This is a genomic window from Bradyrhizobium sp. GCM10028915 (assembly GCF_042666195.1).
Taxonomy (GTDB): Bacteria; Pseudomonadota; Alphaproteobacteria; order Rhizobiales; family Xanthobacteraceae; genus Bradyrhizobium; species Bradyrhizobium canariense_D.
The window spans coordinates 119,368-177,038 of the sequence record NZ_JBHTFN010000065.1 but is presented as its reverse complement, the minus strand read 5'-3'; the positions used below and the strand labels follow the sequence as shown (position 1 = coordinate 177,038).

Here is a 57,671-nt window from a genome sequence, read left to right as displayed (position 1 = left end):
CGCAAGCTGCCGCGGCCATTGCATCTGCATCGCGCAGCGCGGGTGAGAATGCGGAGACCGCGCAGCTCATTCGCCTTGGCCTGAAGGAGCTCGCGAAGTGAGCGATCCTAAGGCCAACCGCATGGTCACGCCCGAGCGCCGCAGCGACGATGTCGGCGACACTGCGCTGCGTCCGCAATCGCTGTCCGACTTCGTCGGCCAGCAGCAGGCGCGCAAGAATCTGTCCATCTTCATCGAGGCGGCGCGCAAGCGCGGCGAGGCGCTGGATCACGTGCTGTTCGTCGGTCCCCCCGGCCTCGGCAAGACCACGCTGGCGCAGATCGTGGCCAAGGAACTCGGCGTCGGCTTTCGCGCGACATCAGGCCCGGTGATCGCCAAGGCCGGCGATCTCGCCGCGCTGCTCACCAATCTCGAAGAGCGCGATGTGCTGTTCATCGACGAGATCCATCGCCTGAGCCCGGCGGTGGAAGAAGTGCTCTATCCCGCGATGGAGGATTTCCAGCTCGACCTCATCATCGGCGAGGGTCCGGCGGCGCGCTCGGTGAAGATCGAGCTGTCGAAATTCACCCTCGTCGGCGCCACTACCCGCGCCGGCCTGCTCACCAATCCCTTGCGCGACCGCTTCGGCATTCCGGTCCGGTTGAATTTCTACACCATCGAGGAGCTGGAAAGCATTGTCACCCGTGGTGCCCGCGTGCTCAACGTCGGCATGAGCGCGGATGGCGCCAACGAGATCGCGCGACGCGCGCGTGGCACGCCGCGTATCGCCGGCCGGCTGCTGCGCCGCGTGCGCGATTTTGCTTCGGCGGCCGATGCCGACAGGATCGATCGCAAGATTGCCGACCACGCGCTGAGCGCGCTCGAGGTCGATGCCGCCGGCCTCGACGCGATGGACCGCCGTTACCTCACGACCATCGCGCAGAACTATGGCGGCGGCCCGGTCGGCGTCGAGACGATGGCCGCCGCTCTGTCGGAGCCGCGCGATGCGATCGAAGACATCATCGAGCCCTATCTGATCCAGTGCGGCTATCTGCAGCGCACTCCGCGCGGCCGCCTGCTCACCTCGCACGCCTTTCGCCATCTCGGCATCAGCGAGCCATCGCGCGATGCGGCGGCACAGTTCGGCCTGTTCGGCACCGACGAGAGCGACGACTGATCTGCGCAAGTACGGACGGTCGGGCCGTCATGAATTTCCGGTGATTTCGTGCAGAGGGTCTGCACAAAAGCACCCCATTTCCGCTTCAATAGGGTCGCATCAACAAGCTGCATCACGATCAGGCTGCCATGATCACGCGCCGTCACCTCATCCGTTCCATCGGCGGACTGTCCGCCCTCGGCGCATCGACCGCGGCCTATGGCGTCGGCGTCGAGCCGGTGCTGCGGCTTCGCGTCACCCGCTATCATCCAACCCCGCGGCAATGGCCGGCGGATTTCCCGCTGAAGATCGCCGTGATCGCCGACATCCATGCCTGCGATCCCTGGATGTCGCTGGAGCGGATCGAAGCCATCGTCGATCGCACCAATGCGCTGAATGCGGATATCATCGTGCTGCTCGGCGACTATGTTGCCGGTCTGCACCAGGTCACGCGCATCATTCCGGCGAGCGAATGGGCCAAGGTGCTGGCCGGCCTGAAAGCGCCGCTCGGCGTCCATGCCGTCATGGGCAACCATGACTATTGGGCGGACAGGATCGTCCAGCAGGCTGGACACGGGCCGACGGTCGCGCATCGCGCGCTGGAGACGGCCGGCATTCCCGTCTACGAGAACGACGTCGTGCGGCTCGCCAAGGATGGCCGTGCATTCTGGCTCGCCGGCCTTGGCGATCAACTCGCCTTTCTGCCGGCGCGACGCTTCCGGAGCACGGGACGCTTCGGCGCCGACGATCTCGACGCGACGCTTGCCAAGGTCACCGACGACGCGCCGATCATCCTGCTCGCGCATGAGCCCAATATCGCGCCGCGCGTGCCCGCCCGCATCGCGCTGCAACTGTCCGGCCACACTCATGGCGGCCAGGTCCGCCTGCTCGGTTGGTCGCCGGCGGTTCCGCCACAGCACGGCCTCCGGCTCGCCTATGGCCATGTCCGGCTCAAATGCGACGTCATCATCTCCGGCGGCCTCGGTTGCAGCATCATGCCGCTCCGCGTCGGCGTGCCGCCGGAGATCGTCGAGGTGACGCTGGGGCGTGGGCCGGCGGTGGTCTAGCCGCGCTTGCGCAGCCGGCCGTTTTTGCGCAAAACGGGCTGGTTACCGAAAAGCGAAGAGGCTCGCGACGTGACAGCTCATCTCGACGGCGAGATCCGCGACGGCCGCCACCATATGCAGGTCCGCGTCTATTACGAGGACACGGATTTCCCTGGCTTGCCATTGTCGTAGTATGCAAACGTGCTGATCTCTCGCTCCTTGCTGCGGTTTTCGGGAAAAAGGTTCTTTCCGTAAAGCGCGGAGCTGTTCAGGTAGGGCGTATATTCGTAGGGCATCCGCTTGCGAACCGGATGCACTACTATGCATTCAATCAAGTTGCGGAAGGCAATGCGAGTTTCGATCGCCTTCGGATTGGTTTTGAGCGCGGTGATAAGCCTTCTAACCTCCGAGGAGTATCGGTCACTGAATTTCGGGCGATCGAAGCCAACTAAATTTTCGCCGCCACCGCCCAGCAGCCGCAAGCGCTCTTCAACGCTTTCCCGCTCCAGATCGCACTCATCGATCCGCTTGAGCAATTCGTCCGGCTTGCGGCGGCTATTTGCGATGGCATAAGAGAGGCGTTCGATCTCGGTAGTCAATACGCGGCGTCGACGCTCTAGCTTATTGTGTTCGCTGCCATTGTTCCGATCGTTTTTGCGCTCCTCCTTCCAAGTACGCATCGCCTCTTCAATGGCTTTCGGCGAAAGCAATTTCACCTGGATTTTTTCGGAGGCATCCTCGAGCAGAACGTCCATATCAAAGCTACGGGTGTGCTCGCAGGTGCCCCGCTGATGCGCGCTCGCGCATGCCGCGCGCGGCGCACCGTTACGCGAGGATTGAGCGATTCGCATATGGCCATTGCAGACGCCACACCGGAGCACACCGGCAAGCGGGTGCTCATTGTTGCGCGGACTCACGGCGCGACGCCGCGGCTGGCCAGTCGGTCCGAACATAGATACCGCGCGCACCCTACGAACCTTCTGCGCTAGATCCCAGAGCCCTTGCGGAACGATCCGCAGCTCTGGCTTTTTGACGATAATGTGGCGTTCTGCTGGATTGCAGCGCTTCTGTTTCTTCTGCGTCTCTGGGTTAAGAATTGTCGAGCGAACGTTCCAATGTATCTCGCCGATGTATAGTTCGTTGCCGATAATGCCGCGACCATGCCGACCGCCTGTGATGCACTGATGGTTCCAGGTGGTGCGACCCGCCTTGTTCTTGTGACGAGTTGCCCCTGGTGAGGGCACGCCTTCGCGGGTGAGGTCAGCGGCGATAGTTCGGGTCGAGCGGCCCGCTGCATATTCTTTGAAGATGCGGAGCACAATCTTTGCTTCGTTCTCATCGATTACGCGCTCGCCGGGAGCGCCCGGCCTCGGCCGATAACCATAGGCGTATGAGCCCGGAATTCTTCCGTTCGCAACAGCGTTCTCATGGCCGCGCCGAACCTTTTCGGCGAGCTGCGGCTTGTAAATCGTGTTGTACAGACTTGCGATGCTAATGTCAGTGGCGGTCGCGTAGACTCCTTTCTGATCCATCAACTCAACGCCGTTGAACTCGAAAACCTGCTTGAGACGCTGGATGGTTGCGGGATCGCGCGACAAGCGGTCGAAATGCTCAACGACGACTACGTCAAACTGCCGGCTTCGCACACCGTTGAGCAAGCGCTGATAGCCGTCCCGCGCACCTTCGGTAAGACCAGATTTTGCGGCATCCACAAACTCGCCGACGACATCGAGGTTGTTGCGCAATGCGACCTTGCGGCAGAGTAACAGCTGACCGTCAATCGAGCTCGCCCTTTGCATGTCGCTCGAATAGCGCGCGTATATTACGGCCGTTTTCTTCGATGACGGTGTCGTCATGCCGGTCCTCTATCGGCTGCCCCGAGCCATGATGTTCATCCCGTGCGATCTGACGTCCGATGGCGCGCGCCAACTCAAACCAGATTTCCTCATTGTCCGGATTATCCCAGCTCTGAGGATGGGAGGGGGCAAGCGGTCGAATGGTCGCTCGTTGTCTTCGGAAAGATCGGATGCGGGTAGGCATTTGCAAACTCGCGAGCGGAAGCTAGCGTAAATTTCCGCGCTGCGCTACGGCCAAGCCGCAGCGATTACTCGCAACGCGTCCCTCATGCTGGCTTCGGCAGCGTCGAATGAAAATGAAATTCGTCAAGTGCCGCAGTGTGCGTGAGGGCATTCCTGGCGATGAGGCGCGTAGTCCAGAGTAGAAATGCTAAGCAAAGCGGAGTAAAAATACTTGCGGGTGGCGGCGGCGTAAGTTTGTTATCGGGTGCGGGTGCGGGTGCGGGTGCGGGTGCGGGTGCGGGTGCGGGTGCGGGTGCGGGTGCGTAGGAGCCGTCCTCGGTTCCCCACAGATTGTAGTGGCTGCCGCAGAGCCCGGCGAACTGTACGTTCAGCCCAGACGCGGTGGTCCGAGCCCAAGGAGCCTTCTATGATTGGGTCTTTTCTTATTCCGCTTGTTCGATCGCTCTTGCGTCGAGGCTCCAAGAGCTAGCAATCGCGTCTTCGTGAGCTCCGCAGTAGGGCGCGAAAAGCACTGTCAGAAATACTCGTGTTTCTCAGCATGCTGTAACTGGCGCTCGGGCAACCGGTTCGCCGGCAAGAGAGCCGGGCCCGGTCAGCTGGCAGCCGGAAGGCTGACGCTCGAATCATCGCTCAAAGGCGCGATGGTTTCCAGCGTCATGTAACGGGCACGCTGGACGGCCCATTCATCGTTCTGTTCGAGCAGGACCGCTCCAATGAGGCGAACCATGGCCTTCTCCTTGGGGAACATGCCGACCATATGTCCAAACCGGTTCACAGCCTTGCCGCACCACATCCACAAAGACGATCTGCTTCGGGCGTTTCGCCGACAGAAGCCGGCAGGCCGGCGCGGAGGTCGATGGGATAACGGAGGCAAAGTACGAAGAGGGGCTCACGGACCAATCCGCGATCTCTGGGCACGGGTCCACACTGTCCCTACCGGCTACAGCCGGTGCGGCGCGTCTACATCCCCAAGCCGACGGGGGTAGGCGGCCTCTCGGTGTGCCGGCCGCTAGAGGACAAGATCGTCCAAAGCGCGGTGGCCGAGGTGTTGAGCGCCGCCTATGAGGTCGAATTCCTCGAGTTCTCCTACGGCTTCCGGCCGGGGCGGAATCCTCAGATGGAGCTTGATGCCCTGCATCCGGCTATCATGACATATCCAGTGTCTTCGATTCGGTCGACCACGAGTGGCTGCTGCGGATGGTGGCGCACTCCTCGTATCCTGCAGCTCATCGAGCTGCGGCTGCGAGCTGGCGTTCTTGAGAGCGGCGAGAAGCAAGACACACGCCGCAAAGGGCAGGATCAGTCCGCTCCTTTCCAACATCTTCCTGCATTACATCCTCGATCTCTGGGTCGACCACTGGAGTGGTCGCCATGCACGCGGTCGCGTTGTGACCGTGCGCTTTGCGCACGACTTCGTCATCGGCTTCGAGAGCAAGGCAGATACCCAGGAAATGCTCTTGGCCCTCAAGGCGCGACTGGCCGACGCTCCATGCGGACAAAACCCGGTTGATCGAGTTTGGCGCGGTTCGCGGCCCTCCCGCGTCAGCCGCGCAGCGAGCGGTGGCCGAGACCTTCGCCTTCCTGGGGTTCACTTACTTTGCGGGCGGACCCGAGATGGCCGGTTCATCGTGAAGCACAAGACCGAAGGGAAACGCCTGTGCTCTCGAGCAACATCACAAGTCTCGCGCGGCTCATGCGGGCGTCGCTCGTCGACAAACGTTGGTATAGGTTATGCAACCCGTTCTATATCCCCCGCTTACCTCTGTAGAGTTGAGCTGCCCGTCGGCTTGTCTGTAGTTTCAGCGTCGAAGCTGGATCGTCCGAAGGGTGGGGCGGCGCGAAATCCTAAGCTGAGTTGATAAGTGTGCTGCAAGGCATTGCTGCCATTGAGGCGTGGGACGAGGTTAAATGGAAATACGTCAGCCCACTTCCGCGTTGGAGGTCCATCAGCACATTGTGTGCTCCCTCCAGAAGCAAGACCCAGTGATCTTGGACATCGGCTGCTACGACGGAGCTGACTCTTTACATTGTCTGCGGCTTTGCCCAGAGGCTCAGCTCTACTGGTTCGAGCCGGCCCCCCGGGGCGGTTGCTAGCTTAAGAGAAACATGGGGCTCTACCCTGAGAAGGTGCCCCTACCCACAGTCGCCGCGTTGATGCCTGTTGCTGTAGCCTGGCTTACTGGCGAATTTCCGTCAGTCTCTTGAATGCGAGCATCGCGATGGCATTTACCGAGCTCTTCATCAAACGTCCGATATTGTCTATCGTCGTCAGTCTCCTGATCCTGCTGACCGGCATTGGTGCGGCCACCGTTTTGCCAATCCGGCAGTATCCTAAGCTGACCAACACGGTCGTCAATATCACAACCTCTTATCCTGGCGCCTCCGCCGACATGATCCAGGGGTTCATCACCACGCCCCTTGAGCAAGCGCTCGCTTCGGCCGAAGGCGTTGATTACATTACGTCCTCCTCGGTGCTCGGTGCCTCGACGATCCAGGTCTATATCAAGCTCAATTTCGAGCCCAACGAGGCGCTCACTGAAGTGCTCTCCAAGGTCAACTCGGTCAAATATTTAATCCCTAAGGAATCGAACGATCCGGTCGTCACCAAATCTGCCGGTCAGACTACAGCTGTCATGTATATCGCCTTCTCCAGCGAAGAACTGACGGCCAGCGCGATCTCCGACTATCTCTCGCGCGTGGTGCAACCGATTATGTCAACTGTAGACGGCGTCGCAGCAGCAGACATCCTCGGCGGCCAGACTTTTGCGATGCGGTTATGGCTCGATCCCGCGAGAATGGCGGGCCACGGCGTGTCGCCAGCTGATGTTTCGGCTGCAATCGCGGCCAACAACTTCCAGGCTGCGGCCGGCCAGACTAAGGGCTATTTCACTCTCTCCGACGTCACGGTCAACACTGATCTGCGGAGTGTTGATGACTTCAAGCGCATGATCGTCAAAGCCAACGACGGCGGCTTTGTGCGCATGGAGGACATCGCGACAGTCGAGCTTGCGGCGCAGAGCACAAACGCCAGCGTCGCGATGAACGGCGAACACGCGATCTTCGTCGCCGTGCAGGCGAGCCCAGAAGGTAATCCACTGAACATAGCGCGAGGCGTTCGGGCACTGCTTCCAGAAATGAAGCGCAGCCTGCCGCCATCGCTGAAGATGGAAGTGGCCTACGACTCCACCAAGTTCATCCAATCATCGATAGACGAGGTGGAGAAGACGCTCCTTGAGGCCGTCGCGATCGTGATGTTGGTGATCTTCCTGTTCCTGGCCTCCCTGCGGTCTGTCATCATTCCGGTCGTCACCATTCCGCTGTCCATTATTGGCGTCTACAGTATGATGCTGGCGCTAGGGTTCTCATTCAATCTGCTGACCCTCCTTGCGATGGTGCTTGCGATCGGTCTCGTGGTTGACGACGCAATCGTCGTGGTGGAGAACGTTCATCGCCATATGGAAGAAGGTGCGTCGCCCGCGCAGGCTGCTACAAATGGCGCGGGCGAGATCGTCGGCCCCGTCCTCTCCATGACGATTACGTTGGCCGCCGTGTACGCCCCCATCGGCTTTCTCGGCGGCCTCACCGGCGCGCTGTTCCGCGAATTCGCGTTTACACTGGCGGGTTCGGTGATCGTGTCGGGCGTGATCGCGTTGACGCTGTCGCCCATGATGTGCGCGGTCTTCCTGAAGAGCGCTGAAGAGGGGCGGTTTGCAAAGTTTGTGAATCGTGTGTTCAGCGCCGTGACGCGCTGGTACGGCCGCAAGCTCGACCGCTCGCTCGACTATCGCCCGATTACCGGGCTGTTTGCGCTGACCATGCTGGGCCTCGTCGCCTTTCTGTATATGCAAACTTCCAAGGAACTCGCACCCGAGGAGGATCAGGGTATCGTATTCGCACTGACAAAAGCGCCGAAATACGCCAATATTGATTACCTGGATTATTACGGCGCCAAGCTCGACAAGGCACTCCAGAAGTTTCCCGAGACGGATTTTCGCTTCGTGCTCAACGGCATCAGCGGTCCGCAGGGCGGCATGGCCGGGATGTTGCTTAAGCCTTGGGCCGAGCGCAAGCGCTCATCGATCGCTCTGAAATCGCTGGTCCAGGCTGAGCTGTCCAAACTGGAAGGCATCAACGCATTTGCCTTTAGCTTGCCGCCGCTTCCGGGCGGTTCGGGCGGCTTACCAGTGCAGATGGTGATCAAGTCGACGCTCGGTTTCCAGTACATCTACGAGCAGATGTCGAAGCTGAAGGATGTCGCGCGCGAGAGCGGTCTGTTCATGGTCAGCGACTCTGACCTTGAGTTCAACCAGCCGGGGGTGCGAATCAAGGTCGATCGATCCAAGGCGAGCGACCTTGGCATCACCATGCAGAACGTCGGTAGCGCGCTCGCGATCCTCCTTGGCGGAAACTACGTCAATCGCTTCAACCTGCAGGGTCGCTCCTACGAAGTGATCCCGCAGGTGCCGCGCGAGAAACGCCTGACGCCGGAATCACTTGGGAGCTATTATGTCAAGGCAGCGGTGGGCTCGATGCTGCCGCTATCGACCGTGGTCTCCATCGAGACTGCGACCGATCCGAACGCACTCACCCACTACAACCAGCTCAACTCCGCGACCTTCCAAGCCGTACCGATGCCCGGCGTCACGATCGGTCAGGCTGTGGACTTCCTCGAGAGCGAGGCAATGAAACTGCCCGCAGAGTTCAGCCACGACTTCCTCGGGGACGCCCGTCAATATGTGCAGGAGGGTAACAAACTGGTCATCACCTTTGCGTTTGCACTCATCGTCATTTTCTTGGTGCTTGCGGCGCAGTTCGAAAGTCTGCGCGATCCCCTCATCATCATGTTCAGCGTTCCCATGGCAATCGCCGGCGCCTTAATCCCGCTATTCTTTGGCTTGGCGACGATGAACATCTACACCCAAATCGGACTGTTGACATTGGCTGGGCTGATATCCAAGCACGGTATTCTGATGGTCCAGTTCGCCAATCAGCTGCAGCTCAAGGAGAGACTCGATCCCCGCTCGGCCATCGAGATGGCGGCGCGCGTCCGCCTCCGTCCAATCTTGATGACCACGGCGGCGATGGTCACGGGCCTCTTACCTTTGTTGACCGCAACGGGTGCTGGCGCCGCGAGCCGCTTCTCGATCGGGCTCGTGGTCGTCGCGGGCATGTCCATCGGCACGCTGTTCACGCTTTTCGTGCTGCCGGCGCTCTATGTCGCGATCGCGTCGGATCACCGCGCCGACGCGAGTTCCGATCACGTCCAGAACGCCGCCGAGCTCGCCTTCATCGGAGCATCCGATGCCCACCTGGCCAAGCGATGATCCTAGCGATCAACTCGGGTTTGCTCGATCGCTCCGCTAGCTAGGGGCGCTGCTCGCCGACCGCGGTAACTTGATCGCACTGGGTGCCTGCAGTTCATGGCGGCGGACAGGAAGGATGATCCGCGGCTGCTGCGCTTCGTCTCGATCTACTGCTTGCCCGAGGTGAAGGACTACATCGCGACCAAATAACGGCCGCTTCATTGTGCAGATGTGGTGAGCGACGGATGCCTGGGAGGGTTTCACGGGCCCTTGCGCGTCCGGACCTTCAAACCGGTGGTGCGAACCTTGGGGGGAATCATGTGTTCGGCGAAGAGCGCGTCGCGGATCCGTTTCTGCTCCGACAGGCGGATGCTGTTGTTACCTGATCGAGCAGGCCACCGCCACGTGATTTGCCGGACATCAGGACAGCATAACTCGCAAGATTGACGTCGTCCGGGACAGGGACAGAATCCATGTTCCCCGAATGAGTGGCGTACCCATTTTGGAGAATTATTCACTTCCTGACCGCGCTGCGCTTGCTGTCTGAAAAGAGACCGCTGATGTGCTGCAGGCTTAGGATAGTTGCCAAGAAATTCAATTCGCGCGAATTCTGGGCGCGCAACGAGCCGGCGCAAGGCGCGATAGTCCGGCGGTTGCTCGAGCGCGGCCGCCATTTCGGCTAAGGTTTGGGGATCGTAGGCTCCCGGGATGAACCCGCGGTCGGTCCGGGCCTGACTGCACTCAATCGGATGCGGCGGGGCGAGGCATCGGTTCCTGTGGACAGCTGTTCGTCCGGTTTACGTCCGCAGCTATCGGCTGGGTGGAAATAACCAGTCGGCCAAGGGATGCATCCGTGACCAGTCAGCGCGGACGCGCGAGTCCGGCACCTCGCCAGCTTCAATTGAGGCTTCGCCCGTCGAAGTGTCGAACGGGGGGTATTGACGGCGATGTCTACGGCGAGCTCGCGCACATGCGGGTTGCGCGATCTTGCATCCACCCGTGCTCCTCGCATTGGCGGCTAGCGCCGACCTGCTGCAGCACGAAGTCGCCCAGCCGCAGCGTCCGGGATGGCGGGTCGTCTCGCCGGTACAATCAGCATCGAATTCGCTCCTCAGGACGAATCCCCTCAAATCGTTCCGGCGGTTAGCACAACGCGGGATTCCGAATCGTTTGGCCGGAAGCTTTTCGAATGCGGTCACGTGATGGATGTCATCATAGCCAAACCGGGCGCTCCCGTCGGATCCAAGGGCTCTTCTGTGAGCGCGGAAATCTGGCCGCGGGCGAGGCGGATGAAGAGCCGAATCGCAGATCGAGCAAGTCCGCTTCTGAGCCGAAGAACGACAGGCGCGCCGCATCGACACAGTCCCAAATGAGCGCTGAATTCAGCGATCGGGCCCGTCATATTCCGCCCAACTATCCGTCGTCTCGTACACCCTCACGCTCGAGAGTTGGGCGAGGCGCGGTTTCGCGTGCTCCCAGATCCAGATGGCGATATTTTCCGCCGTCGGATTTTCCAGTCCCGGGACGTCGTTCAGGCAATGGTGATCGAGCTTCTTTATAAGAAGGCCAAACGCTTCCTCCATGTTGAAGAAATCCATTACGAATCCGGTGTGCGGATCGACGGCCCCGTTCAGCACGACCTCGACGCGATAGGAATGACCATGCACCCGATGACAGCGATGTGTCTGCGGGACGTTTGGAAGTCGGTGCGCTGCCTCGAACTTAAATGCTTGCGATATCTTCATGTGATGCCGAGTGTTTGTGGGACTGCACGCTGAGCCGCCATTTCGGCTGAGCCAAGCAGTACGAGATAGCCCGCCGCTCGACGGCGTCAGGGCGGTCTTTCGATCGAAGCAGAAATTGTCCAAGCCACGCTCATCGAACCGGTCTGGCAGGCTGCCGGTTGCGGCCACACGAATTTTCAGTTCGTGTCCGCGAGTGACGGCCAGCGCGGCGCGATTTACTGACGCAAATCCAATCACCACGCTGGCCGGGGCCGGCAGCCTGCCGTTCGTCTCGATCGCGCTGAGGAACCCGATATCGTGTACAGATTGCAGGACATCATCGAACCACCACAGTGGTTCTGAGCACGTTCATTGCTTGTGCCATGCAGATGATGGAGCGTCTACTACAAGATCCGGTAGATGCCAAAACCAACTTGAGGCTCTAGGGTCTGGCCGCGTTTCCCCGCCGATCATCATCCCGAGAAGTGAACGCAACCGGCACGATGCTCAACCAAAGGGCGGAACGGCACAATATGACTAGCAGAACCTGGGGGCTACCCTCGAACACCTCAGTCAGTATTCGCTACAACTGACGGGAGGCGTATGCCAGGCAAAAATCAGCTTTGAAAACGTCAACATATCCAGGCGATCACGGCGTGCCAGAGCAGATCCGGAGAGGATTGCGCTGAGTACGCCATCGTCGAATTTGGAAAAGTTCACTCGTCCGTGAATGGACCGAATAAAGAAATCGCCCTCGACAGCAAGCGCAATGTGATGCCAAAGAAAAAACAGCACGTCGATCTATCGGACCAGAATCTCTTGAGTCTTATCCTGCGGCTCGCCATTCCGTCTGTTGTTGGATTATCGATCCATGCGCTGCAGCAGGTCGTCAATGCGATCTTTGTTGGCGCCCTAGGCGCGCAGGCGATCGCAGCTGTTAGCATGACCTTTCCGATCGTGGTCCTGCTCGCCGCAGCCGGACAGGGGATCGGTGTTGGAGCAGCGTCGTTCATATCTCGTCATCTGGGCGCTCGTGAGTACCTAGAAGCGAGTCGAGGCGCAAGCACGGCACTCGCGCTCGCCGCTCCGATCGGTATCACAGTCACCCTCACTCTGCTTCCAAATCTGCCAGGGATATTTGCAACGCTCGGAGCTACCCCAACCATCATGCCCGTGGCGCTCGACTACGCGGGAACGGTTTTGTTGGGGTACACCCCGATGCTACTAAATACAGTCAGCGGGTTCATTGTAAGAGCCGAAGGCTATACACGATTTAGCATGTGGGTGATGATGACCGCGTTTATCCTGAACGCTGTGCTTGATCCCGTCTTCATATTTTCGCTTGACCTTGGCGTGCGAGGCGCAGCCCTCGCAACGCTGGTGTCTCAGATCTCTGCTGTCGGACTGTATATCGCGTATTTTACGAAGCTTGGCGGGACGGTTCTCGTCAGGATATCTCACATATCATTGCGAGCAGATCGCATCAGACAGCTCGCGTTGGTAGGCGCGCCGGCGACAATGACGAGTATCTTATCTGCTCTTGCCGTTATGCTCTTGTACGGAGCTGCTGCGCCGTTCGGCGACGATTCCATCGCCGCGGTTGGAATAGCTGTGCGTATCTTGATGGTCGGCGCACTGCCTATCTCCGGGTTCTGTATTGGCGCTCAAGCTATCCTGGGTTTCGGTTGGGGCGCACGCGACTATGCTCATATATTGAGGGCTGCGAAGTTCATGCTCTTCGTGACGATCGCATTCTCGGTGCTGTATTCTGCGGCCGTTGTGATTTTTGCGAGGCCTTTGGTGAGCCTATTTAGCGATAACGAGTACGTCACCGAACTTGCCGTCTCGACCTGCATCGTGTTCCATCTCTTCTTTGGACTGTTTGGGGTGCAGAGTTTCGTGACGGCAATGCTTCAGTCATTTGGGAGAGCGCGCCTCAGTGCAATTGTGTCCTTGGCCAGGCAGGGGTATCTCTTCATACCGGCCGTACTGTTATTCCCGCTGGTAGCGGGTTTTAACGGACTGTTAGCCAGTCAAGCGCTCGCAGAGCTTGGCGCCGGAATAATCGCTCTCATCGTCATGTTCAACCAGTTCGGCGAGCTCAGACGAGCGCTCCGGCACGGTCCTCAAGAGCGATCGGGATAGCGGGTTGAGCTGAGAATGGATATGATCGAGGTACAGAGCATTGGGCGCTAGCCTCCTGGGAGGCTCGCCGTTAAAGCGTGATGGGACTAGCTTCGATAGCCTGAGTTTTTGAGGTAGTTGGCGCATTCTTCGGGTGTAAATGCATAAAGGAGTTCGCCGATGGCGGCGCAGACCGCATCGACGGTTCGTGCGGCTGCCTTGCGGAGCAGATGCTTGAGTTTGGCAAAGACTTGTTCGATGGGGTTCAGGTCGGGTGAGTATTTTGGCAGGAAGAAGAGCTTTGCTCCGGCGAAGCGGATGAGCTGGCGCACGGCTTTGCTTTTGTGGCTGCCGAGATTGTCCGGGACGACGATGTCGCCGGGCCGAAGGGTCGGCAGGAGAACCTTCTCCACATAGATCCGGAAGCTCACGCCATGATTGGTCCCTCGATGAACCATGGCGCGTCGATCCGGTCATGGCGCAGGGCCGCCAGAAAGGTAATGGTTTTCCAACCCATCTGGCCCCGAGCAACGCTGCCGGTCTCATCGACCCGCTTCATCCAGCCGATCGCCGTGCTGATCGCCACTCCAAACTGCTTGGCGGCCCGATTGCGCGCCCTAACGGCCAAATTAAGGGCGTCAGCTCTTACGGCATTGATATCGCCCAAAGGCGGGAAGTCGAAGCGCCCCAAGGCAGTGGCAATGTGGTCGGCCGTGAAGCGGGGGTGATCTCAATCGAGAACTGACTGTCACACCAGTAACATGCGGCGTTTCCGAATTGGTGAATGGAAATGCGAACCCCCTTTGCGCTTTGCCACTCTATGGCAAGCAGCTAAATGCAAAGGCGCCAATACAAAAGGTGATGCTAACTTTTACTACAAACCAGGTAAACACTGGCACGGTCATCGACAAGGCCTACAGCCAGAGCATCTTGATTGACCTTACCTTATACTCAAACCGAATGTCGCATACGACATAAACAACGGCTGGGAGTGGGGAAACTTCAGCTGGGCCCAGTCGATACGACGGATGAGATTCTGACGCGCGCAGCTGCCTCTCGGCATCGGATGGATTTCGCGTGCCTCAGTGCCGTCTTGAATACGGCAGCGAACGAACGAAAAAATGTTGGGCCCGTGTTCGAACCTGCGGGACTCGATCACGCCTCGTGAATGTATCATCAGGTGAATCAGGCCGTAACCAGCTATCGGAGAACTTGCACATCTTGATCGGGCTACCGGCCGAACAGGATGTGAAGATTGGCGAAGGCCAGGACGGCCCCACGCGAACCGTTAGAATACGTTATCGACGATGTCTTACGTGTTTGCTGACTTTGCCCATCACTGCCCCTGGCACTACGGCCAGGCGCGTCCGTATAAGCACGACTTGAAGAGAGGCCGGAGCACTGACCTATGAACAAGCGGCCTCTCCATCGCGGCGCATCGTCTCATCTGCCGCATCGGGTTGGAGACAGGGCGATGGCGAGTTGGCTGTGGCATGACCTTCGTAGGTTGATCCTCTGGCGTTGTGCATCGACTCGCGGCATGCTCGTGAGCCCTTCGCGTACAAGGGCAAGTGCAGAATCGCGGCTCATGCGGCATTCTCGCCATAACGGGTGCTCTCGTGCAGCATCTGCAAAATCGCGCTACGGTTCAGAAGTCCGCGGTCGATCGCGATTTCGATGAAGGGCCGCATTTGCTCAGCGGCTGTAAGCACAAGTGTCGATACCTCTTCATAACCAAGGCGCCGTACGAACACGGTCGCAAGAGCCGAAGATTGCATCAAGTTGCTGAGCGACCGTTCCCGGTCTGCCCGGATCCCCGAGATGCATTGGTCGGCAAATATTCTGGCCGATCGCGTCAAAAGCTCGATCGAATCGAACAGGCGCGAGGCGATGACTGGCTCGAAGTGATTGATCTCGAGTTGGCCGCTCAACGCTGAGAGAGATACTGCGGCGTCGTTGCCCACGATAGCGAACGCAACTTGCTGGATCATCATCGGCAGGACTGGATTGAGTTTACCTGGCATGATCGAAGAACCGGGCTGGAGAGCGGGCAACCGCAATTCGCCAGGCCCCGTATTTGGCCCAGAGGAAAGGATGATCAGGTCAGAGGCGATTTTCGCCATTACCTCTGCTGCGATGCGGATTTCCGACGACACGCGTGCGAAGGCGTCGGCGTTCTGCATGGCATCGAACATGTCGTCGCCTGGGCGTACCGCGTGGCCCAAGATTGCCGCAAGATGTCCATAGACGGCACGGCGATAGCCCGGCGCTGCTCCGAGCCCGGTGCCAATCGCAGTACCTCCGAGGGGAAGCACCATCAATTCCTGGCGCGCCACCGACAGCTTCAAGGAGAGCCGCTTGATCGCTGATGCGTAACCGCCGAACGCCTGACCGAGCGTCATCGGCTGGGCGGCCTGCATGCATGTGCGGCCGACGCGCAATACGTCAGCGAATACAATGGCCCGCTCCGAAAGAGCGGCCGCCACCTGTTCCAGCGCACCCACCAGATCGCCGGACCTTTCGTGCGCCGCCAACTTGAGCGCCGAGGGCAGCACATCGTTCGTCGACTGGCATAGGTTCACGTGATCATTTGGGTGGATCACGTCGTACCGGCCGGGCTTTTCACCGACAATTTGCAGGGCCCGGTTCGCCAGAACCTCGTTCATGTTCATGTTGATCGATGTACCGCCGGAGCCTTCGAGCAAATCGATGATAAACTGCCCATCGTGTTTACCAGCAATGACCTCGTCCGCAGCCGCGATTAGTGCTCCTGCTACTTTGGCGTCGAGGGCTCCGAGCTCACGGTTCGCCGCCGCGGCAGCGCGCTTGATGCGCGCTAGTGCCCGAAGAAGTGCCGGCTGATCACCGAGCTTCTGGAGTGAGATGTCGAAGTTCTCGCTCCCACGCAGGGAGGCCAAGCCGTACAGGGCGCGCAGCGGCAGCTCGCGCGTTCCTAGACTGTCTATTTCGGTGCGAGTCGCTGACATCTCTGATCCCGGGTTCGGACGCTACGCAAACAACTCTCTCCGAAGACGGGCGAGAGTTAAAGCTAAGATCGGAGATGTTATGGAGGCTGATAAGTATGATTAATTAGGGTTATACTGTTCGTCGAGAGTCCGGGTGGAGCCACCCGCAACGCACCGGCAGGCGGCGTCCTCGTGAGCGAGCGGATCCAACACGATGCTGCCGACGGAACGAGCCATCCAGGCAATTTGAGCCGCGATCTGGGGCAAGGTCCAGTTCCGCAGGAGCACACGAGTATCATCCGCTATTCGCGCAGCCAACGTGCCTAATCCGCCTTGCTTAGTCACCAACGCGATCGTGCGCGAGAGGCCGGTCGCCGGCAATGGCATGACTTCGAGCGCCGGTCGATGGACGGCAGCCTGCAATATGCACAGGGGTGTTGTAATCGCCACGCCCATGCCATTGGCGACCATCGAGAGCAGCGAGTCCGACGTGTCGAACGACATCGTCTGCGGATGCTCTATCCTTAGACGCCGGAGATGACGTTCAATTTGCGTTCCCATGTGCGAACGCGCGGTGTAGCGGATAAGTCGGTGCTCGAGTAGTAGGTCGTCCAGTGGACGATCGCGAAGAGTATCCGCTCAGGCAATCGGTGCTACCAGGAGGAATGGCTCGCGCAATAGAGGTAAGCGGGTAACTTCGTCAACGCCCTCCATTGGATCCGATGTGACAGCTGCATCGATCTCGTTGCGCATCAATGCCTCGGCATGCGCGGGTACCAGCCCCGAATATGCGCTCACGCGAAGCGCGATTGAACCCGCCATGAGGCTGCGGACCAACAGTGGTCCACTGTGGACGCGAACGTGTCGATCATCCCGAGCCGAAGGTCCTCGCGTTCGGGACGCGCTGCGGCGGCCCGCATTTCCTCGACAGCTCGTCCGACGCGCAGGGTTATCTCGCGCATGTGGGTGAGCAGAGCTTGCCCCGCCTCCGTGGGCCCAAGGGGACGACGATCGCGACGGACGAAGGACGCGCCAATATGCGCCTCCGCGCGCTTCATCGCTTGTGAAACGGCCGATTGAGTGATGCCAAGTCTGAGGCCGGCCGCGCTCATGCTGCCCTCTTCGATGACGACGGCCGCGACTTCCAGTACACGCAAATCAGGCAAACTAAACATAGGAAGCCTAACGCTAATGGATTTTTATCGGGTGTGCCACTAGTCCGTTTTCTCAGTTGCGGCGAGTCAATCTACTCGACAGGTTGGCGCACCGGAAACTCGCGCTTACTGCGCAAACAGCCGATTCCAAAGCCGCAGCGGTGGAACTGTTCGATGACACTTCATTTATCGACATTTCCAACCGCTCCGATTTCGGCGCAGAGTTCGATCCGGTGTGTCTGGAGAGTCCGCGCCAGATGACAACATTTCCGGGTGGCGGATCTGCGGCCCTGGCCAGGTCGCCACCCAATTGTGCAAGTTCGGTCAAGTAGAATGCGGGGGTTCCAAGGCGACCTCGTTGAATGCCGACGTCCTTGATGAGTTCATCGGGCAATACGATCTCGGTGTCCGTGAAGGCGATCTTCGGTGATGCGTCCGGGCCGTACGATCGAGCATGATGAGCCAGAGGACGCGCCAGCTGAGAGGGCAGACGACCGCCATCAAACTAGCGAGCCGCTCCGCGGTCCGCAGTTTTGAGTCCTCCGCCCTGCAGCCCGATTTTAGGAGCTTCTGGAACAGCTCGATTTTCGTGCACGCACCTATTGGATCATGGACGTAGCCGCGCCTCTCTCTTGTCAACGATGAGTGCGCCGCCTTTGTCCACGAGGTCAGAAGTTGATGCGAAGGCCGCCGCGCATGAGCTCCCTCTTGAGCCTGTGGTTTTGGCCGACGCGGGCATCGATGTGTAGGTGCGTGCGAGTTCGCGGATATGGGTATCCGCAGACACGTCCCACCACCGGCCTATGATCCAATGCGACGGCCATCCCGAAACGAGTGAAGCGACCTGCCACAATGCGCTCAAGAGCGTAAACTTGATCTAGAGGCCGCGCCGATCTTGCGTCTCGTCTTCGGCACCATCATGCGAGTTCATTGACAGTAAGCCCAGTTCTAGACCATGGCTTTGAGATCCCAGTGGGTCTAAGGACGCAATTGATCGAAGTCGCTGGCTGGAATGCCATTGTGATGCTGGTGAGCGCTCAATCAGGAAAGCACGCAAGTAGACGTCATCAGCTTGCTCATTTCGCGCAGGAAGGCGCTGATGGCTCAGCTGCTCGGCAGCGCCTCGGAAGAGCCAGCAAAGAGCGCCTTCGGTTGAGCGCGATAGGACCGATCATCGAGAAGCGCGTCACACGCCAGCGTGAGGACGCTCACGGGATGAAGAAGGCGAGCTTGCCCGTCTGTCGGGTAGCGTCAATTATGATGCTAGAATGCGGGGTAATCTCAGGACAGAGACATTGTTGTGTGGAAAGAGTGCAAAAGTGTCCCGCAGTGCGGTAGACCGCTCGACCGAATGCTCCTCGCAATGCCGCAACGGCGCAATCCCCCGAGATGTTCGCGTACATCGCCAGAAACTTCGATGCCGAGTTCCTCAACGAGTTCTCGGGCAAGGCCTGGCGTGGTGTTTCACCCCCTTCGACCGGTCCGCCGGGCTGCACGAACATTTTGGTCCAAAGCTCGCGTACCAGCGGAAGGTTTCGTGCGACATTCGTGGTAGGGCACGCGGCGATCCGCGCCGTGCGCACGGCTGCGGCGTTATCCATCAAGCAACGCCCCCTTTTTTAGATCACCCTCTGGGGCCGCTTGCGGGAGAACTATCAGCAGAGGGATGATGACGACCATACCAGCTGCCAGCATCACTCCTGATGGGCCGGCTACAGTCAACACCTGGGCGCCAAGGACGGCTCCGAAGCCGATGGCCGAATTGATGACCGCCGAGTGCATCGCGGCAGCAGTCATCACTGTCGACCCGGCGGCGCGTAGGATCCAGGTCTGGAGTCCCGCGAACAGCGCCGCGACGGCCGCGCCCCAGATGACCAGCAAGACAAGGACCCGGCCTGTCCCCAACTGGGGACCAAACCATCCAAGGCCAACGAGCGCCAGACACAGAGCAAGCAGCCCCGCAGTGATGATGGGCTTCATGAAGCGGTCGATGAGGACGCCCGCCAGGATGTTCCCCAGGAATCCTGCTCCGCCAAAGCCGAACAACAGCGCGCCAATCATGACTTGGGCAACGTTTGGAATCTCGTTGAGGAATGGTTCTATAAATGTGTACGCCCCGAAATGCGCCGCCGCCATGAATGTCGTTACGGCATAGATCCCCAACAGGTCATGCCTGCGGCAGACTGATCCAAGCTCTCTCCATCCCGCTGGCGTCCCGGCCTGCATTTTCGGAAGAACTGCCACCATCAGGGCTGAGGTGATCAGTCCGATGGCGCCAATTAATCTGAACGCTGCACGCCATCCGCTCACCTGACCGACGAAGTTCGCGAGCGGCACGCCAACAACGGTCGCCATCGAGATCCCGCCGAATACGATTGCCGTCGCAACACCCATACTGCGGGACGGCGCAATCTTAGACGCAACCACAGCCGCCATGGCCCAATAGAAACCGTGAACGACAGCGCCCACCGTGCGTGCCAGCAACAACCCTTCGAAAGTGTGAGACATCGTCGCCGCAAACGTTGTTGCGGAAAGGATAATAGTTAAGGCGATGACTAGCGGCTTGCGAGGAAACTTCTGAAGCAGAACGGGCGACAACAGAGCGCTGGCAGCACCGATCCAGGCATAGAGGGCCACCGTGAGCCCGACCGCTGCCTGATCTCGTCCGAGGTCGCGAGCAATCTGAGACAACAGCCCGATAGGTGCTATCTCTGCCAAGACGATGTGAAACGAGGCGATGCCTAGCACGATGACGGCGAGCCAGATGCGGAGCGAAGATTCTGTGCCGTCACTCGTCATTATTAAACATCACTGTACGAAGGATCCGCCCGTTTCATTTGTCGATGATCAGCCGCTGCTTGTACGCATTTTTCAACCATGGGCGTGGCGCCGCATGGCATGGGCGTCTCTCCGGATGTTGATCGACCTGCATCGGTGGTATCCGATCGTTACGGTCGCATGGGTCGTTCTCTCCATCAACTGCGAGAGTTGATAGTTGACACACGACAAACGGCACTCGGTGTCCTCCGACTGGCGTCCTGAGTGGGACTGTCGTTCCGGCTGGCATCGTGAAAGAGGGCCTGACCTTACTCGAAGAGCTGCGTCGCCCGCCACCAGGCGCTGCGCTTCGCCCCCCAAACGGACGGTGCAATAGCATCGTGATGCCTTTCGTGCGCTCGGACGGCCTGCAGATTGCCGAGCTGCCAACACCGAAGAGGAGGTCTCACTCACAATGTCCCGGCACTGCTTCGGCAGCTTTAGCAGGGCGCTCGGGGATCATGATCTCCGGGGAGCCGCCATTGCCTCGCCTGCGTACGCGCGCGCTGGGTGTCAATCGGCCCTTTAATTGCGGTTTGTTGTCAAACTTACATTTCTGAACTCGCCCACGGCACGGTGGTAGTGCTCGCGCCGTCGGAGCTGGTCCGGATTGCGGAGACGGCGCGGGCCGGCTGATACGTGCATTGGATCGCCGGGGCTGGTTAAGGTCTTCGCTGGGATCATGGTCCTTTCCGAGGTCGCGCAGCGCCTTATGATGATGTCGGGGTCGGGCGCCTCAACGTTTGCAGCGGAGTGCGGACGAGCCGCCACCACCTGATTGACCGAGGTCGCCACAACACGGTCCCAGCGGGACATCGCCAGTCCGGCAGACCGGACCAGGAACTCTACAAGATCGGATCAGGCTTCCTTCCCCTGGCCCCAGTCGAACGATGTGCCGTAGACCCAGATACAGTGAGGAGGGATGGCGAGTTTGCGCGCGATGGCGACCTTTGCCTTTCGCATGCCAATCCGCTTAGCGAGCTTCATGCCCCAAGCCTTAAGAGAGGACCATTTCTTCGTTCGATGAAGCAGGACGATCGCCGCCTCGTACAGGTAGGTTGGGAGAAGACGGTCGCCCCATCGTGATACCTTGCCCAGTTTCGCCAGAGTGGTTGCGTCGAGGCGTAAGACCCAGATAGGCGCCGACGCTTGATGCCGATCGCAAGCGCGATGTTTCAAGGTGCCGTCGCATGCGCTGGCTGAATTAGGAGGACGGATCGAGCTTTAGCATTGATGCTAGCAGCCGCTCCGGCTTTGAATCCCCAAGTAGGCTTCAACGCGCGATGCCAACGGGCCGTATGTTGGTCCGTGCGAAGCCCTAATGATGGACGAAACGTTCCGCGGTTACATAAATTAGACTACGAGGGGCACGGATCGGTGGTGGACGCCTGAAATGTCCCGGCTCAGCAAAATCCCCTTGGAATTCCGATAGGTGAGTTCGGCATTGCCTTCGTGCATCTCAAAATTCGATTTTCAGTTCTAGCCGGTTCGCTGCGCCAAGAGGATTGCCAACCTCCAGGACGAGAGGCTCTAGGGCGGAGAGCGATCCCATAATGGCGTGGCGACCGGACGAGCACTCAACCAAAGATGGCCCCGCCCAATTAAGGTAAATTCAATCCAGCCCTGCCCCGACAATTATTGATGTGAAGGTAAACGATCATCGCCGCTGCGTGACGAGCTATCATTACTCGGCGAGGATCATCCAGCACTTGAAGGGCGACTACGCGATTGCAGCTTCAGCGTACGCGCCAGGCGTGTGGCTGAGCAAAGAGCGCGGCGAGCGCATGCACAAACGCGGCCGCAGGTGCGGCGTCGTGCTCCCCGAGATCCCCGAAGGCTCCTGATGGAGTGGGTTGACGAGTCTGCCCAGAATCTACGAATTGCCTGGTTGTGAGCCCTCGAGGCTGGGGACCTTGACCGGATCCAACGTCCGGCGAAGGGAGCTCGCGCAGCAATAGCCTGATATCGTAGCCCTCTCGACTCGAGAGTCCTTGCTTAGCTTTCCCATCCCTTCGTTGGTCCACACTGTTGAACTCGCGCCGCAGCACGGTATCGGGTTTGATCAGCGCCGGCGCCACCACCTCCAGTCCAGGATGATCGGCGAGGATAACCTTCCGACCAATAAGCCGCTCGCGAGCGCCTTCAAATCGCGCTATGACGAGCGGGCGGACTGACTGTTACCCGTCTACCAAACGGGACAAAGAGGCGATGCGCTAGCGAGCATCGCTAGCTACGTTCTCTTGTATTCGGACCCGCGAAACGTCGAAAATTGGCGAGAAATGAAACGACCCCAGTGCTTAAAGCGGCTGGGGTCGTTCCGAGGTAAGCGCCAGACTTGGGCGGGGGGCTGAGGCCAGACGCCTACGACATGAAATCAGACACGCAGATTTTCCGCACTGCTTTTACCACGCCTCGGGTCGACTGTAAGCTCGTAAGAGACTGCCTGCCCTTCCCGCAGCCGCTCCCATCCGGCTGAATGAAAGCCGAAACCCTTCGTCGCATTTCACAACACCGCTCGCCACTCCCGTCTCCCATTTGAGCAATACTGTAGAGTAGTTCTGGTCGGACCATTCGGGCGGCAACGATTCGCGCACTGACGCACAATCTCCGCTGCTTCGGCGTCAGCGTAGTTCGCTTGAGGAGTTCGAGTATGGCGAGCCTGGGCGATCATGCTTTCATGCCAGAGACCAGGCATAGCCGACGGGTTTGACCCAGGTCGCATCGTTCTGATCTTCCATCCTGTTGCGTCACTTGGGTGACGAAGGTCACGTGGGTGGGTTCTCCTAGCAGGGAAGCCGCGAATTTCATCGGCCCAAATGACTCATCGGCCACTATTTTGCGGACAAGCCGCGGCCTCGCAACTACCAAAAGGGGTAGCTGGACGAGCGTACCGCACCAAATTAGCATGCTCCCATGACTGTTCGGAGAACATGGAAGATGAACTGGAAGAAGGAACTGGAGGCGCTGGTTCAACAATCCGCGGCACTCGTGGAACGCGCACGGAGCGTAGCGCCTATTCCAAAGCTGATAGCACCCATCGCGCCAATCGCAAAAGCTTCCCCACCCGATTCTCCCCCGCGGTTGAGCTGGGACACCTCCGAGCGAGAGCACATCAGCAAACGAGTCGCGAATTTCAGAGCGCATCAAGAGCGCGTGCGCCGCGAGCGCGACGAATATTTTTCCCGCACGATGCAACGGACACGGGATCTCGCGAGAGGCCACGGCTCCGACGAATAGATGTAGGCGGTCGGACAGTCGCACAACTTTGCTAACAATCCGCCAAATCGCGCCAGAAGAGTCGACTGCGGCCGACCACCGGCTGGGAACGGCGAGTAGCCGTGAGAGTCGTACGAGTCTCCAAGAGACGCCCGTCACAGCCCATCTGAGGATTGCCGCGCGCTGAGGATTGCCGCGTGGTGTCCTCACGCCATAGGTTGCCCTCGTACTGGATGCGCTGGGGCGCAACTACGCGATCGTTGTAGTGGCGCCGCCGACGCCCACACGAATCTGGTGCATGGATTTTGCACCGCCGAGGAAGGCGTGGGTGGTTGACCCTGCCCCTCGGGCTTAATCCAGTTTGAAGTTCGTTCTGGCCGAAGACGAGGACCAGAGCATGCAGCACGTTCGAGATCGGAAGGCCCGATCTGCTGGCTCGGCGCGTGAGGCAGAGACACGAGATGTGCGCATCGGGGAAGACTTGAGATCAGACGCGCTTCACTGGAGATCGCGATAGGCATTTTGCTGCATCGGACCGTTGTTGTCGCGGAGTGTGAAAGCACGGAGTCGACATCGTCCGCGATGATCGAGACGCTGGAGCGAAATGACGAATGATGATCGTCGTGCACGGCATGACTTGGCTCACGATGTGTCGCATCGGAACGGTGATGTTCGAGGGCTGGAGCGTCTGAAGCTGTGTCGAAAGCGCTCAATGATGCGCATGACGCCACCACAATCGGGAGAGGCAGGAACTTCGGCCCAGGTTTGAGCTTCCAAATCCACAGGCGGCGGCTGGCTGTCGTTTGGGGCTGTCTCATGATCGAGAAGTTCGCGGCAAAGGCCGAGCTTGGCAGCGATTGGTTGGCCATGAAGCCGAAGTGGCGGATGCGATGGAAACCGTCGGGCAGCGTATGAAGCAGGAAGCGGCGAATGAACTCGTCGGGCTTGAGCTTCATGATCTTTGTCGCGCCGTCCTGGCGGTAATCCTTCCATGTGAAGGCAACATGATCGTTGTCGGGTGCGACGAGCCGGCTGTTGGCGATCGCGACGCGATGGGTATATCGGCCGAGATAGGCCAGCACCTGTGCGGGTCCGCCGAAGGGCCGCTTGGCGTAAGCAACCCAGTTGACGCGCTGCATGGCTTTGATGCGACCAGCGAAAGTGTCGAGTTCGGCAAGAGAAGATCGCCGAAGAAGCGCAAGGCGCCGGCGTTGAAGGCCCCGATCAGGCGTTTGAGAAAAAGCCAGCGAAAGAGCCGGGACCGCGGTTTGACGGCCAGGAAGAAGTTCGGTCGGCTGGCGATCCAGCGTGTTCCATCAGGTGACGGGCCGCCGCCCGGCACGACACAGTGAATGTGGGGATGATGCGTTAGCGCTTGTCCCCAGGTGTGCAGGACCGCGACGCCGCCGATCTCCGCGCCGAGCCGGCGCGGATTGGCAGCAAGCGTCGGTCATCGCCTCGGCGGCGGCCTTAAACAGGATGGCATAGACGACCGCCTTGTTTTGGAAAGCAATCGCGGCGATCGGTGCAGGAAGCGTAAAGACGACGTGGAAGTAGGGAACCGGCAGCAGGTCGGCTTCTCGCGCGGCAAGGCACGCGGCTCTGGCTGGCCCCTGACACTTCGGACAATGCCGGTTCCGGCAGGAATTATAGGCGATCCGCGTCATGCCGCAGTCATTGCGGGCCTCGACGTGGCCGCCGAGCGCCTCGGTTCGGCACCCAACAATGGCGCTCATCACCCGCCGCTCGACGCGACCGTGATGACCGGCATGGTCACGACGATAGGCGTCGCCATGCCGGCGCAAGATATCGGCAATGTCAATGGCGGGTCGGTGCGGACGGACGTCGGGGGGTCATAAGCCGGATCCCGGAGCCGTTGTCATGCCGGTGGCGTCACCTCCAGCGACAGGCGGTCGAGCGGGCTCTGGGTCGCCCGGATCGTATGGTTGGCGACCTGCGTGTAGCGCGCCGTCGACGACGGATTATTGTGCCCGAGCAAGACCTGGATGATCCGAATGTCGGTTCCGTTCTCGAGAAGATGCGTCGCGAAGCTGTGGCGCAGCGTGTGCAGCGTGACGCGCTTGGTCAGGCCCGCGGCCTTCACCGCCGAGCGGCAGGCGGCGTGCAACACGGTCGGATCAATCGGATGATCTTCGTCATGACCCAGGGAACAGATAAAGCCGCGGCCGGGCGAGCCGCCAGTAGGTGCGCAGGATGCCGAGCAGTTGGGACGACAGCATCACGTTGCGATCCTTCGCGCCTTTGCCGTGGCGCACCTGGATGACACCGCGGGTGCTGTCGATGTCTTCGATCCGCTGTCCCGCGACCTCGGAGGCCCTGAGTCCGGCCGCATAGGCCGTGGTGAGCGCGGCGCGGCTCTTCAGGCTCGACACCGCCTCGAGGAACTGCACCACTTCGTCGGCGCTGAGAACGACCGGCAGCTTGCGGGGCTCTCGCGCATAGGGAATGCGCTCCGGGATGAGCGCCTCGCCGAGCGTGACGCCGTAGAAAAACCGTAGCGCACAGACGATGATCTGGTTCAGCGCGGGCCATGAGATGTCGGTCGAGACCAGATGCACCTGGAAGGCCCGGACGTCTTCCAGCTCCAACCGCTCAGGCGATCGGCCGAGATAGCGGCTGAACTTCGAAACCGCGCTGATGTAGGATCGCTGCGTCGCCGGCGACAGATTGCGGACTGTCATGTCCTCGATCATGCGGCGGCGAAGAGGGCTCAAATCGGCCATCTCAATACCCTGTCTGAGGGGGGCTCCAACACCCACATCCTCTCAGCCAGGAGGCGATCTACGCCACCTCGCCACGCACGCCGCGACAGCGGCTTCGTTCAATCCCAAATCGATTCGGTCTAACCCCATCCGGCTTTAGGCCGCACAATCCGCGAACCGTCCTAACCGCGCTTGCATCGATGTCGGCGCGCCGCAGCTTGGCCGTCAGGCCATGACGGCTCCAGAACACGCGCACCAGCACACATCACACGAGCAGCGTAATAGCCTTGAAGAAGCCTCCCTCCTGATGTCCGTGTAGGGATGGGTGGCGTCGAGATCGAGGATGATCTGCAGGCCGCAACAATGCGAGAAATGCGCGCTACGCTCAGGAGAGGCCATTGCGGCACCCGCTGAGCTGTGCGTTATAAACAGAACGCTGCCATTGTAGCTCAGCGCTCAGTTGCAGGCAGCAAACCAATCAGCGCTTTAGCCTCGGACTTCAGCACTTCAACGGCAGATTTCCGAGCATCTGCATCAAAGCGAGTGCGAATGGCGGAGACTGAGAGCGCGCCCCGCAATTTGCCATAGACATCGATTACGGGCACCGCTGCGGCCGCAACCTCAGGATCACGCTCGCCGATCGAGATGTAGAAGCCACGATCTCTGATCTTCTTTCCATCAGCTAATGCAAAATCGCGGTAAGCGGTAAGAACGCGGCCCGCAGCGCCGCGATCAATCGGCAATCGTTGTCCTTCTTCGAGGTGATGCCGGACGGAACGCGGAGAATTAACGCGATAAAGGCAAATGCGCTCATCGCCCTCCGCGATGTAGAAGGATGCGGTCTCTCCGGTTGCTTCGACCAGACGATGGAGCGAGGGTCTGATCAGGTCACCGAGGTCCAGCCCACGCTGATAGAGCGCCCCAAGGCGCCATAGCTCCGGTCCGGGTCGAAATAGCCGGTCGGTCCCCCGCACCAGGAATCCGTCCGCTTCCAGGGATGCGGCAAGGCGAAAGACCGTGCTCTTGTAGAAGTCGGTCGCCTCGGCAATCTCGGTCAGCGTCATGGCTGCGCGCTCAGCGCCGAAGGCCTTGAGGATCGCCAGGGCGCGCCCGACCGCATCAACCCCTGTCTTTGCCATTGATACAGTCCTCGTCATCGTGTTCTGTCGTGCAGAACAGATATCCAGAATGGATAGAAAGTCCAGTATTCAATGCCCATCTGGGTTCTATGTTGCAGAATGCAATTGACTCCGGATGTAGCGCCAGTTACCTGTTTTGACGTTTAGAACAGGTTCTGCGGAGCGAAACAATGGAAGGGCAGCCGGCACTTGCCGTCGACCTGCGCGACGTGATGATTCGCTTCGGCGACTTCACCGCCGTGAAAAGCATGAACCTCCAGGTCGGCGAAACCGAATTCGTTGCAGTAGTCGGGCCGACCGGCTGCGGAAAATCGACTATTCTCAACACTGTCACCGGACTGCTGAAGCCGGCCGCCGGCGAGGTTCGCATTTTCGGCAAATCGCTTAGGGGCCTGAACGGTCAGTCCGGCTACATGCTGCAACAGGAAGGGCTGCTGCCCTGGAAAACAGCCCAGGACAATGTCGGCCTCGGGCTGGTGTTTCAGGGCAGCTCGATCGCGAAAGCGCGCGAGCAGGCGCGGCCCTGGCTCGCCAAGGTTGGCTTGAAAGGGTTCGAGGAGCGCTATCCGCACCAATTGTCCGGCGGCCAGCGCAAGCGGGTCGCCATGACGCAGACCCTGATCATGCAGCCGAAGATCGTCCTGATGGATGAGCCTTTCTCAGCGCTGGACGTTCACACCCGTCGCCTCATGCACCGTATCCTGCTCGACCTCTGGCAGGCGGACCGGCGCTCACTGGTTTTCATCACCCATGACCTCGATGAGGCGATCACGCTGGCGGACCGCGTCGTTGTGATGTCTGCCGGTCCCGCGAGCCGCATGGTTGGCGATGTCAGGATCACGCTGCCTCGTCCCCGCGACCTCTCCGCGCTACAGACCACCGACGAGTTCGTCGCGCTTTACCGTGAAATCTGGTCGCTGCTCGGCGCCGAAGTGGAGAAAAGCTATGCCACGCAGGGGTAAAGTCGCTCTCACGCAGTTCGCCATCGTGCTTGGGCTGATCCTGATCTGGGAATTGGGCGTGCGGGCCGGGTTGATCGACCCGTTCTTCTTTCCGGCCCCGTCGACACTCATCGCAAGGATCGGAGAGTGGACGTCAACGGCCGACTTCTGGACCGATGTCAGCATAACACTGCTGGAGACGGTCCTGTCTTTCCTGGCTGGTATCGGGATCGGCATGGCGCTTGGTATCTGGTTGGGCTTAAGCCCGTTTGCGGCCGAGGTCCTTCAGCCCTTCATCAAGGTGTTCAATGCGATCCCGCGCATCTTGCTGGGGCCCATTTTTGTCATCTGGTTCGGATTGGGCCTCACCTCCAAGGTCGCGCTGGGCGTGACGCTGGTTCTCTTCGTCGCTTTTTTCAACACCTTTCAGGGCGTTCGCGAGGTCAATCCGGTCGTGCTCGCGAATGCGCGCCTGCTACGTGCATCGAAGTCCTCCCTGCTGCGCCATGTCTACCTACCGTCCGCCACCACGTGGATCCTGTCGAGCCTGCGGGTGTCGGTCGGCATGGCTGTGATGGGAGCAGTGGTCGCCGAATATCTCGGTTCGTCCGCGGGATTGGGGCACCTGATTGCGCAGGCCGAGGGCGTCCTCGACGCGACCGGAGTGTTCGCAGGAATCATCGTCCTCTCCGCCTTCGTCGTTGCTCTCGATGCCATTGTCGACCGCGCGGAAAAACGGCTCCTGGTCTGGCGGCCCGCACCTGCCCACGAAGCCTGATCGTACCGCTCTCCCATTCTCATGGAGTTTCCCATGCACGCTTTTCCACGACTGATGCTGGTCATCGCGATAGCCGCATTCCCGGTCATCTCGACTTATGCCGCCGAGCCCGAGAAGACAAAATTGAAGATCGCAGTGGGGTCACAGATCCTCAACTATATGCCTCTCGAACTTGGCGTGAAGCTGGGCGCCTTCAAGGAAGAAGGGGTTGACGTGACCGTCGAGAACTTCCAGGCCGGTGGCTCGAAGGCTTTGCAGGCGTTGATCGGCGGCTCGGTGGACGGGACCGTCGGCTTTTATGATCACACCATTCAGATGCAGGCCCAAGGCAAGCAAATTTCCTGCGTGTTCCTGCTCAATGACATTCCCGGCGTGTTGCTCGGTGTCCGCGGCGACCTCGCTGACAAGGTCAAGACGGGTGCCGGTCTGAAGGGCCTGAAGCTCGGGATCACGGCGCCGGGGTCCTCGACCGATACCATGGCGCGCTACTACATCAAGAAATCGGGATTGGGCTCGCGCGATGTAAGCATCATCGCGGTTGGCAGTGGTGCACCCGGCATGGTGGCGCTCGAGGCCAAGAATATCGACGCGCTCGTCTATTTCGATCCGATTGCGACCCTTCTCGCGCGCAAGAAGAGTGCGACACCGCTGTTCGACGCGCGCACGGTCGAAGGCTCAAGGCAGGCCTTTGGCGGAATCTATCCGACCGCGTGCCTTTACCTTCAGCAGTCCTTCATCGACAAAAATCCGGAAACGGTCCAGCGCCTCGTCAACGCCTTGTTCAAAACTCATCGCTGGATCAACACGGTTACGGCGGAGCAGCTCGTCGACGCGATGCCTCCTGCATACAAGACCGACAATCGCGAGGTGAACATCGAGATCATCAACGCGTCGAAAGCGCTGTTCTCGCCAACCGGTCAGATGGACATCGACGCGGCCAAGATCCCGCTGGCTGTCCTAGGCGACTTTGATCCGAAGATCGCAGCCGCAAAGATCGACCTGATCAAGACCTTCACGAATCGATTCGCGGAACGTGCTGCGCAGCAACTGAAATAAGTTGCGTACTAAGCGCTCGCTATTGGATCACCTACAAGAAGGCTCTTCAGATGTCTCTGCCGCTAGCCGGTATCCGCGTTCTCGACCTGTCAAACGTGTTGGCGGGTCCGTTCTGCGGTTACCATCTTGCGCGCCTTGGCGCGGAGGTCATTAAGGTGGAAAATCCGAACGGCGGCGACCTGGCGCGGCGCCTCGGCGCGGATCCGCAAAGAGCGGAGCGCCTGCAGGGACTCTCGTTTGTTGCTGTGAACGCCGGCAAGCAATCGATTGCACTGGACCTGAAATCGGAAGCGGGCCGCGAGGTGTTCTTGCGACTGGTCAAGGAAGCCGACGTGGTGCTCGAAAACTTCCGGCCGAAGGTGATGGAACGCCTTGGCCTCGGCTTTGATGTGCTTGTCAGGCTGAACCCGCGTCTGGTCTACTGCGCGATCTCCGGCTTTGGGCAGAGCGGACCGTGGTCCGCCCGTCCGGCCTATGACCAGATCGTCCAGGGTCTCTCCGGAGCCATGAGCGTCACCGGCGATATAGCCTCGGCTCCCCTGCGCACGGGCTTTCCGATCTCGGACACGATTGCGGGACTGACTGCTGCGTTTGCTATCGCCGCGGCTCTGGTCGACCAGCGGCATAGGCAACGGGGTCGGTTCATCGACGTGTCCCTGCTCGAGGCCACCATTGCGGCGATGGGATGGGTCGTCTCCAACCACCTGAACGCCGGGATCGAGCCGCAGCCCATCGGCAACGAGAACTTTACCGCGGCTCCCTCCGGCACGTTCCGCACCGCAACGGGCCCGCTGAACATTTCCGCCAACGAGCAGAAGCAGTACCAAGCCCTATGCGACCTGATCGACCGACCGGACCTGAAGACGGATCCACGCTTTGCTGGACGCGAGATGCGCAAGGTGAACCGCGCTGCGCTGAGCGCGGAGTTGAACAAGGCATTGAGTTGCAAGCCCGCTGAGGAATGGGAGGCCCAAATGAACCTGGCTGGTGTCCCTGCCGGCCGTGTGCTGACGGTCTCGCAAGTGTTGCAGCAGCCACAGGTCGTTGAGCGCGGATTCGTCGAGACTTTGGCGCCAGAACAAGACGATGCGCAGCCGTTACGAATCACGCGGCCGGGGTTCCGGCTGGATGAGGAGTTTTCGGTGCCTTCACCACCTGCGACGCTCGGAGCAGACACTGAGCGATGGCTGCAGCGGCTCGGCTATTCGTATGCGGAGGTTGAGCAACTGGTCTCAAGCCGAGCCGTCGGGACGCCAAAGCAAGGAGAGGCTGATTTCCTGCCCGTCCGCGCAGCCACGGACGGACCGATATCATGACATCCGACGGCTTGCGTCGGTTGGCAATCGGCAGGTTGAAAGGACGGAACCGGAAATGAGCGAAGAAGAACTGAGATACCAAGCGGCCAGTTGGTGGCGAACCTCCATTTGCGATATCGCGCCAGGTCGCATCGCCTATCGGGGTTATCCAATTGAAGATTTGATAGGCCGCGTTTCTTTTCCCGCCATGATTTGGCTGATGTTACGTGGCAATCTGCCGACGCCAGCACAGGAGCAGCTGCTGCAAGCTGCGCTGGTTGGATCCGTTGACCACGGTCCGCACGCGCCCTCCATTGCAATTGCCCAAATGGCGGTGAGCTGCGGCCTGCCCCTGAATGGCGCAATGGCCTCGGCAATCAACACGCTCGATGACGTGCATGGCGGAGCAGGGGAGCAGGCTATCGAACTCTACGAGGATGTGCTGCGACGGCGCCAAGGGCGAGAGATCGAGCAGGCCGCTGGCGCTGCAATCGACCATTTCACCGCAACCCGCAGCAAATATCTGCCGGGCTTCGGCCACCGGTTTCATCCAGTCGACCCGCGCGCGGCCCCGCTATTGGCGCTAGTGGATGCCGCAGCTGACGAGGGCAGTGTCGGCGGCGATTATGCCAAGGCCGCTCGCGCGATCGAGCGGGTGATGCAACAGCGCAAGAGCAAGCTCATTCCGATGAACATCGATGGCGCGACCGCGGTCATTTACGGCGAACTGGGCTTCGCCTCTCCGCTCGCGCGGGGGGTCTTCTGCTTGTCGCGCGCGGTCGGAATCCTGGCTCACGCCTGGGAGCAAACTGGGCGCAACGATCGCAACAAGGGCCCAATGCCCAAGCAGTTCGGCTACAAATACGAGGGCCAGCCGCGTCGCAGGCTCGAAGGCGCATCATGAGCATCTCGAAATCCCGCCCAAGCTGATGGAGGCCAGCGTGTTCTCGTCGATGCCGGCGGAGTTTCGTCGCCCGGCTGTTTCTTCGGAATGGGCAGACGCGAACCGCGGGGCATATCCAGTAGATTGTTTCATCGAGGGACCGTCGTTCGACCAGTCCGGGAATCTCTATGTCGTCGACATCCCCTTCGGCCGCATTTCCGGATTTCACCGGAGGGCGTCTGGTCTTTGATCATCGAATACGACGGCTGGCCGAACATCTGAAGGTTGCTCCGGACGGCCGGGTGCTCGTGTCCGACTATATCAACGGTCTCCTGGAGCTCGATCCACAGAGAGGGACCATCCGACCGTTGCTGGGCCACCGCAATTCCGAGTCCTTCAGAGGCTGCAACGACCTGCATATCGCGACCAAAGGCGACATCTATTTCACCGATCAGGGCCAGACTGGATTGCACGATCGGACCGGCCGGGCATTTCGACTGTGCCCTGACGGCCGGATCATTGCTTGATTTCTAATGGCCCGGGCCCGAATGGCCTGGTGCTCAGTCCGGACGAGACCGTATTGTTCGTTGCAATGACGCGCGACAATAGCATCTGGCGCGTACCGCTGATGCGTGATGGCGTGGGGAAAGTCGGACGATTCAGCTGGTTCTTCGCGACGAGCGGTCCTGACGGACTGACGGTCGATCAAAAAAGGGTGGCTCTTTGTCGCGCATGATTCCCTCGGCCACGTTTTCGTATTGGCGCCAAACGGCGAAGCGGTCCGCTTGCATCCAGTCCTGCGCAGGGGGGGAGCTGCACGAATGTCATATTGGACGCGGCACTCGGCACATTGCTCATTACGGAATCCTCTACCGGATCAGTGTTGATGGCTGATCTCGCGCACCTTCATCGAAATTCGCCAGCAGGAGTGGCAAGGTGGTGCGGAATCCTTTCACGCGCCGGTCCGCCGCACCAAGATGCAGGAATGAGTCTGGTAGACAACTGGCTAGCCAGTTGCCGAGAGAATGTAATTGGTGACGAATGGATGGCGTTTGTGTGCGGTGATCTCAAACCAGAGCCAGTAAATCGCACTGCATGGAAGCGCAAAAGAAGGATTCGTAAGGCTGGGTCGGGCTCCGCCAGGAACGGGCCGCCGCCGACCTGCCGCTATTGGTCGGGCGGGTCGCGGTATCGCTTCCCACAAATGCAGAATGATTGATCGCTGATATTTTCGAACGCTCTCGCCAAGAAGGCCGAAGAGGTAACCGCTCGCGGCGGGAGTCAGCATCGCATCAGCGTCAAGGGTTCTCGATCATGCTCGGCCGCGACGCACGCGTGAAGCGTTCGTTTTGAGAAGCAACAAGCCCAGGATTTACTGCTTGAAGGACTTTACCGATAGCACGCTAGCCCAGGAGCGCTTTAAGTGTGTGGCGCAGAGGTCGTACTACTGTCAGAGCCTCTTGCGCGCGCGCAATCCTCCAACCCGATATCCCCTCTCCTCGTAGAAGTGGCGTACCCGTTCTAGGGCCGGATAGCCATTCGGAGGCAACGCAACCTCAATCATCTGCCAGCCGCGTCGCTTCGCCTCCGAATCTACCGCCTCGAGCAGATGCCGACCGCAGTCAGAGCTCCGGAAGTCACGAGAAATCCATAGCTCCTGAAGCACGCCGTACGCTCCGGCTGCTCTCACGGCCTGTACGGCCGAGATGCTAGCTATCCCTGCAATCTGCCCGGTGCCTTGTTCCTCGACGACAAAAATGAAGCCCTGTTCGGGATCCTGAATCAGGTGCAACGCCGCCCGCTTCGCGCCTTGAAGGCTGAACTCCGGTCCGGGGCCACCTAACTCGGAAAGTAGCTCTTCGACCGCTTTTGCGACCGCGTTCTCATCTCCTGGCACGCTCTTGCGCAAAGCCGTGCCCGCGCTGGACAGGCCTTGCCCTTCAGCGCCAACACGAACACCCGACCTAGCCCTCTGGAGGAAATTCATGCTCAGGAGAATACAGAAAACGCAATTGAGAGCAACTATCAGGCTCGGTAGGAAGCAGCACGTCCACACTCGCTATAGGCAACAGAGTTGAGGTAATTGCAAGCCATTGCCGTTCTCAGAATCGACTGCGGCTTGAGCGGCTGCGAACTCATGATGGGTTGCCTTCGATTGGAAAATATTCACCAAACGGCACACGCCGGTCATGCCGATCAAACGTTCGTAAGAGTGATTGCCGATCGTCGCTCACGAACTACTCGATTCAATAAATCGTGCGCCTCGATGATCGCAGCGCCATAGAGCGTCAGCTCGGTGCGTGCGAAGGAGAGGTTCCCACCTCGCGTGCGTCACTCGCACAAAGTTGCGCGAAGCGCGACAGGTATCATACGCGTGCGCCCGATAAAATCGTCTGAGCAAGATCGCGAAAGATTTTGCACACCAATGCACTATCTTAAGCTTATCTCGAACAATCGAAAGATATCGGGAAGCACAGCTTGTTTGGACCTTCGCTCCTCGTTTAAGGCACCCTCACGGAACGGGAGTGGTTGCGATGGAACATGGGCAGGCCGGACTGGTCGGAGGGAAACCTGTAATCTTCGGGCAACGTAAGGTGCGGCCGCGGGCGTGCCTGGTCGGCAAGCGGCATCTGCGCGCCTTTCTACGGGATGTGCTGGAGGATATGGGATTTGTTATCAGCGAATGCAGGACTGCTGACGAGCTGCCGCACGTACTCCGCACGGAGTTCCCTGATCTGATCCTGCTCGGCATTGGCTCGGACCGCATCGAGCCTGGACGATTGCTCGAGATGCTGGTACGCGAAGAATTTGCAGGCCGAGTGCTGGCGTTCGGAGCCCGCGAGTCGATCATCATGGCGGCAGTGCAGCAGGTCGGTAGTGAATATGGACTTGCTATGCTGCCGCCGCTCAAGGCGCCGTTTGCAGCCGAGACGTTGCGCGATCGGATCGCCATGCTCTTGCCAAGAGAGCCGGCGCCCCGTCCCGCGGTCCATGTCGGAGAAGCCTTACACGCTGGCTGGCTTGAGCTCTGGTATGAGCCGAAGTTTGACGCGTGTACCCTTAGCCGCCGCGGCGCCGAGGCGCATGTGCGAATGCGGCACCCGACCTGGGGCGTCGTTCCACCAGCCTATTTCATCCCGGAACCTCACGATCCGCATTTTAGGGGGTTGTCGCAGTTCGTGATCGACCGCGCGATCAAGGATTGGCAGTATCTTCTGGAGCAGCAAACTTCGATTGATCTCTCCATCAATCTCCCGGCAGCATTCCTGATTGACCCGCAGGCGGTACGCGATCTCTGTCGGCGCATGCCGTCGCACCCTGCTTTCGGCGGTTTGACGATTGAAATCGAGAGCGTGGAAGCTATCCAGAGCCTAGATCTCCTGGTCGAGGTTGCGCGTGAGGTTCGCTTTCACAACATTGGCCTTGCAATCGACAATGTCGGTGCCAATTGGCCGCAGCTGATGGGGGTGACAAAATTCCCGTTCATGAAATTGAAAGTGGATCGTCAGTTCGTCGGCGGCTGCGCGAATGGGCCCCTCAAGCGAACGGTGTGCCGCCATATCGTCGATATAGCCAAAGAGTATAATGTGCGCACCGTCGCCGAAGGTGTGGAGAGCCAGGCCGACCTAATCGCTGTGGCCGAACTCGGCTTCGACCTTGCGCAGGGCCATTTGTTCGGAAAAGCCATGCCACTGAAGCAATTTGCACAGTCATCTTTCAACCCTGCTCCAGCTCGTCCAAAATAGTTGCGAGTGGCTGAGTGCGGCCAAGCGACGATCACGAGCACCGCCATGCCTACTCGCACCAGGCATGAGGCTGAGTGCAATTCAATCGGTCTGCAAAGCCAGTGTTGCGCGTCCCGCCGCCACTTCATTTCCCTCCGAAGCTTGTTATACAACAAGCCCGTTTTGGCAAGCCTCCAGCGAGTCCTCCGCAGCTAGCGTTGCAGCCATGAGCGGGGCTTGCACAAACCTCCAGTCGGGGTGATGTGACCGGAGGTTTGCCGAGATCCGACCTAGACCTGCGCCGTTCGCGGCTTTTTGTCGCCGCCGGTTGAGGAAGCGTCAGCCTCGCTTGCTCCCGCGCTGACGTGCCAAACAGACGCTTCCAGAGTCAAGTCGCGACTGACTCTCGCAAGAGGGCCCGAGGGCTCGTAGCCTGAAATTGAAGCGACCTGTTGCTGTCGCAGATGCAACATGGTCTCAGACCCGGGACAGCCGAATTGGGAAAATTGCCCAACATTGAGCGCGTCTGCGTTTGGCACGGCATTTGAAAGGGATCGCCCATGGCATCGCTCGCCTAAGGAGTCGGAAGGCATGGCTTACAAGATCGTCGCTTCGCAATGCACCGTTTGTGGCGCATGTGAGTTCGAGTGTCCCAACGCGGCGATCAGTCTGAAGCGCGACATTTACGTTATCGATGCCAAAAAATGTACGGAGTGCGAGGGCCATTGCGACACGCCGCAATGCGCGGTGGTCTGTCCGGTCCCTGACACCTGTGTCCCGTCCAAGACAGGATAGGCAGCCCGCGACCAAAAGGCCTCATCGCCCGATTTCGCGAACGAAGTTGTAGATGTGGGACCTTGAGGAGACCACGACCGCATGGGGCGCATCGAGGTCGATTAACATCGTTATGAGCTTAAGGCGCTGAGCGACTCCGAGGAACCCCTCAAAGGGCTCTGTCGGAGGACACCGTCGAATTTGTCACGAACAAGGACAAGGCCCTCGATGCTCAGTGGCCGCGTTAAGGCCTATCGTCGCTGGCCGCGAGTCGAGGCGAGGCAGACCGGCGTCGAGCGGCCACCGACGCATCGAAGCCGACGCAAAAGTCGCTCAGCACGTGAACACCTAGTGCACCGAGAAGATCATCTTGGCCAACCTCACGGAGCGGTCGACCTCGTGCCTGGTCGCGGGCCCGCCGAACACCAAGGAGCCGACCTGATCATCCGTGCGGTCCTGGAGCAATCCGGCTTTCGAAATTTTTAGGGAGCCTCGTGGGCTGTGACCAAACGGATGCCGGCCGAGGATGATCGCACCTTCCTGACGCGCAGGTTCGAAAAGCTGCTGACGGAAAAGGTCGCCTCCTCGCGATCACACAGATACCGAAAGCGGCCCGGGTTCGTTCCGGTGGTGGAGCTCAACCGTTACGCGAGCAGGGAGCGAATGCATTTCACAAGCGGAGCCTCCACGGATCAGGGCGTGTTCACCAGGCCGCGAGCAAGACCGTCGTACCCGCCTAGTGCGCTCGTAATCGCTTGGGCAATGTCGCAGCGAGAATCGGTAGGTTGACGCATCGATCCTCGTGCGCATAATTTCAAGCCGTCGCGGTCTCCGGATTTCGTTTGATCTGGAGCTAAGAGGGAAGCCGGTGCAATGCCGGCGCTGCCCCCGCAACTGTAAGCGGCGAGCCGCTGTCCAACGAAGTCACTGAAGCCATGCGGCTTCGGGAAGGCCGGACAGCAGCGACGACCCGTGAGCCAGGAGACCTGCCTCGACAAGATATCGTCCACGGGCGGGGCGTCCCGGTGTGCGCCAAGCAGTTGTCGCTCACGCGATGTTCGCTGTCTGCGTCCGCCATGGCCTTTGCCCCAACATGGGGTCTAAGCTATGTCAATCCTTTCGCTTCCCGTTGCCACACTGGGGACGTCACGCATCGGCCCACGACGCGAACTCAAATTCGCACTCGAGAGCTACTGGGCGGGAAAATCCAGCGAAGCCGAGCTCCTCGAGGCGGGGAGTGGACTTCGTGCCGCTAATTGGGCACGGCAGAAATCCCGCGGTGCGACCGTCATTCCTTCGAATGACTTCTCGCTCTACGACCATGTGCTCGATACCAGCCTAATGGTCGGCGCCATTCCCGACGTTTACGGCTGGAACGAAGGTCCTGTGTCGCTTAAAACCTACTTCACCATGGCGCGTGGCGCTCAAGACGGTGGTCACGCTCAGCATGGGCCCGGCGTAGCCGCACAGGAGATGACGAAGTGGTTCGATACGAACTACCACTACATGGTGCCGGAATTTCACCAGGATCAGATCTTTAAGTATGCCTCTCGGAAGCCGATCGAGGAATATGAGGAGGCAAGAAGCCTCGGTTATCAGACGCGGCCCGTCCTAGTGGGCCCAGTCACTTTCCTGAAGCTCGGCAAAAGCGTAAATCCCGCATTCAATCCGCTGTCGCTGCTTGATCGACTCCTCCCCGTCTATGTCGATGTTCTCCGCGAACTAGCCTCGCGCGGCGCTGAATGGGTTCAGCTCGACGAGCCATGCCTAGTGATGGACATCGACGAAGCATCTCGGGCCGCTGTCCGCCGGGCCTATGCTCATTTCGCTAAGGCCGTGCCGGCCCTTAAAATCATGCTGGCCACATACTTCGGGGGTGTCGGCGACAATCTTGAAACAGTCTTGGCCTTGCCCGTTGCCGGGGTTCATGTCGACCTGGTTCGTGCACCTGACCAGTTGGACGCGATTGTCGCCAGAGCAGGTAGAGATCTCGTGGTCTCGCTCGGTGTCGTTGATGGTCGCAACGTGTGGCGCTCTAATCTGCCGGCGCTACTCAACCAACTTGCTCCTATGGTCAAAAAACTGGGCAGGGACCGTGTTCAGATTGCCCCCTCCTGCTCGCTGCTTCATGTTCCGGCCGACATTGAACTAGAGATCGATCTCGATCCCAATCTGAAGACGTGGTTGGCGTTCTCAGTGCAGAAGATCAAGGAACTTTCGATATTGGGCAAAGCGCTGGCTGGCCATGCTGCCGACGTGGCCGATGAACTCACGCTCTCAGAGGATGCATCCGTCACCCGCGAAACATCGCCGAAGATCCACAGTGCGAACGTCGCCGGACGAATGGCCGCGATCGACGATAGCATGCGTCGCCGTCGCAGTGCGTTCACCCAGCGCGCCGACGTCCAGCGCGTCGCCTTCGCATTGCCGATGTTTCCAACCACAACCATCGGATCCTTTCCGCAAACGGCGGACGTCCGCAATGCGCGTGCAGCTCATGCGCGGGGAGCGCTGAATGACACGCAGTACGAGCAGCTTCTGAAAGCGGAGACAGCCCATACCGTGCATTGGCAGGAAAATATCGGCCTGGACGTGCTCGTACACGGTGAGTTCGAGCGCAATGACATGGTTCAATACTTTGGCGAGCAGCTGTTGGGTTTCGCATTCACCAAGCACGGCTGGGTTCAGTCTTATGGCTCGCGGTGCGTTCGTCCTCCTATCCTGTTTGGAGATGTCTCCCGCCCGAAGCCCATGACCGTTAAATGGTGGCGACATGCGCAGTCTCTGACCAAAAAACCCGTCAAGGCTATGCTGACCGGACCGGTGACGATCCTGAACTGGTCGTTTGTCCGTGACGACATCCCGCGGAGCGAGACATGCCGACAGATCGCTCTCGCGATCCGAGACGAGGTCATCGACCTTGAGGCGGCTGGAGCGACCATGATCCAGATCGACGAGGCTGCGTTGCGGGAGGGATTGCCACTGCGCAAATCGCAGTGGAAGGACTATCTAGATTGGGCAGTGGACAGTTTCCGTGTTTGCTCCTCCGCTGTCGCTGACGGAACTCAGATCCATACGCACATGTGCTATTCCGAGTTCAACGAAATCATCGATGCGATCGCAGCAATGGATGCCGACGTCATTTCAATCGAGGCGTCGCGCTCCAAAATGGAATTGCTCGACGCTTTCAAGAGCTACAAATATCCTAATGAAATCGGGCCGGGCGTCTATGACATTCATTCACCGCGCATTCCCGCAGCAGCCGAGATCAAGCAGCTGATTGTGTTGGCGCGGCAGCGGGTTTCCGATCGGCAGCTCTGGATCAATCCCGACTGCGGACTGAAAACTCGAAGATGGGAGGAGGTGCGTCCCGCGCTCGTCAATATGGTGGCCGCCGCACGCGAGTTGCGGGCCGAGGCATGATCGTACGGAGCGTGTCGCCAACCTATCTGTGAATAAGATGAACGCGCTTTGGGAGCTCGCGATAACCTTGCGAGCTTTCAAAGTTTCCAGCGCCAACGAATGCCGGTTTGCCCCGGCGGAGGCGATCGCATACAGCGGCGACAAGCTCGAATCCGGCGGACGACCGCATGCCGGCCATACCGATTAGGTGACATATTCCAAGTCACTTACGCTCGACGCGAACCACATCCTATCGCTTCATTTATCCATCGCGTGGATGCGTCCCATCACAACAATCTATTTTACCGCCCTTGCGGAATTTCATACCTAATTTGCGCCTTCGCGCGGTCTTCGGGAAGATTTGCTGGTATTCGGCGGTGCCAAAATACTGGCGCGTGACGGCAAACTGACGGTTGAGTTTCAGGGCTCGGCAGTCAAACCGCCTGCGCGATGGATCCCAGCTCCATCAAGGCGCTGCCCGTGCCAACCGGACAGCTGGCAAGTGGTGAGCAAGTCCTGAAGTTTACGACAGGAGCGGAAGGCAAGCGGCTCGCTAAGTTGTGCAGAGCGATATCCGCTTCTTGTTGTTTGACGGCGAGTGCCCTCGTCGTAAGTCGATCGCCGGTAGTCCTCCCTACCGACGAAAGCTGGAACGATGCGGAAAGCAGCGTCGCTCCCGCGTGACTTTCGCCCGGCCTCGCATTGAGGCCGGGCGGCTTTTTATGTGCCTGCTTATCAGTGACAGCAGGGGATCATTCATTTTGGCGTCATTGCGGGACCCCGGGTTCTTGGAGCGCATCTGTTGCTGTTCGGCAGGGAATGAGGCCGGTGCTGCTAAGGCTATCTGTCTATTGAAGGCTTTGGTGTCGTGTTGGTGCGCGTCGGCAGTATCGGATATTCGATCTTAGGCAGCCGACCGGTCAGCGAATTCAGAAATGAGATAATGTCGTTTTCCTCTCTATCGCTAAGCTTGGTGCCGAGCTGGATTTCACTCATCAGGGCAACAGCTTGCTTCAGGCTCCAAACCTGTCCCGAATGAAAGTAAGGGGCTCGCAACGCGACGTTTCGCAATGGCGCCGCGCGGAAGACATATTCGTCGCCGACCGCCCTGGTGACCGCAAACGGGCCCTTATCGGCGCCCGGAAGCACGCTTGCGTCCGGCTTTTTCATCACGCCGAACGGGAAGTAGGCCTGTCCACCGAGATTGATACCATTGTGGCAAGAGGAACATCCCTTCGCCATAAACAGTGCCAACCCTGACTTCTGCTGATCATCGAGGGCATGTGTATTGCCCTCCAGATACTGATCGAATGGAGCCGCAGGTGTAATGAGAGTCGCTTCAAAAGCCTCGATCGCCTTCGCAAAATTTTCAAAGGTGACCGGTCTCGCTTCGTTCGGAAAAGCGTTCTTGAACAAGACGACATAGCCGGGCATTGAGTTCAAGATACCGAGCACATGATCTGGAGTCGCATTCATTTCGGCACTCGCCTGCACCGGGCCGGTGGCCTGCGCCTTGAGGTCCGCGGCGCGTCCGTCCCAAAATTGCGCCGCATTGAACACTGGTTGTAGACAGTTGGGGCCCGGCGCAGGCCGACCTTCCAGCCGTGACCAACGGAGGTCGTACCGGCATCGACTCCGCCGGTGCCGAGATTGTGGCACGTATTGCAGCTAATGACCCCGCTCGCCGATAGCCGCGGATCGAAGAACAGCATCTTGCCAAGCTCCACCTTTCCATGCGTCACCGGATTGTTTTTTACCGCAGGAATGACCGAGGGGATTGGATGGAAGATCTGCTTGGCGTTTCTCTCAGATCATCGTCGGCGTTAGCTCCTGACGACATCAGCAGCCCAATAGCTAAAATAGATGCTTCAGCGACAACCCGAAGCTCCGGGATCGACATGTTCATACACCGCCTCATTAGTTCTGATTGTTAGAAAAGGAAACAGTCGAAAGCGATGCCACGCGCTCCTCGAGGGTCCGGCGCAGCATGCAGCGGATCCTCTGAAGCGAGGCTGCATCAAAAATGTACGACTCTGAGGAGCTCGCCGCCGGCGTTCACGCACGGGCTTGAGGGGCTTATGTGATTCGCGAGTTCGCTTTGAGCTTAGATCGCGGCCTTTCTGTTGGTCGATCAGACTAGCGCCTCAACGTTCGGCGTGAAGGTCGATCTGACAACAACAAGTGTGCCGCAAGCAGTAAGCTGTCCGGTGGCCGCATCGGTGCTCCATCGAGCGATTGGGTGGCCAATACGCTCCCGCAAAGTTGATGTCTCCGTCTTACACCGCTGGCCGCGCTCAGCGCTCACGGTGTGGTTGGACAATTAGCAACTGCGATGCCAGTTGCGTCCGCGAGATGCAAGTTGCTGATTTAGTTGTAGAACGGGTCCGGAGGAACAAACAAAGGCGGATGTCTTGGTTTGATCACTACATTCAGTGTCACAGATGCTACAAGGCGCCAGGCCCGGCTAGAGGTGATCGCAGATGCTTGTGGTGAAGTTCGCTTGCCAGCTTGCCGGCCGCACGCGGGAACGGCGGTAACAAGACCTACGCAGCTGGGCGAGACACTGAGCCGAGGCGCCCGGCGGTGCGCATCGTTCACGATTTCGCCGAGCCCTGCCGACTGAAGCCTCTCCGACTCATATCCGGGCCGCTCTGGCGCGCCGCCGCCGCGAAGCCCGGCTCGTTCGTAAAGGACGAGCCTCCGAACCGAACATGGCTTGTTTCAATTCCACCTGAGGTTCGCTGGCATGGCAATTGCCGTGCTCAAGTCTGAAAGGCGCGGCTGCCCAGAGTGTGACGGTGCGACCGTCCGATTGATCGTTACTCCAATTCGACAGGTGACCGGCCTGACCCGTGATCCGGCGGGTGTTGGTTGGATTACCTAGTCGGCCCACTCACGGGCTGCTGCTAGCTTTTGAAATCCTGCGCGGTGAGGGCAAAATAAGCTGAACTTCTGCAGGAGCAACCGCTACTTCGTGCTCTTGCGTTGAAAGACGCCGATACAAGAGGACACGCTGGGAGGAGATCGTGACATCATGTCCGCAGATGGCCCAAGTCCTGAGATCTATCGGCGGCTTAGCGAGGAAGGACGTGATTGAGCACTTGTCCATGGCTGGTTCAAGTTGGATACGGTATCCGTGATGGCATCGATTGACGATCGCTTGAATGAGATCAGATCCGTACGGAATGACATTTGGCGTTGTCGCAGAAGGCTTCAAAGCGAGCTAGATGATCTCCAGCGTAAGATGCTCGAAGAGCGTCTGCTTGAGCGGCAGTCTGCCTTTGAACGGCTCGTCTCGGCCACGTTTCCTTTTACATTGAGACTGTGAAGCAAAATTTTGGGACCTGTGCCGCGGGAGCATTCCGCGTTAAATAGCGTCCGCTCACAGAGCGCCTGCGCCTGGGTCAGGAATGTAGCGCTCCGGCGCCGCGGGCCGTCGCGCCTCTCATGGCCGCCGCCGACCTGAAAAGCTCGGCCCATAGCCTTGGTTCACCGACGTGCTGCCCGCTGCGCACCGACAATGAAATCGTTCCGGCCCCATCCAAGGGCACTGCCGGGGGATACCGCTCGCGTCGCTTCTGCGACACCGCAGTCACCTGAGTAACGTTGATCCGGCAGAGCGATCGAAGGAGCTTGAATCGCCCGTAGCGTCAGATTGTACAGAGCAGGGAACGATTTTTCAGATCAGGTGCAGTCGAATGATAAGACCCGCTCTCGCTTTTGTACTATGTTCCGCTCTCGAGTGGATCGGGCTAGGCATGGGGGCGGTTGCGGAAACAAGGCGGTACGCGTGCACGATCACTGCCGCCGATCGAGAGCCGGCCGGAGTTCGGAATGAGCGGATTATTCTCACCGTTCAATATGGCTGCCGGATCGAAGGTGGTCTCTTGACCGACGCGGGGATCACAGCAGTGTCGGTCAGCGAGTGGGCTGCTGACAAGGGGACATACTTGGCCTCCATGGAATTTCACCACGCGCTGGAGGGAGTTGCACTTGGGCAACTCTCCGAGGCGACCGACTTCTCTAGCATGGAAGGCGAGCAAGGCATTGGGGTCGCAACTTCCGGCACGACAGTTTTCACATTCGCATCTGGTTCATTGGCCGACCTTTCAGGGAAGACTCTTAAATTCACGACAAAACCCACCGGCCTACGTAGCTTCGAGTTGGAGTTCACAGACTGGCCAGAATCTCTTCTATGGAAGTGACGCGTGTCTTACGCTGAATTCCGCAGGCGCGTGCACACGAATACTGTCCATACTCTTAAGCACACACACATATGTGGTCCCCGGCCGATATATGCCGTCCCCCAAGACGAGCACACCCGCAACAGGTTAAGCCAAAACTCCGAAGGCACTCGAGCGCGGTAGAGCGTTCAAATTGACCTTCACGCGGTCCGATCAGCAGCTCTTTTGGCCGCCGATCCGCATATGGGACGATCTGGCCTCGCATGGCAGCGCCTGCGCGACGCGGAAGCTATCAACACGGAACAAACGCAGCCGATCATGAGCACGAGGAAGAAGTTGCCCGCCAACCGCCTCCCGAACGCGGACGAGTACCAACTCAAGGCAGCCCTCATTGTACACTGAAGCGGTTGATGGCGGAGCGGGAGATCACTCAGACCGAAGCCGCGAAGCTCGTCGGCGTGAAGCAGCCCAACATCTCCAAGCTGCTTCAAGGGCAGTTCAAGTTGGTTTCCGTGGAGAAGCTGCTGCGCATGCTGGCGGTGTTCGATCAGGACGTCGAAATAAAGATAAAGCCACATCGGAAGCGTGGCGAAGGGGGCCGGATCACGTTTATTCGGGCCTAAGAGCTGCCGAAATGGAGGGTTCATGACATCTAACCCGACGGCGGCAAAAGGGCCCATGAACTCACCCTGCAGTGCCCAATCTGCAATCGAGATTCGGTTGACTGAATCCCTCGCCCCCGCTGTTCTCGCCGAGGCCCGCCAGCGTTTCCAGGAACAACTGGGCGAAGGACGCGAGGTCGCCCGAGAGACCGAAGCGCTTCAGCAGGAGCGCGAGAAGCTCAAAAGGGAAGATTAACGGGTCTAACGCTAGGTCGTGAACCGACGCGGCGGCTTAGTGCAGCAGCCAACTCGTCCCTACAGAAGCGAAAGGCGCGCGAGGCAGAGCGATCGATTCGGAGGAGATGATCTCCGCTTGCATGACGGGCATCTTCCATCCAGAGGGCAGACATCGTTAGAGCGGGATCCCGGCTGGAGTCTTCGCCAGCCCAAGTACCGAATGCCGTGACATGGCGTCCAATGCGGATTTCGAGGACAATCGGCACTGACACGGAGAATCAATTTAGCTGAGCGCGGTCAAGCCAAAGACGAGGTTCAGGATGGCCCCAGGCGTAGTGATGCCGAACCTAGAAGGCGATGATGGTTGGCAGAAGGTACCAAGTGGAATCATTCCAACCAGTCCAACGGACATGCGGATCAAAGCGGAAAGCGCGACGATGGCAGCGATGAGTCCGATCCCGAACTGCCGGTGCTCGGTGATGTTCAAGATGAGCGATTGGGCGATACTTTCTTCGTCCCTCCCTCGAGCTTCAATGCGGCAAGTAACCGATCTGTGGCGGCGTCGATTTTCGAAGTGGAGCCGTTCATATTCCTCGCGAAGCGCGGCATCGACGAACAGGGTCCGTCACGGAAGCCGAAGCTGATCATCTTGAAGAACGCCGGCGCCGACCACTGGGCTTTCGGGATCCCTCACGCCCGATGGCCGGTTCTAACGTGAACTTCTCCTCCATCTCATTCAGGACGCAAAATGACTGAAACAACCGCGAGAAAGGCGACAGCAGCAATTGATCCGGTCCGGACACGTCCTCCCTGTGGGTCGTCCGCATAGACTCCACCCTGGATTTTCGTGTCGATGCTGGTCCGTAAGCCCAGCACGAAATATAAACGCTCAGAATGGCAACCTGGATAATCTCAGGATTTGCATTCGACAGCGCCGTGATGGGTATGTCCTTGAGCGCAAGTCCCATGAACCCAAGCGCTATTACCGCCGGAACAGTGGTGATGCACCAATTTACGAACGTTGCAATGCGTGAAATCCGCACCTGAGCACTTCGGTCCGAGGTCTTGGCCCTTTTTACCATAAATTACCTGGGCAAGAAAAATACCGTTCAAGTGGACCATCGGCGCGCTGTTCTGCAAAAAGGCCGGCGGAGCGCGTTAGCAAAACTGGTTTCAATGGCAATTGATACACCACGCAACGGAGGTAAGCGTAAGGAATTTCGATCCTGTCCTGGAACGAGAAAGGATAAATCGACCAGTGGTCCGCATTCGACCTGCCTTATCTCGACTGCCGACACTTGCGAAGCTGCCGGCCTTTCCGTGAATTCGCTCAAACTGTCTGACGCGTCAGAATCCGATGTTCCCCTTTGTCGAACTACGCCGAACGCAAAAGCTGCAGATTGTTTGATGCGGAAGCGCCCTGTGTCGTAGCCGGCAAGTTCAAATCCGGGCAAGCCCAGGGTGACCGTTTGCGGAGTTTAAGCTACCGCGCTGCTTGGGAATTGATCAGCTTACGTGCTCTCCACGGCGTCAGCTGTTCGCCCCTCCGAGCGCGCCTCTCCGCAGTATCAAATAAAAGAACGTCGGAGCGAGAGACCATGCGGAAATGGGAGAGGACTGCTGCTGGGCAACTGAGTTCTTGTGGAGACATCTGCAGCAGGTGGTGGAGCGCTCGATGCGATTCTTGCTGGGGGTGGGATCGCGAGCACGATGGGCACATCTAACCGCGCTGAAATCCGCTTCGAACGGATGGTGTTTGCGATCGTTGGATCGGCGCGTACGAAGCAAGGCTGCGCATTGGAGTGACGTCGGCGCGGCCAGACTCCAGCCACGCCGCTGGTGCAGAGCGTATCCGATTGTTTTGTTTCAGACAGGGCGTTGCGGCTACGCTTGTTGGTGGCAGACAGGGTCAGGTTTATAACAATCCGCATCCGGCAGCTATCTAGCTCTATAAACGTTACTTTTTTTATTCAACCGGCGCTGGCACACTCGTTGCAGACCCCTCGCAGGAGGCGGCTGTTAGTCCTTTGCATCCCATGCACAGGGACATGCCCCGTGATCGCACGCGAGTGAATAAAGAAGCCGATATGACCAACCGCTGGAGAGCAGGCATGACTTCACCGAGAAGCGTCTTGGTCATCGATAGACAGCGTCACACATGGCGCTCCTAACCGCTCAGCCGAGATGAGCTACATGATCGTGAACGACCGCTGCGGCATGAACGTCGCGAAGTTGCGATCGGTAGGACCGCCCACGCAGATTGCACGCTTACCTGAACGCCGGATCGGAAATCCGTCGGTCGACCGCAAAAGCGTCGCTTCTTGTTGAGACCACAATCGAAAAGGAAACCTGTATGAGCCGAGCACCTACCCAAAGCGTTGCAGAGATCAAGGCGCGCAACAAGCAGCTAATCGATGAGGTGTTGACGGTCTACCCCGAGAAGACCGCCAAAAGGCGCGCCAAGCATCTCAGTGTTCACGAGGCGGGGAAGTCGGATTGTGGCGTCAAGTCGAATATCAAGTCCATTCCCGGCGTGATGACCATCCGCGGCTGCGCCTATGCGGGCTCCAAGGGCGTGGTCTGGGGACCCATCAAGGACATGATCCACATCAGCCACGGTCCGGTCGGCTGCGGTCAGTACTCGTGGGGCTCGCGGCGCAACTACTACGTCGGGACGACCGGCATCGACACGTTCGTGACACTGCAGTTCACCTCCGATTTTCAGGAGAAGGACATCGTGTTCGGCGGCGATAAAAAGGTCACGAAACTCATCGATGAGCTCCAGGAGCTATTTCCTCTCAACAGGGGCATCACCATTCAGTCCGAATGTCCGATTGGCTTGATCGGTGACGATATCGAGGCGGTCTCCCGAGAAAAGTCGAAGGAATATGGCGGCAAAACCATCGTGCCTGTGCGGTGCGAGGGCTTCCGTGGCGTGTCGCAATCGCTCGGCCATCACATCGCGAACGACGCCGTTCGGGATTGGATCTTTGACAAGAGCGCCCCAGAGACCAGCCCTAAATTTGAACCGACGCCATATGATGTTGCGATCATCGGCGACTACAACATCGGCGGCGACGCATGGTCGTCACGAATCCTGCTGGAAGAAATGGGCCTACGCGTCATCGCCCAGTGGTCCGGGGATGGATCTCTCGCTGAATTGGAGGCGACGCCGAAGGCAAAGCTCAACATACTGCATTGCTATCGCTCGATGAACTACATCTCACGGCACATGGAAGAAAAATTCGGGATTCCCTGGTGCGAGTACAACTTCTTCGGTCCTTCCAAAATCGCGGAGTCGCTGCGAAAAATTGCAAGCTTCTTCGATGACAAGATCAAGCAAGGCGCCGAACGCGTCATCGCGAAATATCAACCGCTTGTCGATGCTGTGACCGCGAAATACCGGCCGCGGCTTGAAGGCAAGACGGTAATGCTGTTCGTCGGCGGCTTACGTCCTCGCCACGTCATCGGCGCCTATGAGGACCTCGGCATGGATGTTGTCGGCACGGGCTATGAGTTCGGGCATAACGATGACTACCAACGCACCGCCCAGCACTACGTCAAAGATGGCACGCTGATCTACGACGATGTCACCGGCTACGAATTCGAGCGCTTCGTCGAAAAGATCCGGCCAGACCTGGTCGGCTCCGGTATCAAGGAAAAATACGTCTTCCAAAAAATGGGCGTGCCGTTCCGCCAAATGCATTCCTGGGACTACTCGGGTCCTTACCACGGCTATGACGGCTTCGCGATCTTCGCCCGCGACATGGACATGGCGATTAACTCCCCGATCTGGGGGAAGACCACCGCGCCTTGGAAGGACGCTCCGCAGCCGAGCCTCATGGCAGCTGAATAGGAAGGCCGACCCCGGGCCGTTTCTTTCCGCAGAGGAGGGGAAGGGCAGGAGAACGAACGCAAGAACCCAAAGAGTGCCATGATGACACAGAACGCCGAACACATACTCGACCACTCTGAGCTTTTCCGGGGAGACGAATACCAGCAGATGCTGGCCAAGAAGAAGGCGCTATTTGAGAATCCGCATGATCCCGCCGACGTCGATCGCATCAAAGAATGGTCCAAGACATCCGAGTACCGCGAGAAGAACTTCGCCCGCGAGGCGCTAACCGTTAATCCGGCGAAGGCTTGCCAGCCGCTGGGTGCGGTGTTCGCCGCCCTCGGGTTCGAGCGCACACTGCCGTTCGTCCACGGCTCACAGGGCTGCGTCGCGTATTATCGCAGCCATCTGTCACGGCACTTCAAGGAGCCGACCTCGTGCGTCTCCTCGTCCATGACGGAAGACGCGGCCGTGTTCGGCGGGCTTAACAATCTTACCGACGGGCTTGCCAACAGCTATAACATGTACAAGCCGAAGATGATCGCGGTCGCCACGACCTGCATGGCGGAAGTCATCGGCGACGATCTCAATGCCTTCATCAAAACATCAAAGGAAAAAGGTTCAGTCCCAGCGGACTATGACGTACCATTCGCTCACACTCCTGCGTTCGTCGGCAGCCACGTTACTGGCTACGACAACACGCTCAAGGGCATCCTCGAGCATTTCTGGGATGGCAAAGCCGGCACGGCCCCAAAACTCGAGCGCAAAGCGAACAACACGATCAACTTCATCGGTGGCTTCGACGGCTACACTGTCGGGAATGTCCGTGAGATAAAGCGTATCTTCGAGCTGATGGGCATCGGCTACACCATCCTCGCGGATAACAGTGACGTATTCGATACCCCCACGGACGGCGAGTTCCGCATGTATGATGGGGGCACCACATTAAAGGATGCCGCGAACGCCGTCCACGCCAAGGCAACCATTTCCATGCAGCAATATTGCACGGAGAAGACGTTGTCCTTCATCAAAGGGCACGATCAGGAGGTCGTCGCTTTCAATCACCCGCTGGGCATCAGCGCCACGGACGATTTCCTGATGACACTGTCGCGTATCACCAACAAGGCAATTCCAAATGCGCTGGAGCAGGAGCGCGGGCGTCTGGTAGACGCAATGGCTGATTCCAGCGCGCATGTTCACGGCAAGAAGTTCGCGATCTACGGCGATCCAGACCTCTGCTATGGTTTGGCCGCATTCCTGCTGGAGCTCGGCGCTGAGCCGACCCACGTGCTGTCGACGAACGCGAGTAAGGCGTGGGAGCTGAAGATGCAGGCGCTGTTCGCGAGCTCGCCCTTCGGTAAAAACTGCCGCGCCTTCCCAGGCAAGGATCTCTGGCACATGCGATCGCTCCTGTTCACAGAGCCGGTCGATTTCCTGATCGGTAACACCTACGGCAAGTATCTCGAGCGTGACACCGGAACGCCGCTAATCCGCATCGGCTTTCCCATCTTCGATCGCCATCATCACCATCGTTATCCAGTGTGGGGCTATCAGGGGAGCATGAATGTGCTGGTCAAGATTCTCGACAAGATCTTTGATGAGATCGATCGAAAGACCAGCTCGGTTGGCAAGACAGACTACAGCTTCGACATCATACGCTAAGGCGAGCTCCCCGCCTCATCGTCCGCAGAAACAGCGGCGCTGCGGCGGGGATCACAGGTTCTCCGCCGGTCATCCTTGTGGTCTGCGGTGTGTTAACATCCCCGAGAGAGACACCATGACTTCGCTTCCCACGACCATACAGGACGTCTTTAACGAACCGGGCTGCGCCAGGAACGCGAGCAAGTCGAAGGTCGAGCGTAAGAATGGTTGCACCAAGCAGCTCAAGCCGGGCGGCGCCGCCGGCGGATGTGCCTTCGATGGCGCCAAAGTCGCGCTGCAGCCCTTCACCGATGTCGCCCATCTTGTGCATGGTCCAATCGCCTGTGAGGGCAATTCCTGGGACAATCGTGGTTCGGTCTCGTCCGGCTCCGATCTGTGGCGCAGAAGCTTCACCACAGATATGAGCGAGACCGATATCGTCTTCGGCGGCGAGAAGCGGCTGTACAGGGCAGTGAAGGAGATCACAGAGAAATACAACCCGCAGGCCATCTTCGTCTACCAGACATGCGTGCCCGCAATGATCGGTGACGACATCGATATGGTCTGCAAGGCGGCCTCCGCCAAATTCGGCAAGCCGGTCATTCCCATCAATTCACCGGGATTTGTCGGGTCGAAGAACCTCGGTAACAAGCTTGCTGGCGAAGCACTGCTGGAGCACGTCATCGGTACCGGAGAGCCGGATTACACGACATCGTATGATATCAACATCATCGGTGAATACAATCTGTCCGGCGAGCTTTGGCAGATCAAGCCCCTGCTCGATGAGCTCGGAATCCGGATCCTGTCCTGCATCTCGGGGGACGGCAAGTATCGCGAGGTCGCTTATTCGCACCGGGCCAAAGCCGCGATGATGGTTTGCTCAAGGGCAATGATCAACGTCGCACGCAAGATGAGGCAGCGCTACGGCATCCCGTTTTTTGAAGGCTCCTTCTACGGTATTGAGGATACCAGCGATTCACTCCGCCAGATCGCGCGCATGCTGATCGAAAGTGGCGCGCCGGCTGAGCTGATGGAACGCACGCAAGCCCTGATCGCACGCGAAGAGACCAAGGCCTGGGCTGCGATTGAACGTTTCAAGCCGCGCTTTGCCGGCAAGAGGGTTGTTCTCATCACCGGCGGTGTTAAATCCTGGTCGATGGTGGCCGCCTTGCAGGAGGCCGGGCTCGAGATCGTCGGCACGTCCGTGAAGAAATCGACCAAGAAGGACAAGGAACGTATCAAGGAATTAATGGGCCAGGACGCCCATATGATCGAGGACATGTCGCCTCGCGAGATCTACAAGATGCTCAAGGACGCAAAAGCCGATATCATGCTCTCGGGCGGCAAGTCGCAATTCGTCGCACTAAAGGCGGCGATGCCGTGGCTCGATATCAACCAGGAGCGCTGCCACGCCTATATGGGCTATGTCGGGATTCTCAAGCTCATGGAGGAGATCGAGAAGGCGCTCTACAATCCGATATGGGATCAGCTCCGCCAAGCCGCGCCATGGGATGAGTTCGACCGGAATCTTCAGGCAAGGACGGCTGCCCAGATGCATGCGCAAGCCGCGGATCCAGTTCGGGATCCGAGCAGGAACGGCGTCAGGACGATAAGTTTTTCCAATCAAGCTGAGGTCAGCGAGGGTGAGAGCGCGATTGCGGCGCATGGCCCGAAGCTCGCCGAGCCCAACAAGCCGTGCACCAGTTCCAGCGGGCGGTGCATTGCTTGTAAGGACATTCCGTCCGATCTCCAGCCGCCGGCATTGCAGGCGGCGGAGTAGGGGACATGGCGATCGTCACTACCTCGAAGAAAGCCTGTTCGGTCAATCCGCTCAAGATGAGTCAGCCGATCGGCGGCTCGTTTGCCTTCATGGGGTTGCGCGGCGCGATGCCGCTTTTGCACGGCCCGCAAGGTTGCGCCTCCTTTGGGCTGACGCTGTTCGTGCGCCATTTCAATGAAGCCGTGCCGATGCAGACAACTGCTATGAGCGAGGTTGCGACCGTGCTCGGCGGCCACGAGAATCTCGAACAGGCAATCCTCAACATCTACAATCGCATCGAGCCCGAGATCATTGGCATCAATTCAACTGGGGTCACCGAAACCAACGGCGATGACGTCGAAGCCTTCATCCGGTTGATCCGACAGAAGCACCCGCAGCTCGAAAAGCTCCCCCTTATCTACGTCTCGACTCCGGATTTCAAGGATGCCTTGCAGGATGGCTGGGGCAAGACGGTGGCGCGGATGATCGAGGTGCTTGTGACTCCGTTCGACCCAGCGAGACCGCGCGATGCGTCCCGCGTTAACGTGCTACCTGGGTGCCACCTCACGCCCGGCGACCTCGACGAGCTTCGCACGATCTTTGAGGATTTCGGTCTCAAGCCCTCCTTCCTGCCGGACCTTGCAGGTTCGCTGGACGGCCACATCCCCGACGAATTCACGCCGACTACGATCGGGGGGATTGGAGTGGACGAAATTGCGACCATGGGGCAGGTGGCCTGCACTATCGCGATCGGCGCGCAAATGCGCCGTGCGGCCGAGACCATGCAGGTGCGGACAGGCGCGCCGTTCCGTCTATTCGAGCGGCTCTGTGGCCTTATCCCAAACGACGAATTTATGGCGTTCTTGAGCCAGATCACTGGCCGGTCAGTACCCTCGAAGTATCGCCGGCAGCGTGGACAGCTGGCAGACGCCATGCTGGATGCTCATTTCCATATCGGCGGCCGCAAGCTCGCGATCGGCGCCGAGCCGGACTTGCTATTTGATCTCTCCAGCTCGCTCCATGAGATGGGGGCGCAGGTCACCGCTGCGGTGACGACGACGAACTCACCGGTGCTGCAGCGAGTCAGGACCGAGGACGTCCTGATCGGCGATCTGGAGGATCTTGAAGAGCTTGCCAGGACGCGTGACTGCGACCTTTTGATTTCCCATTCACATGGTCGCCAGGCGGCTTCGCGACTCAATGTTCCATTCTTCCGGGTGGGCTTTCCCATGTTCGATCGCCTTGGTGCTGCGCACCTCACAATGGTTGGTTATCGCGGCACGCGCGACCTGATCTTTGACATCGCCAATCTCATTATCACCGACCGAGAGATCAACCATCGGCCGACGCCTGACAGCTGGCGATTCACCAACTCTGGCCTGCAGGTCGTTTCGCCTCGGTTGCATTGAGCAGGGAGAGAAAACAACACGGATGAAAGTTGCATTTGCCACTCAGGACTTGAAGCATGTCGATGCGCACTTCGGCTGGGCCAAGAACATCGCGATCTACGAGGTCAGCCCGGAGGGGCATCGGTTTATTGAGGCGATCCAGTTCGGTGGTGACCTCACGGAAGACGGCAATGCGGATAAGCTAGCGCCCAAGATCGAGGCGATCAGGGACTGCGCAATCCTCTATGTTGCGGCGATCGGCGGCTCGGGTGCTGCACGAGTGGTCGCGAGCAAGATCCATCCGATGAAGGTGCTGCAACCAGAGCCCATCGACGAACTTTGCGTCAAACTCGAAACCGTGCTGAAGGGCTCGCCGCCGCCCTGGCTGCGGAAGCTGCTCGCCAAAGACCCGGAACGTACAGTGGATTTCGAAACCTGAAGGAACGAGGATGGGAGATACGTCCGAAGTCACTCCAGCCCCCGCGGCGGCGGAGCGGCCATTTCTGAAAGAGCTCGTCAAGATCTGGCGCGCCCAGGACTCCCACGGTGCCTGGGAGGGCAAGGAGGATCTCGATTTGCTCGAACCCTACGTTCTCGATAAGCGCAAGCGCCGTGCGCTGCCGATCGTCGGCAATCCCGCCCCCGAGACGACATGGCGGCTGGAGCTGTTCTTTCACGCGGTTGCGCTCTCGATCGAGAAGGCGACCGGAGTGATGATCTCCCCAATGCTGAAGATGCACAACGAAGGGTTCGGTCGGATCGTCTTGATCGGCGGCCGGCTCGTTGTCGTGAGCAAGCAGCTGCGCGACGTACATCGCTTTGGTTTTGGCCATCTCTCTGATCTCGCTGATCAAGGCGACAAATTCGTCAACAGTGGCGTTGAGATAATCCGTAAGTTTCCGGAAGTGGCAAATTATTGAGGCAAGCATGAGCGATGTTGAAAGCCTGAAAGCGGAAATAAAGAAACTGTCGGCCAAGGCGACCCAAGCCAAGATGGACCTCCACGACCTCTCCGAGGAGCTGCCGGTCAACTGGCCCTCGATCCTGAGCGTGGCCCACAACGCCCACGCTGCCTTCAGCGAGCTCGAAAGCAAGCGTCAACATCTCCAAGCGCTTGAAAAAGCATAACGGACCCGAAGCCAATGTCATTCAGGACCCGCGACGGTCGCAATTGGAGGCCGGACTACCTGGTTTCTATCGATCCCAAGAAGTGCATCGGCTGCGGCCGCTGCTACAAGGTTTGCGGCCGCGAGGTTATGACGCTGAAGGGGCTATGCGAGGATGGCGAAATCATCGATCTCGATGAGGAGGACGATGAGCTCGAAAAAAAAGTCATGGTGTTGAAGGACGAAGGCGCTTGCATCGGCTGCAGCGCCTGCGCCCGGGTGTGTCCAACAAACTGTCAGACCCACACACTACCTGCTTGAATTAGCTTTCTTCCGCGATGTCGACGAGTCAGTGGTCAGATACAAGCTGGTAGGGAACGCCAACATCCAACCTGTCCTACTTGCGTGAAGCCGGCAGTTGCCAACTCGGACGTGACCTCGCATGGTCCAGCTGACCGTTCGTCCGTTCCATGGGTATGGGGAGATATCGCAATACGAGCGCGCTCGACGCGCTCACGCGGGCTGCAGTTGCCGGCCGGCGAATGCAGTTGATGAGCTAGGGCAGCTTCGGTTGCGGCATTTCGTCCGTCGACTGGTACGGAAATCCCTCGAGGTCAAGCTTCAGTCTGCCATCGCTCCTCAGCCTGCCGATCGACGCAGTCAGCCGGACCTTACGGGCCCGCCACCCCTCAGCGTAATCGAAGACAGTGCTCTTTAGCGATGAAGTGTTCAGGCGACAACTCGCCATATTCGCGCGGGCAAACTATACGCACCTAAGAAGGTTTGGGCGCTGTGAGTCCATTACACTCGGGAGTCCACTGTCGCAGCAAGTCCATAGCGCGCCGCTTTCGAGAGCGTCGTTGAAGCGCCCCTTCTTCCCGGGGACTATCGCTCCCTTCTGAAGCATCCAAACGAGACCGTTCTTGCGGAGGACCTCTCAATCGCCTTCCCGGCGAGGCACTCGTTCGCCATTCACAAACCCTTAAAAAATGCACGTTTTCTAATAGATCAGGACCTCTGTTAGTGAAGCGGACCCATCCGGGGCTACGGCCATGTGATCAGCTATCTTGAAGACGGCGACTGGGCCGTGCTTACTCGCTTGATGGCCATCAATCTACGTTTCAAAGACGCCGTTGCCCACCGCAGACTATGCCGCCGCTGGGTCGCGGGCACTGCGTCCATATCGTCTATAATGCGGATCGACTGTGGACAGGGTCGCACCCCGTCTAAAGCACGCGCGGCTGCCGCGGCTTAAACCCGAAACTCTGATTCCTGAGCTGGTGCGCACGCTCCAATTCTCTTGTGGTGTAGCCGCTGAGCTGCTCGACGATCCCTCTCAGCTAGATCGTCAGTTGCTCGACATGTTCGGGCTCGTGTCCTGACGCGCGAAAGAGCCGTGTGGGTAAAGAGGCATGGAAATCGTTTCCTAATAGCCTTGGTTCGGCACACTGCGACCAGCCGTTCGAGGCCCTTCGAAACGAAGTCGTGCAGGGGTGCTCAGAAAAGTGGGGCAACGGCGAGGCAGCGAGTTGTCGTGTGTGCAACGTCGTGTTCGCAACATGTTTCGCGGATACCAAACAGAGTGCGGGTTGGCTTTCGAAGAGAAGACACGCTTTGCGCCGCGCTTGCGCCCAGCTGACTGCGCCGGCCGGTGCGCAGAAGAGTCACGAGATTGGCCCGACATTTGCTCCGCTGCTTACCACGGCGTGCGGCTCACCTGCTTTGTCGCGATGTCCGCTGCAGAACGTGGATCTCCACTGACCAAAGGCCATCACATGAAAAATTCCAGGTCCCTGACATTGATTGGCGCGGCCACTTTTGCCCTGGCCTCGATGACCCCTACCGCGCCGGCGGTCGAATATCGAGCGGAAAATAGTCAGGATCCTAGTTCCGGCGGCGTTCCTGCGAACAGGAGCGTTCTTGCCCAGATCACACACAGCTGGGAACGACCAGCGAGCTTCACGCTTCAGAATGGCCTGCAAGTCGTGGTGATCGTCGATCACCGCACACCGGTGGTGACGGAGATGATCTGGTACAAGGTTGGCTCCGCCGACGAGAAGTCGGGCAAGTCCGGGCTCGCGCACTTCCTCGAGCACCTGATGTTCAAGGGAACGGCCAACCATCCGGCCGGCGAATTCTCGCAGACCGTGGGGCGGATCGGCGGCAACGAGAACGCCTTCACCTCCCTCGATTACACCGCCTATTTCCAGCGCGTGCCGCGCGAGCAGCTCGCGCGGATGATGGACTTCGAAGCCGACCGCATGACCGGCCTGATCCTGAAGGATGAGAACGTGCGGCCCGAGCGCGAGGTCGTGCTGGAAGAATTCAACATGCGCGTCGCCAACAATCCGGACGCGCGGCTGAACGAGCAGATCATGGCCGCGCTCTATCTCAACCATCCCTACGGCCGGCCGGTGATCGGCTGGCACCAGGAGATCGAGAAGCTCGATCGCGAGGATGCGCTCGCCTTCTACCGTCGCTTCTATGCGCCCAGCAACGCGATCCTGGTGATCGCAGGCGACGTCGAGCCCGCCGACATCCGCCCGCTGGTCGAGCGCAACTTCGGGTCCATCCCGGCCCAGCCCGCGATCCCGGCGCGCCGCGTCCGCCCGCAAGAGCCGGAGCCCGCGGCGCCGCGCACCGTGACCCTGGCCGATCCGCGCGTCGAGCAACCCGGCT

At 59.1% G+C, this 57,671-nt stretch carries 36 protein-coding genes, 9 pseudogenes and 1 riboswitch (1 of these 46 running past the window's edge); of the genes and pseudogenes, 30 read left to right on the top strand and 15 right to left on the bottom strand.

What is annotated here, in order from left to right; all coding sequences use genetic code 11:
• The 4 genes and pseudogenes from ruvA to ACFQX9_RS30590 all read left to right on the top strand — a co-directional run.
• Positions 1 to 101, top strand: partial view of a Holliday junction branch migration protein RuvA gene (gene ruvA, locus ACFQX9_RS30605; protein ID WP_377791415.1) — the 3' end only. It extends 517 nt beyond the left edge of the window; 101 of the gene's 618 nt are visible here — the last part of the coding sequence; its start codon lies off the left edge, out of view; its stop codon occupies positions 99 to 101.
• Between the two features lie 20 nt (positions 102 to 121).
• On the top strand, positions 122 to 1,156 hold the full coding sequence (ruvB, locus tag ACFQX9_RS30600) for a Holliday junction branch migration DNA helicase RuvB (protein WP_018454589.1): 1,035 nt from the start codon (positions 122 to 124) through the stop codon (positions 1,154 to 1,156).
• Between the two features lie 128 nt (positions 1,157 to 1,284).
• Positions 1,285 to 2,202 carry a metallophosphoesterase gene (locus ACFQX9_RS30595; protein ID WP_085351778.1) on the top strand — a complete coding sequence of 306 codons (918 nt, stop codon included), beginning with the start codon at positions 1,285 to 1,287 and terminating at the stop codon, positions 2,200 to 2,202.
• A gap of 69 nt (positions 2,203 to 2,271) precedes the next feature.
• Positions 2,272 to 2,361: pseudogene (locus tag ACFQX9_RS30590) on the top strand (acyl-CoA thioester hydrolase); the annotation flags it as partial.
• On the opposite strand, the gene ACFQX9_RS30585 reads toward ACFQX9_RS30590, so the two are convergent.
• Together ACFQX9_RS30585 and ACFQX9_RS30580 are read right to left on the bottom strand one after the other, a co-directional pair.
• A complete protein-coding gene (locus tag ACFQX9_RS30585; protein WP_377791414.1) occupies positions 2,334 to 4,037 on the bottom strand; it encodes a recombinase family protein in 1,704 nt (567 codons plus the stop codon). The pseudogene ACFQX9_RS30590 and the gene ACFQX9_RS30585 overlap by 28 nt on opposite strands.
• A gap of 775 nt (positions 4,038 to 4,812) precedes the next feature.
• Positions 4,813 to 4,974: pseudogene (locus ACFQX9_RS30580) on the bottom strand (IS256 family transposase); the annotation flags it as partial.
• A gap of 1,465 nt (positions 4,975 to 6,439) precedes the next feature.
• Here ACFQX9_RS30580 and ACFQX9_RS30575 point away from each other — a divergent pair.
• On the top strand, positions 6,440 to 9,544 hold the full coding sequence (locus ACFQX9_RS30575) for an efflux RND transporter permease subunit (RefSeq protein WP_377791413.1): 3,105 nt from the start codon (positions 6,440 to 6,442) through the stop codon (positions 9,542 to 9,544).
• Positions 9,545 to 10,905: 1,361 nt separating this feature from the next.
• On the opposite strand, the gene queD is transcribed toward ACFQX9_RS30575, so the two are convergent.
• A complete protein-coding gene (queD, locus tag ACFQX9_RS30570; protein ID WP_085361592.1) occupies positions 10,906 to 11,268 on the bottom strand; it encodes a 6-carboxytetrahydropterin synthase QueD in 363 nt (120 codons plus the stop codon).
• Between the two features lie 705 nt (positions 11,269 to 11,973).
• Between queD and ACFQX9_RS30565 the strand changes: the two genes are divergently transcribed.
• Entirely contained in the window at positions 11,974 to 13,392 is a 1,419-nt protein-coding gene (locus ACFQX9_RS30565) for an MATE family efflux transporter (RefSeq protein WP_377791412.1), read from the top strand.
• An 86-nt stretch (positions 13,393 to 13,478) separates the two neighbouring features.
• Here ACFQX9_RS30565 and ACFQX9_RS30560 read toward each other — a convergent pair.
• From ACFQX9_RS30560 to ACFQX9_RS30530, 7 genes and pseudogenes are all read right to left on the bottom strand, one after another.
• Positions 13,479 to 13,882: pseudogene (locus ACFQX9_RS30560) on the bottom strand (IS630 family transposase); the annotation flags it as partial.
• Positions 13,883 to 14,957: 1,075 nt separating this feature from the next.
• Positions 14,958 to 16,358, bottom strand: a complete 1,401-nt coding sequence (locus ACFQX9_RS30555; RefSeq protein ID WP_377791411.1) for an aspartate ammonia-lyase — start codon at positions 16,356 to 16,358, stop codon at positions 14,958 to 14,960.
• 99 nt (positions 16,359 to 16,457) lie between these two features.
• Positions 16,458 to 16,898 (bottom strand): LysR substrate-binding domain-containing protein, encoded by a 441-nt coding sequence (locus ACFQX9_RS30550; protein WP_377791410.1) that lies wholly within the window; start codon positions 16,896 to 16,898, stop codon positions 16,458 to 16,460.
• 233 nt (positions 16,899 to 17,131) lie between these two features.
• Positions 17,132 to 17,512 (bottom strand): LysR family transcriptional regulator, encoded by a 381-nt coding sequence (locus ACFQX9_RS30545; protein ID WP_377791409.1) that lies wholly within the window; start codon positions 17,510 to 17,512, stop codon positions 17,132 to 17,134.
• A 1,572-nt stretch (positions 17,513 to 19,084) separates the two neighbouring features.
• Complete coding sequence (locus ACFQX9_RS30540) at positions 19,085 to 20,290, bottom strand: MFS transporter (RefSeq protein ID WP_007599985.1); 1,206 nt, start codon at positions 20,288 to 20,290, stop codon at positions 19,085 to 19,087.
• 876 nt (positions 20,291 to 21,166) lie between these two features.
• Positions 21,167 to 21,461, bottom strand: a pseudogene (locus ACFQX9_RS30535) (transposase); the annotation flags it as partial.
• A gap of 1,221 nt (positions 21,462 to 22,682) precedes the next feature.
• A pseudogene (locus ACFQX9_RS30530) lies at positions 22,683 to 22,811 on the bottom strand (cold-shock protein); the annotation flags it as partial.
• Between the two features lie 434 nt (positions 22,812 to 23,245).
• Here ACFQX9_RS30530 and ACFQX9_RS30525 point away from each other — a divergent pair.
• On the top strand, positions 23,246 to 23,545 hold the full coding sequence (locus tag ACFQX9_RS30525; RefSeq protein ID WP_377791408.1) for a hypothetical protein: 300 nt from the start codon (positions 23,246 to 23,248) through the stop codon (positions 23,543 to 23,545).
• A 621-nt stretch (positions 23,546 to 24,166) separates the two neighbouring features.
• On the opposite strand, the pseudogene ACFQX9_RS30520 reads toward ACFQX9_RS30525, so the two are convergent.
• The 3 genes and pseudogenes from ACFQX9_RS30520 to ACFQX9_RS30510 all read right to left on the bottom strand — a co-directional run bounded on the left by ACFQX9_RS30520 (position 24,167) and on the right by ACFQX9_RS30510 (position 27,386).
• Positions 24,167 to 25,347 (bottom strand): annotated as a pseudogene (locus ACFQX9_RS30520) (IS91 family transposase).
• Positions 25,348 to 25,403: 56 nt separating this feature from the next.
• A pseudogene (locus ACFQX9_RS30515) lies at positions 25,404 to 26,268 on the bottom strand (tyrosine-type recombinase/integrase).
• A 428-nt stretch (positions 26,269 to 26,696) separates the two neighbouring features.
• Positions 26,697 to 27,386, bottom strand: coding sequence for an IclR family transcriptional regulator (locus tag ACFQX9_RS30510; protein ID WP_377791407.1), 690 nt, complete (start codon positions 27,384 to 27,386; stop codon positions 26,697 to 26,699).
• A gap of 170 nt (positions 27,387 to 27,556) precedes the next feature.
• Here ACFQX9_RS30510 and ACFQX9_RS30505 point away from each other — a divergent pair, with 170 nt between their 5' ends.
• From ACFQX9_RS30505 to ACFQX9_RS30475, 7 genes are all read left to right on the top strand, one after another.
• A complete protein-coding gene (locus tag ACFQX9_RS30505; RefSeq protein WP_007599991.1) occupies positions 27,557 to 28,348 on the top strand; it encodes an ABC transporter ATP-binding protein in 792 nt (263 codons plus the stop codon).
• Entirely contained in the window at positions 28,332 to 29,105 is a 774-nt protein-coding gene (locus ACFQX9_RS30500) for an ABC transporter permease (protein WP_368508771.1), read from the top strand. Before ACFQX9_RS30505 ends, ACFQX9_RS30500 begins: the two co-directional genes overlap by 17 nt.
• Positions 29,106 to 29,138: 33 nt before the next feature.
• Positions 29,139 to 30,161, top strand: coding sequence for an ABC transporter substrate-binding protein (locus tag ACFQX9_RS30495; RefSeq protein ID WP_007599995.1), 1,023 nt, complete (start codon positions 29,139 to 29,141; stop codon positions 30,159 to 30,161).
• Between the two features lie 50 nt (positions 30,162 to 30,211).
• On the top strand, positions 30,212 to 31,477 hold the full coding sequence (locus tag ACFQX9_RS30490) for a CaiB/BaiF CoA transferase family protein (protein WP_368508769.1): 1,266 nt from the start codon (positions 30,212 to 30,214) through the stop codon (positions 31,475 to 31,477).
• A gap of 55 nt (positions 31,478 to 31,532) precedes the next feature.
• The gene (locus tag ACFQX9_RS30485) at positions 31,533 to 32,360 is read left to right on the top strand and encodes a citryl-CoA lyase (RefSeq protein WP_368508768.1); all 828 of its coding nucleotides are present in this window, start codon (positions 31,533 to 31,535) and stop codon (positions 32,358 to 32,360) included.
• Between the two features lie 167 nt (positions 32,361 to 32,527).
• On the top strand, positions 32,528 to 32,866 hold the full coding sequence (locus tag ACFQX9_RS30480; protein WP_377791406.1) for an SMP-30/gluconolactonase/LRE family protein: 339 nt from the start codon (positions 32,528 to 32,530) through the stop codon (positions 32,864 to 32,866).
• 65 nt (positions 32,867 to 32,931) lie between these two features.
• Complete coding sequence (locus ACFQX9_RS30475; RefSeq protein ID WP_377791599.1) at positions 32,932 to 33,075, top strand: hypothetical protein; 144 nt, start codon at positions 32,932 to 32,934, stop codon at positions 33,073 to 33,075.
• Positions 33,076 to 33,789: 714 nt separating this feature from the next.
• Here ACFQX9_RS30475 and ACFQX9_RS30470 read toward each other — a convergent pair.
• Entirely contained in the window at positions 33,790 to 34,326 is a 537-nt protein-coding gene (locus tag ACFQX9_RS30470; protein ID WP_377791405.1) for a GNAT family N-acetyltransferase, read from the bottom strand.
• 547 nt (positions 34,327 to 34,873) lie between these two features.
• On the opposite strand from ACFQX9_RS30470, the gene ACFQX9_RS30465 reads away from it, so the two are divergent.
• The 3 genes from ACFQX9_RS30465 to metE all read left to right on the top strand — a co-directional run bounded on the left by ACFQX9_RS30465 (position 34,874) and on the right by metE (position 40,261).
• Complete coding sequence (locus tag ACFQX9_RS30465) at positions 34,874 to 36,085, top strand: EAL domain-containing protein (protein ID WP_377791403.1); 1,212 nt, start codon at positions 34,874 to 34,876, stop codon at positions 36,083 to 36,085.
• 570 nt (positions 36,086 to 36,655) lie between these two features.
• Positions 36,656 to 36,859: a 4Fe-4S binding protein gene (locus tag ACFQX9_RS30460; RefSeq protein ID WP_007600001.1), complete on the top strand. Its 204-nt coding sequence runs from the start codon at positions 36,656 to 36,658 to the stop codon at positions 36,857 to 36,859.
• A gap of 787 nt (positions 36,860 to 37,646) precedes the next feature.
• Positions 37,647 to 37,847: riboswitch (cobalamin riboswitch) on the top strand.
• A 98-nt stretch (positions 37,848 to 37,945) separates the two neighbouring features.
• A complete protein-coding gene (metE, locus tag ACFQX9_RS30455) occupies positions 37,946 to 40,261 on the top strand; it encodes a 5-methyltetrahydropteroyltriglutamate--homocysteine S-methyltransferase (RefSeq protein WP_377791402.1) in 2,316 nt (771 codons plus the stop codon).
• An 819-nt stretch (positions 40,262 to 41,080) separates the two neighbouring features.
• On the opposite strand, the pseudogene ACFQX9_RS30450 reads toward metE, so the two are convergent.
• A pseudogene (locus ACFQX9_RS30450) lies at positions 41,081 to 41,952 on the bottom strand (cytochrome-c peroxidase).
• A gap of 2,046 nt (positions 41,953 to 43,998) precedes the next feature.
• Between ACFQX9_RS30450 and ACFQX9_RS30445 the strand changes: the two are divergent.
• From ACFQX9_RS30445 to ACFQX9_RS30385, 13 genes and pseudogenes are all read left to right on the top strand, one after another.
• Entirely contained in the window at positions 43,999 to 44,445 is a 447-nt protein-coding gene (locus tag ACFQX9_RS30445; protein ID WP_157158625.1) for a hypothetical protein, read from the top strand.
• A gap of 389 nt (positions 44,446 to 44,834) precedes the next feature.
• Positions 44,835 to 45,047, top strand: coding sequence for a helix-turn-helix domain-containing protein (locus ACFQX9_RS30440; protein WP_377791401.1), 213 nt, complete (start codon positions 44,835 to 44,837; stop codon positions 45,045 to 45,047).
• Between the two features lie 97 nt (positions 45,048 to 45,144).
• The gene (locus ACFQX9_RS30435; protein ID WP_377791400.1) at positions 45,145 to 45,282 is read left to right on the top strand and encodes a hypothetical protein; all 138 of its coding nucleotides are present in this window, start codon (positions 45,145 to 45,147) and stop codon (positions 45,280 to 45,282) included.
• Between the two features lie 345 nt (positions 45,283 to 45,627).
• Entirely contained in the window at positions 45,628 to 45,981 is a 354-nt protein-coding gene (locus ACFQX9_RS30430; RefSeq protein WP_377791399.1) for a hypothetical protein, read from the top strand.
• A gap of 1,635 nt (positions 45,982 to 47,616) precedes the next feature.
• Positions 47,617 to 49,119 (top strand): nitrogenase molybdenum-iron protein alpha chain, encoded by a 1,503-nt coding sequence (nifD, locus tag ACFQX9_RS30425; RefSeq protein ID WP_007600010.1) that lies wholly within the window; start codon positions 47,617 to 47,619, stop codon positions 49,117 to 49,119.
• A gap of 81 nt (positions 49,120 to 49,200) precedes the next feature.
• On the top strand, positions 49,201 to 50,760 hold the full coding sequence (nifK, locus tag ACFQX9_RS30420; RefSeq protein ID WP_219682981.1) for a nitrogenase molybdenum-iron protein subunit beta: 1,560 nt from the start codon (positions 49,201 to 49,203) through the stop codon (positions 50,758 to 50,760).
• A gap of 115 nt (positions 50,761 to 50,875) precedes the next feature.
• Positions 50,876 to 52,519 (top strand): nitrogenase iron-molybdenum cofactor biosynthesis protein NifE, encoded by a 1,644-nt coding sequence (nifE, locus tag ACFQX9_RS30415; RefSeq protein WP_377791598.1) that lies wholly within the window; start codon positions 50,876 to 50,878, stop codon positions 52,517 to 52,519.
• Between the two features lie 5 nt (positions 52,520 to 52,524).
• The gene (gene nifN, locus ACFQX9_RS30410; RefSeq protein WP_377791398.1) at positions 52,525 to 53,907 is read left to right on the top strand and encodes a nitrogenase iron-molybdenum cofactor biosynthesis protein NifN; all 1,383 of its coding nucleotides are present in this window, start codon (positions 52,525 to 52,527) and stop codon (positions 53,905 to 53,907) included.
• Positions 53,908 to 53,929: 22 nt separating this feature from the next.
• Positions 53,930 to 54,325 (top strand): nitrogen fixation protein NifX, encoded by a 396-nt coding sequence (nifX, locus tag ACFQX9_RS30405; protein ID WP_377791397.1) that lies wholly within the window; start codon positions 53,930 to 53,932, stop codon positions 54,323 to 54,325.
• 10 nt (positions 54,326 to 54,335) lie between these two features.
• Positions 54,336 to 54,806, top strand: coding sequence for a NifX-associated nitrogen fixation protein (locus ACFQX9_RS30400; RefSeq protein ID WP_085383724.1), 471 nt, complete (start codon positions 54,336 to 54,338; stop codon positions 54,804 to 54,806).
• A gap of 7 nt (positions 54,807 to 54,813) precedes the next feature.
• Positions 54,814 to 55,014 carry a CCE_0567 family metalloprotein gene (locus ACFQX9_RS30395; protein ID WP_085383723.1) on the top strand — a complete coding sequence of 67 codons (201 nt, stop codon included), beginning with the start codon at positions 54,814 to 54,816 and terminating at the stop codon, positions 55,012 to 55,014.
• A gap of 14 nt (positions 55,015 to 55,028) precedes the next feature.
• Positions 55,029 to 55,313, top strand: coding sequence for a ferredoxin III, nif-specific (gene fdxB, locus ACFQX9_RS30390; RefSeq protein WP_204513337.1), 285 nt, complete (start codon positions 55,029 to 55,031; stop codon positions 55,311 to 55,313).
• Between the two features lie 1,409 nt (positions 55,314 to 56,722).
• A pseudogene (locus ACFQX9_RS30385) lies at positions 56,723 to 57,671 on the top strand (M16 family metallopeptidase); the annotation flags it as partial.

What these genes read in the sequence shown, in the direction of transcription:
- ruvB (WP_018454589.1), top strand. Translation starts at nt 122, where the DNA reads ATGGTCACGCCCGAGCGCCGCAGCGACGATGTCGGCGACACTGCGCTG.
- ACFQX9_RS30595 (WP_085351778.1), top strand. Translation starts at nt 1,285, where the DNA reads ATGATCACGCGCCGTCACCTCATCCGTTCCATCGGCGGACTGTCCGCC.
- ACFQX9_RS30585 (WP_377791414.1), bottom strand. Translation starts at nt 4,037, where the DNA reads ATGACGACACCGTCATCGAAGAAAACGGCCGTAATATACGCGCGCTAT.
- ACFQX9_RS30575 (WP_377791413.1), top strand. Translation starts at nt 6,440, where the DNA reads ATGGCATTTACCGAGCTCTTCATCAAACGTCCGATATTGTCTATCGTC.
- queD (WP_085361592.1), bottom strand. Translation starts at nt 11,268, where the DNA reads ATGAAGATATCGCAAGCATTTAAGTTCGAGGCAGCGCACCGACTTCCA.
- ACFQX9_RS30555 (WP_377791411.1), bottom strand. Translation starts at nt 16,358, where the DNA reads ATGTCAGCGACTCGCACCGAAATAGACAGTCTAGGAACGCGCGAGCTG.
- ACFQX9_RS30550 (WP_377791410.1), bottom strand. Translation starts at nt 16,898, where the DNA reads ATGGGAACGCAAATTGAACGTCATCTCCGGCGTCTAAGGATAGAGCAT.
- ACFQX9_RS30545 (WP_377791409.1), bottom strand. Translation starts at nt 17,512, where the DNA reads ATGTTTAGTTTGCCTGATTTGCGTGTACTGGAAGTCGCGGCCGTCGTC.
- ACFQX9_RS30540 (WP_007599985.1), bottom strand. Translation starts at nt 20,290, where the DNA reads ATGACGAGTGACGGCACAGAATCTTCGCTCCGCATCTGGCTCGCCGTC.
- ACFQX9_RS30525 (WP_377791408.1), top strand. Translation starts at nt 23,246, where the DNA reads ATGAACTGGAAGAAGGAACTGGAGGCGCTGGTTCAACAATCCGCGGCA.
- ACFQX9_RS30510 (WP_377791407.1), bottom strand. Translation starts at nt 27,386, where the DNA reads ATGGCAAAGACAGGGGTTGATGCGGTCGGGCGCGCCCTGGCGATCCTC.
- ACFQX9_RS30505 (WP_007599991.1), top strand. Translation starts at nt 27,557, where the DNA reads ATGGAAGGGCAGCCGGCACTTGCCGTCGACCTGCGCGACGTGATGATT.
- ACFQX9_RS30500 (WP_368508771.1), top strand. Translation starts at nt 28,332, where the DNA reads ATGCCACGCAGGGGTAAAGTCGCTCTCACGCAGTTCGCCATCGTGCTT.
- ACFQX9_RS30495 (WP_007599995.1), top strand. Translation starts at nt 29,139, where the DNA reads ATGCACGCTTTTCCACGACTGATGCTGGTCATCGCGATAGCCGCATTC.
- ACFQX9_RS30490 (WP_368508769.1), top strand. Translation starts at nt 30,212, where the DNA reads ATGTCTCTGCCGCTAGCCGGTATCCGCGTTCTCGACCTGTCAAACGTG.
- ACFQX9_RS30485 (WP_368508768.1), top strand. Translation starts at nt 31,533, where the DNA reads ATGAGCGAAGAAGAACTGAGATACCAAGCGGCCAGTTGGTGGCGAACC.
- ACFQX9_RS30480 (WP_377791406.1), top strand. Translation starts at nt 32,528, where the DNA reads ATGTCGTCGACATCCCCTTCGGCCGCATTTCCGGATTTCACCGGAGGG.
- ACFQX9_RS30475 (WP_377791599.1), top strand. Translation starts at nt 32,932, where the DNA reads ATGACGCGCGACAATAGCATCTGGCGCGTACCGCTGATGCGTGATGGC.
- ACFQX9_RS30470 (WP_377791405.1), bottom strand. Translation starts at nt 34,326, where the DNA reads ATGAATTTCCTCCAGAGGGCTAGGTCGGGTGTTCGTGTTGGCGCTGAA.
- ACFQX9_RS30465 (WP_377791403.1), top strand. Translation starts at nt 34,874, where the DNA reads ATGGAACATGGGCAGGCCGGACTGGTCGGAGGGAAACCTGTAATCTTC.
- ACFQX9_RS30460 (WP_007600001.1), top strand. Translation starts at nt 36,656, where the DNA reads ATGGCTTACAAGATCGTCGCTTCGCAATGCACCGTTTGTGGCGCATGT.
- metE (WP_377791402.1), top strand. Translation starts at nt 37,946, where the DNA reads ATGTCAATCCTTTCGCTTCCCGTTGCCACACTGGGGACGTCACGCATC.
- ACFQX9_RS30445 (WP_157158625.1), top strand. Translation starts at nt 43,999, where the DNA reads ATGGGGGCGGTTGCGGAAACAAGGCGGTACGCGTGCACGATCACTGCC.
- ACFQX9_RS30440 (WP_377791401.1), top strand. Translation starts at nt 44,835, where the DNA reads ATGGCGGAGCGGGAGATCACTCAGACCGAAGCCGCGAAGCTCGTCGGC.
- nifD (WP_007600010.1), top strand. Translation starts at nt 47,617, where the DNA reads ATGAGCCGAGCACCTACCCAAAGCGTTGCAGAGATCAAGGCGCGCAAC.
- nifK (WP_219682981.1), top strand. Translation starts at nt 49,201, where the DNA reads ATGACACAGAACGCCGAACACATACTCGACCACTCTGAGCTTTTCCGG.
- nifE (WP_377791598.1), top strand. Translation starts at nt 50,876, where the DNA reads ATGACTTCGCTTCCCACGACCATACAGGACGTCTTTAACGAACCGGGC.
- nifN (WP_377791398.1), top strand. Translation starts at nt 52,525, where the DNA reads ATGGCGATCGTCACTACCTCGAAGAAAGCCTGTTCGGTCAATCCGCTC.
- nifX (WP_377791397.1), top strand. Translation starts at nt 53,930, where the DNA reads ATGAAAGTTGCATTTGCCACTCAGGACTTGAAGCATGTCGATGCGCAC.
- ACFQX9_RS30400 (WP_085383724.1), top strand. Translation starts at nt 54,336, where the DNA reads ATGGGAGATACGTCCGAAGTCACTCCAGCCCCCGCGGCGGCGGAGCGG.
- ACFQX9_RS30395 (WP_085383723.1), top strand. Translation starts at nt 54,814, where the DNA reads ATGAGCGATGTTGAAAGCCTGAAAGCGGAAATAAAGAAACTGTCGGCC.
- fdxB (WP_204513337.1), top strand. Translation starts at nt 55,029, where the DNA reads ATGTCATTCAGGACCCGCGACGGTCGCAATTGGAGGCCGGACTACCTG.